Source organism: Klebsiella terrigena, from assembly GCF_006539725.1.
Lineage (GTDB): Bacteria > Pseudomonadota > Gammaproteobacteria > Enterobacterales > Enterobacteriaceae > Klebsiella > Klebsiella terrigena.
The window spans coordinates 113,253-169,140 of sequence record NZ_BJNO01000007.1 but is presented as its reverse complement, the minus strand read 5'-3'; the positions used below and the strand labels follow the sequence as shown (position 1 = coordinate 169,140).

General features: G+C 54.1%; 58 protein-coding genes and 5 pseudogenes (1 of these 63 running past the window's edge). 26 read left to right on the top strand and 37 right to left on the bottom strand.

Going from position 1 to position 55,888, the window contains the following annotated elements:
• Window positions 1-426 carry the end of a hydroxylamine reductase gene (hcp, locus tag RTE01_RS11180; protein WP_141335017.1) on the top strand. Its footprint begins 1,227 nt before the window's first position, so only the last 426 of its 1,653 coding nucleotides appear in the window; the start codon falls outside the window, past its left edge; the stop codon is at window positions 424-426.
• Window positions 427-437: 11 nt separating this feature from the next.
• Window positions 438-1,406 (top strand): NADH oxidoreductase, encoded by a 969-nt coding sequence (hcr, locus tag RTE01_RS11175; protein WP_134525478.1) that lies wholly within the window; start codon window positions 438-440, stop codon window positions 1,404-1,406.
• Window positions 1,407-1,455: 49 nt separating this feature from the next.
• On the opposite strand, the gene RTE01_RS11170 is transcribed toward hcr, so the two are convergent.
• Entirely contained in the window at window positions 1,456-1,890 is a 435-nt protein-coding gene (locus RTE01_RS11170; RefSeq protein WP_041144767.1) for a DoxX family protein, read from the bottom strand.
• A 151-nt stretch (window positions 1,891-2,041) separates the two neighbouring features.
• On the opposite strand from RTE01_RS11170, the gene poxB reads away from it, so the two are divergent.
• From poxB to RTE01_RS11150, 4 genes are all read left to right on the top strand, one after another.
• Complete coding sequence (gene poxB, locus RTE01_RS11165; protein WP_115193245.1) at window positions 2,042-3,760, top strand: ubiquinone-dependent pyruvate dehydrogenase; 1,719 nt, start codon at window positions 2,042-2,044, stop codon at window positions 3,758-3,760.
• A gap of 116 nt (window positions 3,761-3,876) precedes the next feature.
• The gene (ltaE, locus tag RTE01_RS11160) at window positions 3,877-4,878 is read left to right on the top strand and encodes a low-specificity L-threonine aldolase (protein ID WP_134525477.1); all 1,002 of its coding nucleotides are present in this window, start codon (window positions 3,877-3,879) and stop codon (window positions 4,876-4,878) included.
• Between the two features lie 10 nt (window positions 4,879-4,888).
• On the top strand, window positions 4,889-6,322 hold the full coding sequence (locus RTE01_RS11155; protein ID WP_134525476.1) for a DUF2867 domain-containing protein: 1,434 nt from the start codon (window positions 4,889-4,891) through the stop codon (window positions 6,320-6,322).
• A 96-nt stretch (window positions 6,323-6,418) separates the two neighbouring features.
• On the top strand, window positions 6,419-7,432 hold the full coding sequence (locus RTE01_RS11150; RefSeq protein WP_041144763.1) for an NAD-dependent epimerase/dehydratase family protein: 1,014 nt from the start codon (window positions 6,419-6,421) through the stop codon (window positions 7,430-7,432).
• Between the two features lie 7 nt (window positions 7,433-7,439).
• Here RTE01_RS11150 and RTE01_RS11145 read toward each other — a convergent pair whose 3' ends face one another.
• Complete coding sequence (locus RTE01_RS11145; RefSeq protein WP_134525475.1) at window positions 7,440-8,270, bottom strand: N-acetylmuramoyl-L-alanine amidase; 831 nt, start codon at window positions 8,268-8,270, stop codon at window positions 7,440-7,442.
• 530 nt (window positions 8,271-8,800) lie between these two features.
• Between RTE01_RS11145 and yahO the strand changes: the two genes are divergently transcribed.
• Window positions 8,801-9,073: a DUF1471 family periplasmic protein YahO gene (gene yahO, locus RTE01_RS11140; protein ID WP_041147562.1), complete on the top strand. Its 273-nt coding sequence runs from the start codon at window positions 8,801-8,803 to the stop codon at window positions 9,071-9,073.
• Window positions 9,074-9,378: 305 nt separating this feature from the next.
• Window positions 9,379-10,566, top strand: coding sequence for an OmpP1/FadL family transporter (locus tag RTE01_RS11135; protein WP_041144762.1), 1,188 nt, complete (start codon window positions 9,379-9,381; stop codon window positions 10,564-10,566).
• Window positions 10,567-10,618: 52 nt separating this feature from the next.
• On the opposite strand, the gene RTE01_RS11130 is transcribed toward RTE01_RS11135, so the two are convergent.
• On the bottom strand, window positions 10,619-11,485 hold the full coding sequence (locus RTE01_RS11130) for a hypothetical protein (RefSeq protein WP_255313524.1): 867 nt from the start codon (window positions 11,483-11,485) through the stop codon (window positions 10,619-10,621).
• A 309-nt stretch (window positions 11,486-11,794) separates the two neighbouring features.
• Between RTE01_RS11130 and RTE01_RS11125 the strand changes: the two genes are divergently transcribed.
• The 6 genes from RTE01_RS11125 (at window position 11,795) to artJ (ending at window position 16,321) form a co-directional block, all read left to right on the top strand.
• Window positions 11,795-12,313 carry a lipoprotein gene (locus RTE01_RS11125; RefSeq protein ID WP_115193250.1) on the top strand — a complete coding sequence of 173 codons (519 nt, stop codon included), beginning with the start codon at window positions 11,795-11,797 and terminating at the stop codon, window positions 12,311-12,313.
• A 223-nt stretch (window positions 12,314-12,536) separates the two neighbouring features.
• The gene (gene artP, locus RTE01_RS11120) at window positions 12,537-13,265 is read left to right on the top strand and encodes an arginine ABC transporter ATP-binding protein ArtP (protein ID WP_041144760.1); all 729 of its coding nucleotides are present in this window, start codon (window positions 12,537-12,539) and stop codon (window positions 13,263-13,265) included.
• A gap of 20 nt (window positions 13,266-13,285) precedes the next feature.
• Window positions 13,286-14,017, top strand: a complete 732-nt coding sequence (gene artI / locus RTE01_RS11115; protein ID WP_041147560.1) for an arginine ABC transporter substrate-binding protein ArtI — start codon at window positions 13,286-13,288, stop codon at window positions 14,015-14,017.
• 6 nt (window positions 14,018-14,023) lie between these two features.
• Window positions 14,024-14,740: an arginine ABC transporter permease ArtQ gene (gene artQ / locus RTE01_RS11110; protein WP_134525474.1), complete on the top strand. Its 717-nt coding sequence runs from the start codon at window positions 14,024-14,026 to the stop codon at window positions 14,738-14,740.
• Complete coding sequence (gene artM, locus RTE01_RS11105; protein WP_076945036.1) at window positions 14,740-15,408, top strand: arginine ABC transporter permease ArtM; 669 nt, start codon at window positions 14,740-14,742, stop codon at window positions 15,406-15,408. Before artQ ends, artM begins: the two co-directional genes overlap by 1 nt.
• Before the next feature lie 181 nt (window positions 15,409-15,589).
• On the top strand, window positions 15,590-16,321 hold the full coding sequence (gene artJ / locus RTE01_RS11100) for an arginine ABC transporter substrate-binding protein ArtJ (RefSeq protein WP_041144757.1): 732 nt from the start codon (window positions 15,590-15,592) through the stop codon (window positions 16,319-16,321).
• A 75-nt stretch (window positions 16,322-16,396) separates the two neighbouring features.
• Here the strand turns inward: artJ and RTE01_RS11095 are convergent, their stop codons facing one another.
• From RTE01_RS11095 to RTE01_RS11040, 12 genes and pseudogenes are all read right to left on the bottom strand, one after another.
• Window positions 16,397-17,869 carry a sensor histidine kinase gene (locus tag RTE01_RS11095; RefSeq protein ID WP_134525473.1) on the bottom strand — a complete coding sequence of 491 codons (1,473 nt, stop codon included), beginning with the start codon at window positions 17,867-17,869 and terminating at the stop codon, window positions 16,397-16,399.
• Window positions 17,866-18,582 carry a response regulator transcription factor gene (locus tag RTE01_RS11090; protein WP_041144755.1) on the bottom strand — a complete coding sequence of 239 codons (717 nt, stop codon included), beginning with the start codon at window positions 18,580-18,582 and terminating at the stop codon, window positions 17,866-17,868. Before RTE01_RS11090 ends, RTE01_RS11095 begins: the two co-directional genes overlap by 4 nt.
• Before the next feature lie 78 nt (window positions 18,583-18,660).
• A complete protein-coding gene (gene rlmC / locus RTE01_RS11085) occupies window positions 18,661-19,791 on the bottom strand; it encodes a 23S rRNA (uracil(747)-C(5))-methyltransferase RlmC (protein ID WP_115193251.1) in 1,131 nt (376 codons plus the stop codon).
• Window positions 19,792-19,833: 42 nt separating this feature from the next.
• A pseudogene (locus tag RTE01_RS11080) lies at window positions 19,834-20,323 on the bottom strand (YbjO family protein).
• A 60-nt stretch (window positions 20,324-20,383) separates the two neighbouring features.
• Window positions 20,384-21,229, bottom strand: coding sequence for a putrescine ABC transporter permease PotI (gene potI / locus RTE01_RS11075; protein WP_041144752.1), 846 nt, complete (start codon window positions 21,227-21,229; stop codon window positions 20,384-20,386).
• Window positions 21,226-22,179: a putrescine ABC transporter permease PotH gene (gene potH, locus RTE01_RS11070; RefSeq protein WP_076945033.1), complete on the bottom strand. Its 954-nt coding sequence runs from the start codon at window positions 22,177-22,179 to the stop codon at window positions 21,226-21,228. The genes potI and potH overlap by 4 nt, the downstream gene beginning before the upstream one ends.
• 10 nt (window positions 22,180-22,189) lie before the next feature.
• Window positions 22,190-23,323, bottom strand: coding sequence for a putrescine ABC transporter ATP-binding subunit PotG (potG, locus tag RTE01_RS11065; RefSeq protein ID WP_115193252.1), 1,134 nt, complete (start codon window positions 23,321-23,323; stop codon window positions 22,190-22,192).
• A gap of 163 nt (window positions 23,324-23,486) precedes the next feature.
• On the bottom strand, window positions 23,487-24,599 hold the full coding sequence (gene potF, locus RTE01_RS11060) for a spermidine/putrescine ABC transporter substrate-binding protein PotF (RefSeq protein ID WP_041144750.1): 1,113 nt from the start codon (window positions 24,597-24,599) through the stop codon (window positions 23,487-23,489).
• A 347-nt stretch (window positions 24,600-24,946) separates the two neighbouring features.
• Complete coding sequence (locus RTE01_RS11055) at window positions 24,947-25,429, bottom strand: type III secretion system chaperone family protein (protein WP_041144749.1); 483 nt, start codon at window positions 25,427-25,429, stop codon at window positions 24,947-24,949.
• An 88-nt stretch (window positions 25,430-25,517) separates the two neighbouring features.
• Window positions 25,518-26,420 carry a 30S ribosomal protein S6--L-glutamate ligase gene (gene rimK, locus RTE01_RS11050; RefSeq protein WP_041144748.1) on the bottom strand — a complete coding sequence of 301 codons (903 nt, stop codon included), beginning with the start codon at window positions 26,418-26,420 and terminating at the stop codon, window positions 25,518-25,520.
• A 116-nt stretch (window positions 26,421-26,536) separates the two neighbouring features.
• Window positions 26,537-27,259 (bottom strand): nitroreductase NfsA, encoded by a 723-nt coding sequence (gene nfsA, locus RTE01_RS11045; protein ID WP_041144747.1) that lies wholly within the window; start codon window positions 27,257-27,259, stop codon window positions 26,537-26,539.
• Window positions 27,243-27,533 (bottom strand): YbjC family protein, encoded by a 291-nt coding sequence (locus tag RTE01_RS11040; protein ID WP_134525472.1) that lies wholly within the window; start codon window positions 27,531-27,533, stop codon window positions 27,243-27,245. Before RTE01_RS11040 ends, nfsA begins: the two co-directional genes overlap by 17 nt.
• 205 nt (window positions 27,534-27,738) lie before the next feature.
• On the opposite strand from RTE01_RS11040, the gene RTE01_RS11035 reads away from it, so the two are divergent.
• Entirely contained in the window at window positions 27,739-28,002 is a 264-nt protein-coding gene (locus RTE01_RS11035) for a GrxA family glutaredoxin (protein ID WP_004859945.1), read from the top strand.
• A gap of 6 nt (window positions 28,003-28,008) precedes the next feature.
• On the opposite strand, the gene ybjM is transcribed toward RTE01_RS11035, so the two are convergent.
• Window positions 28,009-28,392 (bottom strand): inner membrane protein YbjM, encoded by a 384-nt coding sequence (gene ybjM / locus RTE01_RS11030; RefSeq protein ID WP_115193255.1) that lies wholly within the window; start codon window positions 28,390-28,392, stop codon window positions 28,009-28,011.
• 269 nt (window positions 28,393-28,661) lie between these two features.
• Between ybjM and RTE01_RS11025 the strand changes: the two genes are divergently transcribed.
• Entirely contained in the window at window positions 28,662-30,347 is a 1,686-nt protein-coding gene (locus RTE01_RS11025) for an aspartate:alanine antiporter (RefSeq protein WP_041147558.1), read from the top strand.
• A 323-nt stretch (window positions 30,348-30,670) separates the two neighbouring features.
• Here the strand turns inward: RTE01_RS11025 and RTE01_RS11020 are convergent, their stop codons facing one another.
• From RTE01_RS11020 to RTE01_RS10965, 12 genes and pseudogenes are all read right to left on the bottom strand, one after another.
• Window positions 30,671-31,993, bottom strand: coding sequence for a hypothetical protein (locus RTE01_RS11020; protein WP_134525471.1), 1,323 nt, complete (start codon window positions 31,991-31,993; stop codon window positions 30,671-30,673).
• A 12-nt stretch (window positions 31,994-32,005) separates the two neighbouring features.
• Entirely contained in the window at window positions 32,006-32,863 is an 858-nt protein-coding gene (locus tag RTE01_RS11015) for a DNA-processing protein DprA (RefSeq protein WP_134525470.1), read from the bottom strand.
• Window positions 32,864-33,045: 182 nt separating this feature from the next.
• On the bottom strand, window positions 33,046-33,351 hold the full coding sequence (locus tag RTE01_RS11010) for a hypothetical protein (RefSeq protein WP_134525469.1): 306 nt from the start codon (window positions 33,349-33,351) through the stop codon (window positions 33,046-33,048).
• A 70-nt stretch (window positions 33,352-33,421) separates the two neighbouring features.
• Entirely contained in the window at window positions 33,422-35,101 is a 1,680-nt protein-coding gene (locus RTE01_RS11005; RefSeq protein ID WP_134525468.1) for a hypothetical protein, read from the bottom strand.
• Between the two features lie 3 nt (window positions 35,102-35,104).
• Entirely contained in the window at window positions 35,105-35,653 is a 549-nt protein-coding gene (locus RTE01_RS11000; protein WP_134525467.1) for a baseplate complex protein, read from the bottom strand.
• Window positions 35,625-36,347, bottom strand: coding sequence for a hypothetical protein (locus tag RTE01_RS10995; RefSeq protein ID WP_134525466.1), 723 nt, complete (start codon window positions 36,345-36,347; stop codon window positions 35,625-35,627). The genes RTE01_RS11000 and RTE01_RS10995 overlap by 29 nt, the downstream gene beginning before the upstream one ends.
• A gap of 39 nt (window positions 36,348-36,386) precedes the next feature.
• Entirely contained in the window at window positions 36,387-36,566 is a 180-nt protein-coding gene (locus tag RTE01_RS10990; RefSeq protein WP_141335015.1) for a hypothetical protein, read from the bottom strand.
• A gap of 2 nt (window positions 36,567-36,568) precedes the next feature.
• Window positions 36,569-39,073, bottom strand: a complete 2,505-nt coding sequence (locus RTE01_RS10985) for a phage tail-collar fiber domain-containing protein (protein ID WP_141335013.1) — start codon at window positions 39,071-39,073, stop codon at window positions 36,569-36,571.
• Window positions 39,074-39,082: 9 nt separating this feature from the next.
• The gene (locus RTE01_RS10980) at window positions 39,083-39,721 is read right to left on the bottom strand and encodes a hypothetical protein (RefSeq protein WP_141335011.1); all 639 of its coding nucleotides are present in this window, start codon (window positions 39,719-39,721) and stop codon (window positions 39,083-39,085) included.
• A pseudogene (locus RTE01_RS10975) lies at window positions 39,714-40,466 on the bottom strand (baseplate J/gp47 family protein); the annotation flags it as partial. The gene RTE01_RS10980 and the pseudogene RTE01_RS10975, both read right to left, overlap by 8 nt.
• 4 nt (window positions 40,467-40,470) lie before the next feature.
• A pseudogene (locus tag RTE01_RS10970) lies at window positions 40,471-40,617 on the bottom strand (phage protein); the annotation flags it as partial.
• A pseudogene (locus tag RTE01_RS10965) lies at window positions 40,614-40,748 on the bottom strand (DUF2586 family protein); the annotation flags it as partial. The pseudogenes RTE01_RS10970 and RTE01_RS10965, both read right to left, overlap by 4 nt.
• On the opposite strand from RTE01_RS10965, the pseudogene RTE01_RS10960 reads away from it, so the two are divergent.
• A pseudogene (locus tag RTE01_RS10960) lies at window positions 40,739-41,398 on the top strand (phage portal protein); the annotation flags it as partial. The pseudogenes RTE01_RS10965 and RTE01_RS10960 overlap by 10 nt on opposite strands.
• Window positions 41,395-41,718 carry an Ogr/Delta-like zinc finger protein gene (locus RTE01_RS10955; RefSeq protein WP_134525461.1) on the top strand — a complete coding sequence of 108 codons (324 nt, stop codon included), beginning with the start codon at window positions 41,395-41,397 and terminating at the stop codon, window positions 41,716-41,718. The pseudogene RTE01_RS10960 and the gene RTE01_RS10955, both read left to right, overlap by 4 nt.
• Before the next feature lie 305 nt (window positions 41,719-42,023).
• Here RTE01_RS10955 and RTE01_RS10945 read toward each other — a convergent pair whose 3' ends face one another.
• The 7 genes from RTE01_RS10945 to RTE01_RS26385 all read right to left on the bottom strand — a co-directional run bounded on the left by RTE01_RS10945 (window position 42,024) and on the right by RTE01_RS26385 (window position 46,205).
• Window positions 42,024-44,090 carry a replication endonuclease gene (locus RTE01_RS10945; protein WP_134525460.1) on the bottom strand — a complete coding sequence of 689 codons (2,067 nt, stop codon included), beginning with the start codon at window positions 44,088-44,090 and terminating at the stop codon, window positions 42,024-42,026.
• A 34-nt stretch (window positions 44,091-44,124) separates the two neighbouring features.
• The gene (locus tag RTE01_RS10940) at window positions 44,125-44,358 is read right to left on the bottom strand and encodes a DUF2732 family protein (RefSeq protein ID WP_134525459.1); all 234 of its coding nucleotides are present in this window, start codon (window positions 44,356-44,358) and stop codon (window positions 44,125-44,127) included.
• Window positions 44,359-44,424: 66 nt separating this feature from the next.
• Window positions 44,425-44,826: a hypothetical protein gene (locus RTE01_RS10935; protein ID WP_134525458.1), complete on the bottom strand. Its 402-nt coding sequence runs from the start codon at window positions 44,824-44,826 to the stop codon at window positions 44,425-44,427.
• Window positions 44,826-45,254 carry a hypothetical protein gene (locus RTE01_RS10930; protein ID WP_134525457.1) on the bottom strand — a complete coding sequence of 143 codons (429 nt, stop codon included), beginning with the start codon at window positions 45,252-45,254 and terminating at the stop codon, window positions 44,826-44,828. Before RTE01_RS10930 ends, RTE01_RS10935 begins: the two co-directional genes overlap by 1 nt.
• Window positions 45,244-45,438: a phage filamentation protein Fil family protein gene (locus tag RTE01_RS10925; protein WP_134525456.1), complete on the bottom strand. Its 195-nt coding sequence runs from the start codon at window positions 45,436-45,438 to the stop codon at window positions 45,244-45,246. Before RTE01_RS10925 ends, RTE01_RS10930 begins: the two co-directional genes overlap by 11 nt.
• A gap of 9 nt (window positions 45,439-45,447) precedes the next feature.
• Window positions 45,448-45,951, bottom strand: a complete 504-nt coding sequence (locus tag RTE01_RS10920; RefSeq protein WP_042920091.1) for a phage regulatory CII family protein — start codon at window positions 45,949-45,951, stop codon at window positions 45,448-45,450.
• Window positions 45,952-45,983: 32 nt separating this feature from the next.
• Window positions 45,984-46,205: a hypothetical protein gene (locus RTE01_RS26385; protein WP_032411932.1), complete on the bottom strand. Its 222-nt coding sequence runs from the start codon at window positions 46,203-46,205 to the stop codon at window positions 45,984-45,986.
• Window positions 46,206-46,338: 133 nt separating this feature from the next.
• Here RTE01_RS26385 and RTE01_RS10910 point away from each other — a divergent pair, with 133 nt between their 5' ends.
• From RTE01_RS10910 to RTE01_RS26590, 5 genes are all read left to right on the top strand, one after another.
• Window positions 46,339-46,950, top strand: coding sequence for a phage repressor protein CI (locus RTE01_RS10910; protein ID WP_042920088.1), 612 nt, complete (start codon window positions 46,339-46,341; stop codon window positions 46,948-46,950).
• A gap of 26 nt (window positions 46,951-46,976) precedes the next feature.
• Window positions 46,977-48,056 carry a hypothetical protein gene (locus RTE01_RS10905; RefSeq protein ID WP_134525455.1) on the top strand — a complete coding sequence of 360 codons (1,080 nt, stop codon included), beginning with the start codon at window positions 46,977-46,979 and terminating at the stop codon, window positions 48,054-48,056.
• A gap of 26 nt (window positions 48,057-48,082) precedes the next feature.
• Window positions 48,083-49,156: an N-acetyltransferase gene (locus RTE01_RS10900; RefSeq protein ID WP_134525454.1), complete on the top strand. Its 1,074-nt coding sequence runs from the start codon at window positions 48,083-48,085 to the stop codon at window positions 49,154-49,156.
• Window positions 49,134-49,505 carry an ASCH domain-containing protein gene (locus RTE01_RS10895; RefSeq protein ID WP_032428730.1) on the top strand — a complete coding sequence of 124 codons (372 nt, stop codon included), beginning with the start codon at window positions 49,134-49,136 and terminating at the stop codon, window positions 49,503-49,505. The genes RTE01_RS10900 and RTE01_RS10895 overlap by 23 nt, the downstream gene beginning before the upstream one ends.
• A 79-nt stretch (window positions 49,506-49,584) precedes the next feature.
• A complete protein-coding gene (locus RTE01_RS26590) occupies window positions 49,585-50,637 on the top strand; it encodes a phage integrase (RefSeq protein ID WP_141335010.1) in 1,053 nt (350 codons plus the stop codon).
• A 223-nt stretch (window positions 50,638-50,860) separates the two neighbouring features.
• Here the strand turns inward: RTE01_RS26590 and RTE01_RS10880 are convergent, their stop codons facing one another.
• A complete protein-coding gene (locus tag RTE01_RS10880) occupies window positions 50,861-51,406 on the bottom strand; it encodes a TetR/AcrR family transcriptional regulator (RefSeq protein ID WP_041144744.1) in 546 nt (181 codons plus the stop codon).
• Between the two features lie 151 nt (window positions 51,407-51,557).
• Between RTE01_RS10880 and RTE01_RS10875 the strand changes: the two genes are divergently transcribed.
• Window positions 51,558-52,760 (top strand): MFS transporter, encoded by a 1,203-nt coding sequence (locus tag RTE01_RS10875; RefSeq protein WP_045854604.1) that lies wholly within the window; start codon window positions 51,558-51,560, stop codon window positions 52,758-52,760.
• Window positions 52,760-53,572, top strand: a complete 813-nt coding sequence (locus RTE01_RS10870; RefSeq protein ID WP_123551142.1) for a Cof-type HAD-IIB family hydrolase — start codon at window positions 52,760-52,762, stop codon at window positions 53,570-53,572. The genes RTE01_RS10875 and RTE01_RS10870 overlap by 1 nt, the downstream gene beginning before the upstream one ends.
• 49 nt (window positions 53,573-53,621) lie before the next feature.
• Here RTE01_RS10870 and RTE01_RS10865 read toward each other — a convergent pair whose 3' ends face one another.
• Entirely contained in the window at window positions 53,622-54,857 is a 1,236-nt protein-coding gene (locus RTE01_RS10865; protein ID WP_141335008.1) for an MFS transporter, read from the bottom strand.
• Window positions 54,858-55,181: 324 nt separating this feature from the next.
• On the opposite strand from RTE01_RS10865, the gene ybjG reads away from it, so the two are divergent.
• Entirely contained in the window at window positions 55,182-55,775 is a 594-nt protein-coding gene (gene ybjG, locus RTE01_RS10860; RefSeq protein ID WP_141335005.1) for an undecaprenyl-diphosphate phosphatase, read from the top strand.
• Window positions 55,776-55,888 lie beyond the last annotated feature (113 nt).

Here is a 55,888-nt window from a genome sequence, read left to right as displayed (position 1 = left end):
GGCGAGCGCAACTACTTCACCGACTTCGCGACCAGCGTTCCGGACGACTGCCTGATCCTGACCCTGGCCTGCGGTAAATATCGCTTCAACAAGCTCGACTTCGGCGATATCGAAGGCCTGCCGCGCCTGGTGGATGCCGGTCAGTGTAACGACGCCTACTCGGCGATTATTCTGGCCGTCACCCTGGCTGAAAAACTGGGCTGCGGCGTGAACGACCTGCCGCTGTCGCTGGTGCTCTCCTGGTTCGAACAGAAAGCGATCGTTATCCTGCTGACCCTGCTCTCACTCGGCGTGAAAAACATCGTCACCGGCCCAACCGCTCCGGGCTTCTTCACCCCGGATCTGCTGGCAATCCTCAACGAGAAATTTGGCCTGCGCTCTGTGACAACCGTTGAACAAGACATGCAGCAACTGTTGAGCGCGTAAGGAGCGATAGAATGACTATGCCAACCCAGCAGTGCCCATGGCGGATGCAGGTACACCACATCCATCAGGAAACCCCCGACGTCTGGACGGTATCGTTGCTATGCCACGACTACTATCCCTATCAGGCCGGGCAGTATGCGCTGGTCAGCGTACGCAACTCGGCGGATACGCTGCGTGCCTACACGATCTCTTCTACGCCGGGCGTCAGCGAGTACATTACGCTGACCGTGCGTCGTATTGATGACGGTGCCGGCTCTCAGTGGTTAACCCGTGACGTCAAGCGCGGTGACTACATCTGGCTGTCCGATGCGATGGGTGAGTTTACCTGTGCAGATAAGCCGGCGGACCGTTTCCTGATGCTGGCAGCCGGCTGCGGCGTGACGCCGATTATGTCGATGCGTCGCTGGTTGGCGAAGTACCGCCCCGAGACCGATGTGCAGGTCATTTTCAACGTGCGTTCGCCTGAGGACGTTATTTTCGCCGAAGAGTGGCGCCAGTACGCGGTTACCCTGGTGGCGGAAAACAACGCCACCCACGGCTTTGTTGCCGGCCGACTGACCGCCGATCTGCTGAAAAGCGTACCGGATCTGGCCTCGCGTACCGTAATGACCTGCGGGCCTGCGCCTTATATGGAAATGGTTGAGCGGGAGGTCAGCGCGCTGGGCGTCACGCGCTTCTTTAAAGAGAAGTTCTTTACGCCGGTCGCCCAGGCGGCCACCAGCGGGCTGAAGTTTACCAAACTGCAGCCGGCGCAGGAGTTCTATGCGCCGCCAGGCACCACCCTGCTGGAGGCGCTGGAAAGCAACAAGGTTCCGGTTACCGTCGCCTGCCGTGCCGGCGTCTGCGGCTGCTGCAAAACCAAAGTCGTTGCCGGCGACTATACGGTCAGCAGCACCATGACGCTGACCGGGCAGGAGATCGCCGACGGCTACGTGCTGGCCTGCTCCTGCCACCCGCAGGGCGATCTGGTTCTGGCTTAGCGGGGAATCATCCTCAACGGCAAGCCCCGCCCTGTAGGAGGGGCTTTTTTTATTTCCACGCCGGGTCTTTTACCAGCGAATAGCGGCCGGCGCCCATAAAGGCAATCGCCAGCGCGCCAATAAAGAAGTAGACCAGGCTCTCAATCGCCCAGGCGCCGGTTTTATCCAGCTGCCAGGTTTCTCCCGTACCGACCATCAGCCACGCCACCACCATGGTAAACGCCAGCACCAGCGCCGCCGGTCGGGTGAGGATCCCCAGAATCAGCAGGCACGGTGCCAACACTTCTCCCACCAGCACGCCATAGGCAATAAAGCCCGGCAACCCTTTCGCCACCAGCATCCCGCCGATCCCCGCGACGCCGTCAAACAGCTTATGCAGCCCGTGGAATAGCATCAGCCCGCCCACGGCAAGTCGTAACAAGAGTTTGCCAAAATCGTCGTGCGCTAGCATTTTATTAACAGCATTTAACAGTGATTTAACCATTTGAAATGATTCCTGTTTACCCTTTTAGTGGTTACAGATTATGCGCAACTTTCGCGCAAGAATACCAGCTGAAAATGGGTGGGAGATGCGGGCGTAACGATGAGTTTCATCTAAGCTTGTAAGCGTTATCACATAAAGGAGATGGAGAACCATGAAACAGACCGTGGCCGCATACGTAGCGAAAACTCTTGAACAGGCCGGCGTGAAGCGCATCTGGGGCGTCACCGGCGATTCACTCAACGGATTGAGCGACAGCCTGAACCGCATGGGCACCATTGCATGGATGCCGACGCGCCATGAAGAAGTTGCCGCGTTTGCCGCCGGCGCCGAAGCCCAGCTTACCGGCGAGCTGGCGGTCTGCGCGGGCTCCTGCGGCCCGGGCAATCTTCATCTGATCAACGGCCTTTTTGACTGTCACCGCAACCACGTTCCGGTGCTGGCCATCGCCGCCCACATTCCCTCCAGCGAAATCGGCAGCGGCTATTTTCAGGAAACCCATCCGCAGGAGCTGTTCCGCGAATGCAGCCACTATTGTGAGCTGGTCTCCACCCCGGAACAGATCCCGCAGGTGCTGGCCATCGCCATGCGCAAAGCGGTCCTCAACCGCGGCGTTTCGGTGGTGGTGCTGCCGGGAGACGTGGCGCTGAAGGCCGCCCCGGAAGGCGCCAGCAGCCACTGGTACTCCGCCCCGCTGCCGGAGGTGACGCCGCCGGCGGAAGAAATAGCTCGTCTGGCGCAGCTGCTGCGCTACTCCAGCAACATTGCCCTGATGTGCGGCAGCGGCTGTGCCGGAGCCCATGAAGAGCTGGTCGCATTCGCCGCCAAGCTCAAGGCGCCCATCGTCCATGCCCTGCGCGGCAAGGAGCACGTTGAGTACGACAACCCTTATGATGTCGGAATGACCGGGCTGATCGGCTTCTCGTCCGGCTTCCACACCATGATGAACGCCGACACCCTGGTGCTTCTCGGCACCCAGTTCCCCTACCGGCCCTTCTATCCCAGCAGCGCGAAAATCATTCAGATTGATATCAATCCCGGCAGCATCGGCGCGCACAGCAAAGTCGATATGGCGCTGATCGGCGATATCAAATCGACCCTAAAAGCGCTGCTGCCGCATCTGGAAGAGAAGACGGATCGCCGCTTCCTCGACAAAGCCCTTGAGCACTACCGCGAGGCGCGTAAGGGGCTCGACGATCTGGCCAAGCCGAGCGATAAGGCCATTCACCCCCAGTACCTGGCGCAGCAGATAAGCCGCTTCGCCGCTGACGATGCCATTTTCACCTGCGACGTCGGTACGCCAACCGTCTGGGCCGCACGCTATCTGAAGATGAACGGCAGGCGCCGGCTGATCGGCTCGTTTAACCACGGCTCAATGGCCAACGCCATGCCGCAGGCGATTGGCGCGAAGGCAACGGCGCCGGAGCGTCAGGTGGTGGCGATGTGCGGCGACGGCGGCTTCAGCATGCTGATGGGCGACTTCCTCTCGCTGGCGCAGATGAAGCTGCCGGTAAAAATCGTGATCTTTAACAACAGCGTGCTGGGATTTGTCGCAATGGAGATGAAGGCCGGGGGCTATCTGACCGACGGTACCGAGCTGCACGACACCAATTTCGCCCGCATTGCTGAAGCCTGCGGCATAAAAGGCATTCGCGTCGAAAAAGCCTCTGAGGTCGACGACGCGCTGCAAACCGCGTTTAGCACCGACGGCCCGGTGCTGGTCGATGTGGTGGTTGCCAAGGAAGAGCTGGCGATCCCGCCGCAAATCAAGCTGGATCAGGCCAAGGGTTTCAGCCTGTATATGCTGCGCGCCATCATCAGCGGACGCGGAGATGAAGTTATCGAACTGGCGAAAACCAACTGGCTCAGGTAAAACATCCTTTTGAGCCCACACAACATCATTCATGATGCATCGAAGGCCCCGCTGGGGTGATTTATGCGACTAACGCGGATACAGCGTGAAGGATGAAACACTAACAAGGAAATGCCGTGATAGATCTCCGCAGTGATACCGTAACCCGTCCGGGGCGCGCCATGCTGGATGCCATGCTGTCAGCCCCGGTCGGCGACGACGTTTATGGCGACGACCCGACCGTTAACGCGCTCCAGCGCTACGCCGCAGAGCTGGCCGGCAAAGAGGCGGCGCTGTTCCTGCCGTCCGGCACCCAGGCGAATCTGGTGGGCCTGCTGAGCCACTGCCAGCGCGGCGAAGAGTATATCGTCGGCCAGGGCGCGCATAACTATCTGTACGAAGCCGGCGGCGCGGCGGTGCTCGGCAGCATTCAGCCGCAGCCCATCGACGCGGCGGCTGACGGCACTCTGCCGCTGGATAAGGTCGCGGCAAAGATTAAGCCTGACGATGTCCATTTTGCCCCGACTCGCCTGCTGAGCCTCGAAAATACCCATAACGGCAAGGTGCTGCCGCGCGAATACCTCAAACAGGCGTGGGAGTTTACCCGCGAACGCGGCCTGGCGCTGCACGTCGACGGCGCGCGCATCTTTAACGCGGTGGTGGATTACGGCTGCGAGCTGCGCGATATCGCCCAATACTGCGACTCCTTCACCATCTGCCTCTCTAAAGGTCTGGGAACGCCGGTAGGCTCGCTGCTGGTCGGCAGCCACGACTACATTCACCGCGCCACCCGCTGGCGTAAAATGGTCGGCGGCGGCATGCGCCAGGCCGGAATTCTGGCGGCTGCGGGCCTGTACGCTCTGCAAAATAACGTCGCGCGCCTGCAGGAGGACCACGACAACGCCGCGTGGATGGCCGGGGAGCTGCGCGCCATCGGCGCAGACGTCACCCGCCACGACACCAATATGCTGTTCATCCGCGTTGGCGAAGAGCAGGCCCAGGCGCTGGGTGCGTTTATGCAGCAGCGCGGCGTGCTGATCAACGCCTCGCCGGTTGTGCGTCTGGTCACCCATATCGACGTCAATCGTCAGCAGCTGGCGGAAGTGGTTGGCCACTGGCAGGAATTTTTGAACCGCTAAGGAGTCAGGCGTGTCGCAACGAATTCTGGTGCTCGGCGCCAGCGGCTATATCGGTCAGCATCTGGTGCAGGCATTGAGCGATCGGGGCTATTGCGTGCTGGCGGCGGCGCGCCATATTGAGCGGCTAAAAAAACGCAATCTCCCGGGAGTGAGCTGCCATGCCATCGACCTCACCCGGCCGCAGGGGCTTTCTGCCCTGCTGGCGCAGGTGGACACCGTTTACTATCTGGTGCACGGCATGGGCGAAGGCGGCGACTTTATTCGGCACGAGCGCGAGGTGGCGCAAAACGTGCGCGACGCCCTGCGCGAAACGCCGGTAAAGCAGCTGATATTTCTCAGCTCGCTGCAGGTACCGGCGGCGGAACAGTCTGACCACCTGCGCGCCAGGCAGGTCACCGCCGACGTTCTGCGCGAGTCCGGCGTGCCGGTCACCGAGCTGCGGGCGGGCATCATCGTGGGCGCCGGCTCCGCCGCGTTCGAGGTGATGCGCGACATGGTCTACAACCTGCCGGTTTTAACGCCGCCGCGCTGGGTGCGCTCGCGCACCACGCCTATCGATCTTGAAAACCTGCTCTATTATCTGGTGCAGCTGCTCAACCATCCGTGCGCGGAACATCGCGTCTTCGAAGCCGCCGGGCCGGATGTTTTAAGCTACCAGCAGCAGTTCACCCACTTTATGGCGGTCAGCGGCAAGCATCGCCTGCTGATCCCGATCCCTTTTCCCACCCGCTGGATTTCGGTGTGGTTCCTCAACGTGATTACTTCGGTTCCGCCGACCATCGCCAAGGCGCTAATTCAGGGGCTGAAGCACGATCTGATCGCCGACGATCGCGCGCTGCGGGCGCTGCTCCCCCAGCCGCTGATCTCCTTTGACGAAGCGGTACGCTGCACGCTTAAAGAAGAGGAGCAGCTTGTGAACTCCAGCGACTGGGGCTACGACGCGCAGGCCTTCGCCCGCTGGCGGCCGGAGTACGGCTACTACCCTAAGCAGGCCGGCTGCACGGTTAGCACCACCGCCAGCGCGGCGGCAATCTGGCAGGTCGTCAACCAGATCGGCGGCAAAGAGGGCTACTTCTTCGGCAACGCGCTGTGGAAAATTCGCGGCGCCATGGACCTGCTGGTAGGCCATCGACTGGCGAAAGGCCGACCGTCGCGCGACCTTCTGCAGACCGGCGACGCGGTAGACAGCTGGAAGGTGATTATTGTCGAACCGGAAAAGCAGCTCACCTTACTCTTTGGCATGAAGGCGCCCGGCCTGGGGCGCCTGAGCTTTACCCTCAGCGATAAAGGCGACCACCGCGAGCTCGACGTCCGGGCCTGGTGGCACCCTCACGGTATGCCGGGGCTGTTCTACTGGCTGCTGATGATCCCCGCCCATCTGTTTATCTTTCGCGGCATGGCGCGACGTATTGCCCGGCTGGCAGAGCAAATCACAGGCAAATAGGAAGTATCTACGTCATTCTGCTATCATTCTCATTGCATCGTGAGGAGAATCACGGAAAAATGCGCACGAAATTCTTTTCTGGGACAGTAGGTTGATATGAAGGTACTGGTTACCGGTGCGACCAGCGGGTTAGGCCGCAACGCGGTGGAATATCTGCGTAACAAAGGCATCAGCGTCAGAGCGACCGGGCGAAACGAAGCGATGGGCAAGCTTCTGAGCAAAATGGGCGCCGAATTTGTCCCTGCAGATTTAACCGAACTGGTTTCATCCCAGGCCAAGGTGATGCTTGCCGGTATCGATACCCTATGGCACTGCTCAAGTTTTACCTCGCCGTGGGGCACGCAGCAGGCCTTCGATTTAGCCAACGTCCGCGCCACCCGTCGCCTTGGCGAATGGGCCGTGGCCTGGGGCGTACGCAACTTCGTTCATATCTCCTCTCCTTCGCTCTATTTTGATTATCACCACCATCGCGACGTGCAGGAAGATTTTCGCCCGCACCGCTTTGCCAACGAATTTGCCCGCAGCAAGGCGGCGAGCGAAGAGGTGATTAATCTGCTGGCCCAGGCGAACCCCAATACCCGCTTTGCCATCCTGCGCCCGCAGGGTCTGTTCGGCGCCCACGACAAAGTGTTCATCCCCCGCCTCGCGCAGATGATGCAGCACTACGGCAGCGTAATGCTGCCCCGCGGCGGCCGCGCGCTGGTTGATATGACCTACTATGAGAATGCGGTGCACGCGATGTGGCTTGCCAGCCAGCCGCAGTGCGACCATCTGCCCTCCGCCCGGGCGTGGAATATCACCAACGGTGAACCGCGCACCCTGCGCAGCATCGTGCAAAAGCTGATTGATGAGCTGGGAATAAAGTGCCGTATTCGCTCTGTCCCCTATCCGATGCTGGATATCATCGCCCGCAGCATGGAGCATTTTGGCAATAAGTCAGCCAAGGAACCGGCCTTTACCCACTACGGCGTCTCCAAGCTGAACTTTGATTTTACCCTTGATATTTCCCGCGCTGAGGAAGAGCTGGGCTACCGCCCGGTGGTGACGCTGGATGAGGGAATTATCCGCACCGCGGCCTGGCTGAAAGATCACGGCAAGCTGCACCGCTAGCGCCGAATTAACCCTGGCCGTATTTCTCCAGCAGCGCTTCGGCGATGGCCTGGGTTTCCGCATCGGCGACGCCGTCCCAGCGCGCCGGCCGGAAATGCATCTGAAAGGCCATAATCACCCGTTTCTGCTGCGCTGGCGTCATCTCCGGCGTCACCTGATAGCCGTAGCGGGCGAGTAAATCCAGTAGCGCTGCGCTATCGACCGGCTGCCAGGTCGGGCGACCGTTGAGATAAAACGCGACCCGATCTTCATCCGGCCAGGCGCCAATGCCCTGTTCGGCCAGCTGGCGCCAGGGGAATAGCGGCCCGGGATCGTCCTTACGCTGTGGCGCAATATCGGCATGAGCCACCACGTTTTGCGGCGCAATGTGGTAGCGGGCGATAATATCCTTCGCCAGGGGGATCAGGGCATCAATCTGCGCCGGGCTAAACGGCGTAAAGCTTTTTACCCCCGCCGCTTTCTGCCAGCCACGATTTTCCAGCTCAATGCCGATAGAGGTGTCGTTAATGCGCGTACTGCCGCGCCAGAAGCTAATCCCCGCATGCCAGGCCAAATCCTCTTCCGGCACCAGCTGCCAGATGCGCGGCTTACCGCGGTGCAGCGGCGGTCGTTCAGGGATCAGGTAGTGGGAGCTTACCTGGTTGTCGGTTAAGGTCGCCAGCGAGACGTCAAAATCATCGGCGGTATAGTGAATGACCAGCACCTTCACCCGCGGGTAGGCGGCCTGCGCCGGATGGCGGGTATCCAGCTGATAGCCGTCACGATCGATAATCCCCTTTTCCGTTGTGCAGCCGGCCAGCAGCAGCGCAACGAGAACCATCACTCCCCTGAGCTTCATCGGGAGGCCCTCCCGGCGCGTGCGGTGAAACATACCATCACAAAATCCTTCCTTTTGGCCTAAGAGAGCCTGAGCGTTGCGACATAAGGCGAGGCAAAGCGCTCACATCTCCCCCGCATTCAGTAAAAGGTGCAACCGTTAACACGAAATTATAATAATTACGGACGGCAACAAATACGTTTTCCCATTTGCGGCGGCGTTAATAACAACCTGTTTTATGATAAACGATAAGCTCGGCGCTGTCTGCCAGGGGCGATTCAACGATCGGAACGACCATTTTATATAAGATAAATTTATACTAACGACAGTTATAAAATGATGATAAGACGATGCTCAACCACAGGCATCATGCAGGTCGCCGCCTGCAATGAAGTCGGGTTCATCTTTTCCTTACGAATTCGCGAGTTAGCGGTCATGGTTTTGTAGTATTTTGCTTGAAATTTTTTCTTAGTTGATTCAATCTGTGTTCGCTCATAAGTAGTTAAAATAAGAGCATGATGATAGCAAGATAAACAATGGAGTTTAAAAATATGAAATATGCAGCTTTAGTGGCAGGTGCAGCATTGTTTTTGACCGCAAACGCCTTCTCCGCAGAAATCTTATCTAAAGAAGATTTTGCCAAGGTTGAGACTCAGTATCAGAAAGTCGGTACGATCTCTTCTACCGGCCAGACCGCACCAAGCGATGCGCGTGCTGAGCTGATTAAGAAAGCCGATGAAAAAGGCGCAGACGTTATCGTTCTGTCCTCCGGCAATACTGATAAAAAGCTGCACGTCAGCGCCAATATCTATAAGAAGAAGTAATTAATTCTTCTCGAAAGAAACATTATCATCGTCAGATGATAATGTTTCCCATCCAGAACCGCGCGAGCAATATTTATTTTTAGATAGCATGACTATTTACCGCTATCGCATTCTGTCATCAAATACCCGCAACGTCCCCGAATAAAACACTCAACCGTCACGCAGAAAGTCAATCGCTGCGCCGGCGTCTTTATGTTTTCCAGCAAACTCATGTTTAAAAGCATAAGCCCCTGCCGGTGAGTCAATGCTGTCTATACTTCTGGGGTATAAAAATGAGACTCAATTTTAAACATTGCAGGTAGAAAATGAAAAAAATCGCGTTAATTATCTCTGGGCTCCTCTATTCCGGTCTTTCACAGGCAAGCGCGCTCTATTTTTATGAAATAGGTACCGAAGATGTCGGCCTTGCCGGCGCGGGCCAGGCCGCGAGGGCGCAGGATGCGTCAACGATCGTGACTAACCCCGCAGGAATGACCCGCCTGCCGGACCATATGTTCACCGGCGGGATGCAGGCGATGGGCGGGGATATCTCGTATCAGCTTAAGGATGAGAACGGCAGAAGCAGCCCCGGCAACGTGATGAACGTATTTCCGAACGCCAGCGGCTTCTATACGCAAAAAATCAATGACGACCTTTACGCCGGCATTGGTCTCTACGGCAACTACGGCTTAGGGATCGATTTTGGCAACTGGGCGGGCGATCGGCTGATCAAGAAAAGCACCATGGTCGCGATGACGCTGAGCCCGTCGCTGGCCTATAAGCTCAACGACCGTCTCTCCATTGGCGCGTCCGCTAACCTTAACTACGGCTTCCTTTCCCTGACCCGCAGCGTTGATGGAACCGACCAAAAGGACAAGGATCACGACTGGGCCATGAGCTATCGCCTGGGCCTGCTGATGCAGCTGACGGAGCAAACCCGCGCCGGTATCACCTGGACCAGCAAGACGGACTACAACTTCAATATTGACGGTAAGGCCCGCTTACCCAATCTGCCGAATACCGAGTACGACCTGCCGATTTCAGCCCAGGTTCGCGCACCGCAGCAGATCATGCTGAGCCTTGTGCACGACATCAACAAGCAGTGGTCGGTGATGGGGGATTTAGGCTGGCAGGACTGGAGCCAGTTCGGTAGCCCGCAAATCACCGTTGCCGGCAAGGAGAGCAACAAACAAAACCGCCTGAAGGACTCCTGGCATACCGCGGTGGGCGTCCAGTACCGGCCAACCGAGCAGTGGCGTTTGAACGCCGGGGTAGGTTTCGACAGCACGGTATACGACTCGCAGAGCGACGTGGCGCTCACTCTTCCGACCGGCGACGAATGGCGCTTTGCCACCGGCGCGCAGTATCAAATTACGCCGGCAAGCAATATCGGCGTCGCGGTCTCCTACCTGCACATGCAGTCGTCGCACGTGAAATCGCCGGAAATTATCGCCGGGGATTACGATCATCCGTACCTGTGGTTCGCCAGCGTCAACTACAGCTACCAGTTCTGATAGCGAATATCGCCCGCTGCTCCATCGCGCATCGGGCAATATTTTCATGGACTTAAATCAGTTTGAATAAAAATCTTACCGGTTTAATCTGCAGAATATCCTGCCAGATTTTATGTAAATCAATCACTCCCGCCAGCCCCAGCAGTGCCAGCGTAATCAGTACCGTCGCGGCGGTAATGATCAGCATCAGGCGCACCATATTACGCTGAATTTTATCCTGCTGCTTCGCGCGGCGCTCATCCTTCTCATGCTCGACCAGGGTGGCAATGGCGTTTCCCTGGACCCTGTATACGTTATTCTCTACCGCCAGCTCGCCTGAAAAAACCAGTGACGCCATTAACAACGTCACCTTCCGGCGAAACTGCTCGTTGCGAATATGCTGATACCACAGCTTGCCGTATAAAATATCAATAACTTCATCGACCGTAATCCCGGATGAGAGCCTTGAAGGCCGCTGGTGCACAAACTCGTTAACGATCAGGCCGAGCAGGTAAATACGGTCCTGGCTCCTCACCTCGCGCTCGCGGAAAAAAGCGGACACTACCGCAGCCTTACCCCTTAAGAGGGCTGTTTTTATATTAAAAATAGGTAGGTAGCAGTTAACAAAATAGCCAAAAACGTTTGTGAAGGTTATCTTGCCATATTTTTTATAGCTAACAATCTCACTCTCCATTGCGGCCAGGCGGGCGACAGGGAAAGCAATATCGCTATTGGCAGCGGCCCCAGTTGGATTTAAACAGCGCATGCTGACATCGCTGCCGTTAAAACCCGTTAACTGATAGCGGTTACGCTCAACGTCGGCAAAATAGACCGCGTAATAATCGTAAGGATCGCCGCCGCGTTCATTTTTGGCCACCAGCTTTGGTAAATGCGCGGCCCAGATCCTGGCCTTCAGGCTGGCCAGCGTTTTTCTTAACATAATATATTCCGTCGAGGTAGGTTTAATACTGGCTATAAATATAGCCTGTGATTGACTCAATCTTTTAGCATTAAGCCCGATCGGTGGTTTATTTTTAGCTAAGAATAGGTTTTACAAAGCGGCATTTATCAATATAAAAACTGCGTTCTGGCGCCAGAAAATAGCGCTCGCGCTGAGCCAGATGCATTAATGCAGTCGGATAACGGCGATAACTTAATAGCTTAGCTCTTAGAGTCAAGCGCATTCTGGAGCCAGTGCGCTATGCTTGAACAGCAACTAATAACGTAGTGAGCTTATAAGGAAATCATCATGCGCTACAAAATCATGGCCTTTATTATCCCCTGCGCGCTGGTACTTAGCGCCTGTACCACCGTCACGCCGGCCTATAAAGATAACGGCACCCGCAGCGGTCCCTGCATCGAAGGCGGCCCGGACGCGGTTGCGCAGAAATTTTATGATTATCAGATCCAGCACCGCAATAGCGACCTGACGGCGCTGCGTCCCTACCTGAGCGACGATCTGGCGAAGCTCCTCAACGACGCGCGCCAGGATCCTTCCCGTAACGCCGTGCTGCAGTCCAACCCGTTCTCCAGCTCGGCCACCCCGGCCGATAGCGCGGATGTCGCCAGCGCCTCCACCATCCCGAACAGCGATGCGCGCAATATTCCGCTGCGCGTTGAGTTCAGGCAGGGCAGCAAAACCTGGAAAGATGAGGTGCTGATGATTCAGGAAGGCCAGTGCTGGGCGGTAGATGACGTTCGCTACCTCGGTATTAACGCCCACGCGCCGGCGGGTTCACTGCAACAGAGTCTCGAAAAACGCGGATAAGGGCGCTGAACCTGCTCTACAAAACCGATAACCCCGGTAAAATGTCGGTATTTCATGCGGTAATGCCGACATTTGCTCCCGCCTTCCCCACGAACCCATATTTTGTGCTAAGTTTAGAGGTAAATGCGGGTTACATTTAACTTTTAACGCATAAATATTGCATAACTATTCTGTCAAAGGTAGTATTTGCGGCCTCAATAGCTATTCGTATCAGACTGCCCAGATGAGTATTAAACTAAACGGCATTAACTGCTTCTACGGCGCGCACCAGGCGCTGTTCGACATCACGCTGGATTGCCCGCAGGGGGAAACGCTGGTGCTGCTCGGCCCAAGCGGCGCCGGGAAAAGCTCGCTGCTTCGCGTACTCAACCTGCTGGAGATGCCGCGTTCCGGTACGCTACATATCGCCGGCAACCACTTCGACTTTACCAAAGCGCCGTCTGACAAAGCCATCCGTGAGCTGCGCCAGAACGTCGGTATGGTTTTCCAGCAGTACAATCTGTGGCCGCACCTGACCGTGCAGCAAAACCTGATTGAAGCGCCCTGCCGCGTGCTGGGCCTCAGCAAAGATAGCGCTCTGGCCCGCGCCGAGAAGCTGCTGGAACGTTTACGCCTGAAACCCTACAGCGACCGCTATCCACTGCACCTTTCCGGCGGCCAGCAGCAGCGCGTCGCCATTGCGCGGGCGCTGATGATGGAGCCGCAGGTGCTGCTGTTTGATGAGCCAACGGCGGCGCTCGATCCGGAAATTACCGCCCAGATCGTCAGCATTATCCGCGAGCTGGCGGGCACCGGCATTACGCAGGTCATCGTCACCCACGAAGTGGAAGTGGCGCGTAAAACGGCCAGCCGCGTGGTGTATATGGAAAATGGCCATATCGTTGAACAAGGGAATGCTGACTGCTTCGCGCATCCGCAGACCGACGCGTTTAAAAACTATCTTTCACATTGATGTTTTTCGGGGAAATGACGATGAAAAAAGTACTGATTGCCGCGCTTCTGGCCAGCATGAGCCTTTCTGCTACCGCAGCCCAGACCATCCGTTTTGCCACCGAGGCGTCCTATCCTCCGTTTGAAACGACCGACGCCAACAACAAAATCGTCGGCTTCGACGTCGATCTGGCTAACGCGCTGTGTAAAGAGATCGATGCCACCTGCACCTTTACCAACCAGGCTTTTGACAGCCTGATCCCTGGCCTGAAATTCCGCCGCTTCGACGCGGTGATGGCCGGGATGGACATTACGCCTGAGCGCGAAAAGCAGGTGCTGTTTACCGCCCCTTACTATGAAAACTCCGCGCTGTTCGTGGGCCAGCAGGGCAAATTTACCAGCATCGAGCAGCTGAAGGGCAAAAAAGTCGGCGTCCAGAACGGCACCACCCACCAGAAGTTCATTAACGACAAGCATCCGGAAATCACCACCGTTCCGTACGACAGCTACCAGAATGCGAAGCTGGATCTGCAAAACGGCCGCATCGATGCCGTATTTGGCGACAACGCCGTGGTCACCGAATGGCTGAAGAGCAATCCGAAGCTGGCAGCGGTGGGCGATAAGGTGACGGACAAAGACTACTTCGGTACCGGCCTTGGCATTGCGCTTCGTCAGGGCAATACCGAGCTGCAGCAGAAATTTAACGCTGCGCTGGAAAAAGTGAAAAAAGATGGGACTTACCAGACCATCTATAGCAAATGGTTTCAGAAGTAATCCTCAATGAACGAATTTTTTCCATTAGCAAGCGCCGCCGGGATGACCGTCGGCCTTGCGGTCTGCGCGCTGATTATCGGCCTCGCCCTGGCGATGCTTTTTGCCGTGCTGGAGTCAGTCAAATGGCGCCCGCTGGCGTGGCTGACCACCGGCGTAGTAACGGTCCTGCGCGGGCTGCCGGAAATTCTGGTGGTCCTGTTTATCTATTTCGGATCGTCGCAGCTGCTGCTCACGCTCTCTGACGGCTTTACCATCAATCTCGGCTTTGCGCAGATCCCGGTGCAGATGCAGATTGAGAACTTCGACGTCAGCCCGTTCCTGTGCGGCGCGGTGGCGCTCTCTCTGCTGTACGCCGCCTACGCCTCGCAAACCCTGCGCGGCGCGCTGAAAGCGGTACCGCAGGGACAGTGGGAGTCGGGCCAGGCGCTGGGGCTGTCGAAAAGCGCGATTTTCTTCCGCCTGGTGATGCCGCAAATGTGGCGCCACGCCCTGCCGGGGCTAGGCAATCAGTGGCTGGTGCTGCTAAAAGATACCGCCCTGGTCAGCTTAATTAGCGTTAACGATCTGATGCTGCAAACCAAGAGCATTGCCACCCGCACCCAGGAGCCGTTTAACTGGTACATCATCGCGGCGGCAATCTACCTGGTGATCACTCTGCTCAGTCAGTACATCCTCAAGCGTATTGACCAGCGTGCGACGCGCTTTGAACGGAGACCCGGCTGATGCTCGACTACTTACCAGAACTGCTCAAAGGGCTGCATACCAGCCTGACGCTGACCGCGGCCTCAATCGTCGTCGCGCTGATTCTGTCGCTGATCTTTACCATCATCCTGACGCTGAAAACGCCGGTGCTGGTATGGATTGTGCGCGGGTATATCACGCTCTTTACCGGTACGCCGCTGCTGGTGCAGATCTTCCTGATTTACTACGGCCCGGGGCAGTTTCCGTCGCTACAGGAGTACCCGGTGCTGTGGCATCTGATTTCTGAGCCGTGGCTGTGCGCCCTGATTGCCCTGTCGCTCAACAGCGCCGCCTATACCACCCAGCTCTTTTATGGCGCGATCCGTGCCATTCCTGAGGGCCAGTGGCAATCCTGCGGCGCGCTGGGAATGAGCAAGAAGGACACGCTGGCGATCCTGCTGCCGTACGCCTTTAAGCGCGCCCTCTCCTCCTACTCCAACGAGGTGGTGCTGGTCTTTAAGAGTACCTCCCTGGCTTATACCATTACGCTGATGGAGGTGATGGGCCACAGCCAGCTGCTGTACGGACGAACCTACGACGTTATGGTCTTCGGCGCGGCCGGTATCGTGTACCTGATCGTCAACGGCCTGCTGACGCTGCTCATGCGTCTGGTGGAGCACAGGGCGCTGGCATTTGAGCGTCGAAGCTAACGTTCTGAAATGCATAATTAGTAAATAGAAAGGCGGGTAATCCTGATGAATTACCCGCCTTTTTTATATAAATAAAAAATACTTATACATCTTTATTGAATATAAATTCATTTAATGGCATTGTGAAACCCGGCCGCAAGCACGGCACGACATCATAAGATTGACCGACGGGAGTTCGACGATGAAAAAGTTAGTTCTGGCTGCACTGCTTTCCACTTTCGCTTTTGGCGCCGTTGGCGCAGAAAAAATCAGCTTTGGCGTTTCCGCTACCTATCCACCGTTTGAATCCATGGATGCCAATAATCAGATCGTTGGCTTCGATCTCGACCTGGCGAAAGCGCTGTGCAAACAGATGCAGGCGGAGTGTACTTTTACCAACCATGCCTTCGACAGCCTGATCCCGGCGCTAAAATTTAAAAAATATGATGCGGTGATTTCCGGCATGGACATTACCCCGGAGCGCAGCAAGCAGGTGTCGTTTACCGACCCGTACTACGCTAACTCCGCGCTGGTTATCGCCAGGAAAGACGCCTTCCACACCTTTGCCGATCTGAAAGGCAAACGTATCGGCATGGAAAACGGCACCACTCATCAGAAATACCTGCAGGATAAGCATCCTGAAGTGAAAACCGTCGCCTATGACAGCTACCAGAATGCGTTTATCGACCTGAAAAACGGCCGTATTGATGGCGTATTTGGCGACACCGCGGTGGTTAACGAGTGGCTGAAAACCAACCCGCAGCTCGGCGTCGCCACGCCGAAAGTAACCGATGCGCAGTACTTCGGTACCGGCCTTGGGATCGCGGTTCGTCCGGATAACAAAGCGCTGCTGGAGAAGCTGAACGGCGCCCTGAAAGCGATTAAAGCGGACGGCACCTATCAGAAAATCAGCAGCCAGTGGTTCCCTGAGTAAGCGCAGGCCCTTCCCGACCCCGGGCGTGAGCGCCTGAGGCGGGCGCCCGGCCAGCACGGCGCGGCCGGGAAAACCTTACAGCGGCAGGGTAAAGCGGAAGCTGGCCCCTGCCGCCGCCTCCTGCAGGCGAATATCGCCCCCGTGCAGCTGCAACATGCGGCGCACGATCATCAGCCCCAATCCCCCCGCAGACTCCCGACGCTGGCCAGGTTCAAGTACCGAAGGTCGTTCAAAGAGGGTTGCCCGCAGCTCGCTGGCGACGCCGGGGCCGCTGTCCGCCACCTCAACCACTATCTGCGACGCCTGCTGGCGCGCCGTCAGGCGAATCACTCCTCCTTGCGGCGTGTGGCGAATGGCGTTATCGAGCAAATTGGTCAGCACCCGCTCCATCATCGATAAATCGGCCACCACCGGCGGCAATCCCTCGGCCAGCGACAGCTGTAAACCGATGCCGCGGGTCGCAATCGCCAAATCAAATTTCTGCGCGACGTCCTGAACCAGCTCGGCGAAGATAAATTTCTCCGGCTGCGGTTTGATGCCGCCGTGTTCGAGCCGGGCCAGCTCAAACAGCTGCTGCGACAGATGGCGAACCTTATTGCCCTGGCGCAGCGCGATATTCAGATACTGCTGGCGATCCTCGGCGTTGAGCCGGTCGGCTTTCAGCGTCAGCGTCTCCAGATAGCCAAGCAGCGAGGTCAGCGGCGTGCGCAGATCGTGGGAGATATTGGCGATAAACTCGCGCCGCTGGCGGTCGCTATCGGCCAGACGATCCCACTGGTCGGCAATCTGGCGGGCCAGCTCAATAAAGCGATTATGCAGGATCGCCACCTCATTCCCGGGATGCGGGTCGGGCGCCTGGGCCGCCAGCGCTTTGATCGCCACCATGCTGTCCGGGCCGGAGATCGCCACCTGGGCGGTCAGCTGACGCACCGGGCGCGTGACCCAGAACCACGCCAGCCCGCCCGCCAGCAGGCCAAACAGCGCCACCAGCAGCAGCGTCCACAGCAGCAGGCTCCACAGCGTCTTCTGCCAGGCGGTGGCCGCCAGTTCGTTAAAGGTTTCGCCCTGCAGAATAATATAGAGATAGCCGCGCAGCTGGCCCTCCTGGCGCAGCGGCGCAACGCTAAAGACTTTCTGCTGCCCGAGGCTGCGGGGATCGTCGCCGTACACCGGCCACGCGGCGCCGGAGAGGAACGCCTGCACCGGCGCCAGATCGATGCGCTGGCGTTTGATATGGCCCGGCGGCGCGGCATCGGCTAACAGCTCGCCGTCGGGAGAAACCAGATAGAGCTCAACGCTGGGGTTAAACACCATCAGCCGATCGAACAGCGGCTTCAGCGCCTGACGATCGACCTGCCCCTGCGCATCCAGCAGCGGCTCGCGGGCGACAATTTGTTGCGCCAGCCCGGCGGAAAGACGCTGCACCATCGCGTTACCGTACTGCGCGCTGGTATAGAGCTGAACGAGGCACACCGCCGCCGCGCACAGCAGCAGCAGCGAGGTGAAGACCAGCGCCAGGAGCTGGCTCAGGCTAAGACGGCGCATCATTGCCCCACCTCCTTGCGCTCCACGGCAAACTTATAGCCCTTTCCCCACACGGTGAGGATAATTTCAGGCTCCGTCGGCTCGTGCTCGATTTTGCTGCGCAGGCGGTTGATATGGGTATTGACCGTATGCTCGTAGCCTTCGTGCTGGTAGCCCCAGACGCTGTCGAGCAGGGAGAGGCGAGAGAAGACCTCTCCCGGATGGCGGGCGAAGTAGTACAGCAGATCGAACTCGCGCGGGGTCAAATCGACCGGCTCGCCGCGCAGTCTGACTTCACGCGACAGCGGGTCGATATTGAGGCCGTGGCAGGCGATGCGCCCGGCATCCATCAGCAGATTTAGCCCCATCGCCTCCTGGCGGCGGAACACCGCTTTGACGCGGGCGATAAGCTCCAGAACGGAGAAGGGTTTGGCCAGATAATCATCCGCCCCCATCTCCAGCCCCTGCACGCGCTGGGTTTCGCTGGATCGGGCGCTGATGATGATCACCGGCAGATAGCGGGTCATCTGGCGGATGCGCCGGCAGATCTCCAGGCCGTCAACGTTCGGCAGCATCAGGTCAAGGATCACCGCATCCCAGGGGCTTTTTTCCAGCAGCCTCAGGGCCTCTGCGCCGTCCGCTACGTGGACAATCTGATACCCTTCGTCCTGCAAATTCAGGCGCAGCAGGGCAGCAATATCATCGTCATCTTCAACTAACAGGATTTTCTTCGCCACCGGTGTCGCTCCGCTAATATCATGCTCTTATTAGCAAAGCTTACCCGATTTTGGCCGGCAGAAGAGTTCACATTTTGTTTAAACTTCGCGGACCAGCAGCGTCAGCACCTCATAGTGCGCGGTGTGGGGGAACATATCGAACAGCTGCACCCGCTCGGTGCGATAGCCCGCCAGCTGAGCGATATCTTTCGCCATCGTACGGGCGTTGCAGCTGGAGTAGATGATATAGGGCGGAGCCATGCGGCTTAAATAGTCGCACAGCTCGCTGCCAATCCCACGGCGCGGCGGGTTCACCAGCACCAGCTGCGGAACTTCGCCCTCGCCGGTAGCAAAACGGGTGGAGTCCAGCGCCTGGAAGCGGAGGTTGCTGAGGCCAAGCTCGGCGGCGGACTGCCGCGCGCAGGCGATGGCCTCTGGCGCAATCTCAATGCCGGTCAGCCGCATCTGCGGGGTGGCGCAGTGCAGGCCAAAACCGCCGACGCCGCAGAACAGATCCCACATATGGTCTACCGGCAGCTGGCGCACCCAGTCCCGGGCGGTGGCGTACAGCCGGCTGGCGACTTCGGGGTTGGTTTGAAAGAAGCTTTGCGGGCGGATCCACAGCGGTACGTCGTTGAAGCGCTCCGCCAGCGCCTGCTGCGGGGTGAGGAAAATCTCCTGCTCCCCTTCCATAATCGCCATATGCACCGGCTGAATATTGGCGGTAATCACCTTCAGCTGCGGCAGCTGCGCCTGCAGCCACGGCAGCGCGGCGCGCAGCTGGGCGAGCTTCGCCTCAGAGCGCAGCACAAAGCGCAGCATCATGCCGCCGTCGAGGCGGCTTTCGGTGAGCAGCAGATACTTCAGCTCTCCGCGTCGGCGGGCCACCTGATAGGGCGTGAGGCCGGCGCGGGCGATAAACGGCTTCAGCAGGGCGAAGACCGGCGCAAAGCTTGCCGGGTAGAGCGGACAATCGGTGAGGTCTTCAGGGTTACCGTCACGGTGCAGCATGCCGAGCAGCGGGCGCTCAACGCTGCCGCTGACCACCATTTTGGCCTTATTGCGAAAGCCGGCTTCCGGACCGGAGACCGGTTCGCACCACGTCGCCACCGGGCGTTCTGCCAGCAGCGACCGCAGATCGGCCATTTTATCGGCGAGCTGTTGTTCTGGCGGCAGTTCCAGCCACTGACAGGAGCGGCAGCGGCCCGCGTCATAGAGTGCGCAGTGCATAAAAAGACCTTCAAAAAATCAGGGGCGGGGATTGTATCACCGTTACTGCAGTTGGAAAAAGCGTCGGCACGATGCCGGGATAAACAGCAGCGCCAGCACCAGCAGGTCCGGCAGCTTCTGCATCACCAGCGAACGGAAAATTTCCCGCTTCGATTCGCCGGCAATGCTGAACAGTTCAGGGTAGCCGTAGCCCAGCGAGGCGGCCCACAGATAGCCGCTGACGATAATCTGCGTCAGCAGGTAAATCCAGCGCGCCCGGTTCTGCCCTTTGACCAGGGAAAACGCGCACCAGATTTCAATAAACACCAGCAGCAGGCTTGAGAAGAAGACCAGCGTCAGGGGCCACGTCTGCACGCTGCGGTGGATAAACTCACTCATCCCCCGCACGCCAAGCTGATTGAGGATCATCAGCAGGTCGAGGGCGCGGATTAAAATAATGGCGAACGCCGCCACCTGCACCAGCGCAGGGACGTTCAGGCGAGCATGAGATGAGCGAGCTTTAGTAAACAATCCCAACGGTTAAGTCTTCCATGAAAACGGCGTCGCACAATCGCGACGCCGGCACCAGGTCTTGCTATCGATTTTAGGGGCTTCAGCCGCGTCTTGCACGCTGGATATCGCGTACTCGCTGCTTTTCTGCGCGGGCCATCAAATACCAGGCGATAAAACCAACAATCCCGACCACGCCGAGGATAAGCGTCGCCAGGGCGTTGATTTCCGGATTGACGCCCATGCGCACGCTGGAGAAAACCAGCATCGGCAGCGTGGTGGCGCCAGGACCGGAAACAAAGCTGGCAATCACCAGATCGTCCAGCGACAGGGTGAATGCCAGCAGCCAGCCGGAAATCACCGCCGGCATGATCATCGGCAGCGTAATGATGAAAAATACCTTCAGCGGCGCGGCGCCCAGATCCATCGCCGCCTCCTCGATGGAGTGATCCAGCTCGCGCAGACGCGACGAAATCACCACCGCGACGTAGGCGGTACAGAAGGTCACGTGCGCCAGCCAGATGGTCAGCATACCGCGATCCGACGGCCAGCCAATCGCGTGTCCCAGCGCGACGAAAAGCAGCAGCAGCGACAGCCCGGTGATCACGTCCGGCATCACCAGAGGCGCGGTGATCATAAACGCAAAGCCGCTCGACCCGCGAAAGCGGCCAAAGCGCACCAGCACCACCGCGGCGATAGTACCGAGGATCGCCGCCGCCGTCGCCGCGCAGGTGGCGATAGTCAGGCTCAGACCCACGGCGCTCATCATCGCATCGTCGTGGAACAGCTCGCTGTACCAGCGCGTTGACCAGCCGGCCCACACCGTCACCAGCTTCGAGCTGTTAAACGAGTAGATAACCAGCATCAACATCGGCGCATACAGGAAGGTAAATCCGATCACGAGGATTAATATTCGCCACGGCGAACGCACTACCGGCAAATCATTCATCCGTGTTCCCCTATCTGTTTTTGCTGATGCTTGTGGAACCACATAATCGGTACGATCAGCAGCAGCAGCATCACGATGGCCACCGCCGACGCGACCGGCCAGTCGCGGTTGTTAAAGAACTCCTGCCACAGCACGCGGCCGATCATGATGCTGTCCGGGCCGCCGAGCAGCTCAGGGATAACGAACTCGCCCACGGCCGGAATGAAGACCAGCATCGAGCCGGCGATAATTCCGCCCTTGGTTAACGGCACGATCACCTGGAAGAAGGTTTTCAGCGGACGAGCGCCCAGATCCAGCGAGGCCTCCACCAGCGAGTAGTCGATACGGGTCAGCGCGGTATAAATAGGCAGCACCATAAACGGCAGGTAGGCGTAAACGATGCCGATATAGACCGCCAGGTTGGTGTGCAGGATCTCCAGCGGCTGGTCAATAACCCCCAGCCACAGCAGAAAGTTATTCAGCACGCCGTTGCTTTTCAGCAGCCCCATCCACGCGTATACGCGGATTAAGAACGAGGTCCACGACGGCAGGATCACCAGCAGCAGCAGGATATTGCGCGTTGAGGGCTTGCTGTGCGCCACCGCCCACGCCAGCGGGTAGCCCAGCAGCAGGCAGCAGAAGGTGGAGATCCCGGCCACCTGCAGCGACTGCAAATAGGCCTCAAAGTAGAGCGGATCGTCGGTGAGCTGCAGGAAATTCGCCAGATTAAGGGTAATCGTCAGCTGACCGTCGGCCCACTCCAGCAGATCGGTATAAGGCGGAATAGCCCGCGCCATCTCCGCGAGGCTGATTTTAAAGACGATCAGGAACGGCAGCAGAAACAGCAGCGTCATCCACAGATACGGCAGCGCAATCACCAGCTTGCGGCCGTGGGCCATTTGCAGGCGCGTTAGCCACGGCGTTGCGCCGCCCGGTTTTTTCGCCCCTGCCGGTGGTTCTAATGTACTCATCGCCCTCTCCTTACACCGTCAGAACAACGCAGCTGTCCGCATCCCAGCATAAACGGACTTCATCACCCCAGGTTGGCGAGCCTTTGCGATGACGATGTTCGTTCTGCAGCTGGGCGCTGAGCATCTGCCCGCTTTTCAGGCGCACGTGGTAGATAGACAGATCGCCGAGGTAGGCAATGTAGATAACTTCCCCGACGGCAAAGTTATAGCCGTCCGCCGGCGGCTCGTCGCAGAGCATGATTTTCTCCGGACGCAGGGCGACCCACACCGGCACGTTGTCGACGACGGAAGCGTCGGGGTCAACCTTGAGCGGATGCACCAGCCCCGGCGAGTTCAGGACCAGACCATCCTCCAGCCGCTCCTGCACCAGCCCTTCGAAGACGTTGACCGAGCCGATAAACTCCGCGCTATAGCGGGTCGTCGGGTGCTCGTAGATCTCCTCCGGCTCGCCGATTTGCACGAACTTGCCGCGATTCATGATCGCAATGCGCCCCGCCATGGTCATCGCTTCTTCCTGATCGTGGGTCACCATGACGCAGGTCGCCCCCACGCGCTCGAGGATGTCCACCACCTCCAGCTGCATTCGGTCACGCAACTTTTTATCCAGCGCGCCCATCGGTTCGTCGAGCAGCAGCAGCTTCGGCCTTTTTGCCAGGCTGCGCGCCAGGGCCACGCGCTGACGCTGGCCGCCGGAAAGCTGGTGCGGCTTGCGTTTGGCAAACTCCTGCATATGCACCAGCGCCAGCATCTCCTGTACCCGGCTGGCGATTTCGGCTTTCGGCAGCTTGTCCTGCTTCAGGCCAAAGGCGATGTTCTGCTCCACCGTCATATGGGGGAACAGCGCGTAAGACTGAAACATCATGTTGATAGGCCGCTGGTAAGGCGGGACGCGCGACAGGTCGACGCCATCGAGCATAATCTGTCCGGCTGTCGGCTGCTCAAAGCCCGCCAGCATGCGCAGCAGCGTTGATTTCCCGCAGCCGGACGCGCCCAGCAGGGCGAAGATTTCGCCTTTATAAATCGTGAGATTGACGTCATCGACGGCGTGCTGACCATCGAACGATTTGGTCAGGTTACGGATTTCCAGCAGCGGGGTCAGCGCTTTCGGGGCTTTCATTTGTGGGCGGGAAATTAGGTCATTCACTTAAGCGCTCTCCGGCAAAAACTCACCACCGTATGGCCCGGTTGCCATACATCATTCTTTATCGTGCAGTCGCACCATCCTGGTGCGTTTTTTTAGCCGGGCATACTGCAATACTCCGGCTATTTATACCCTTTTCAGGCCCGGCGAACCGGGCCATCAGGTTTTATTTCCCGCTTTTTACCTTGGTCCACGCGCGGGTGCGCACGCGGTCAATTTTCGGCTCCTGAACCTTCAGGGTGAACAGCTTGGCGAACACGTCGGCCGGCGGATAAATTGCCGGATTGCTGCGGATGGCTTCGCTGACCAGCGGCGTAGAAGCCTTGTTGCCGTTGGCGTAGTACACCTGATCGCTAATCTTAGCGATAACTTCAGGGCGCATCAGATAGTTAAGGAACTGATAGGCTTCATCTTTATTCTTAGCATCTGCCGGCATCGCAAAGACGTCAAAGAACGCCATCGCCCCCTCTTTCGGAATAAAGTAGGAGACATTGACGCCATTTTTCGCCTCTTTGGCTCGGTTTGCGGCCTGCCATACGTCGCCCGCCCAGCCGATCGCGACGCAGATATCGCCGTTGGCCAGGTCGTTAATATACTGCGAGGAGTGGAAGTAGCGGATGTTCGGCCGCAGCTTGAGCAGCAGGTCGGTCGCCGGACCGGTATAGTCATCGGCCTTCATGCTGTTCGGGTCTTTGCCGAGGTAGTTAAGTACGGTGGCAAAAATCTCTTCCGGTGCGTCAAGGAAGGAGACGCCGCAGCTTTTCAGTTTTTCGAGGTTTTCCGGCTTCAGCACCAGATCCCAGCTATCCAGCGGCGCGTCTTTACCCAGCGCGGCCTTCACTTTATCGACGTTATAGCCAATCCCGGTGGTGGCCCACAGATACGGCATCGCGTATTTATTTTCCGGGTCGTGCTTAGCGACCAGCTTTAAGACTTCCGGGTCGAGGTTTTTCCAGTTGGGCAGCTTGCTTTTATCCAGCGGCTGGAACACCCCCGCCGCCAGCTGGCGCTCGAGGAAGCTGGCTGAGGGTACCACCAGGTCAAAGCCGGTGCTGCCCGCCATCAGTTTGCCTTCCAGCACTTCGTTGGAATCAAAAACGTCGTACACCACTTTAATCCCGGTCTCTTTTTCAAAATCGGCCACCGTGTCCGGGGCAATATAGTCAGACCAGTTATAAACGTGCAGGGTTTTCTGTTCAGCGGCGAGCGAACCGGCAGAGACGGCCATCAGCGCGCCGGTCACCAAGCCTGTTAACCATTTTTTACCAAAGGCGGTCATATCTCTTATTCCTTCTCAATGCCCGTTAACCACGGACTTAATATACGCAATTATCCGCATGCAAAAATCATGCATATTTTTTCATTGTCTAAGAAAAGGAGAGAGGACCTCTCCCGGAATGGTTGCCCGCAACTGGAAGCAGCGTCAGAATAACTGTAGCCAGAATAAGAGGCTATAGCCCAGGTAAAATAACGGCTTTTATCAATTTTTTATGCAATATGGGTCTATGTGATAAGCCGAAAGCGGCAGAATGGCGGTGAATAATTCTTTAACGGCGGGTTAATAGCAGAATAAAAGCGTGTAATACGCAGCCGCTCTGGCAGTGGCTGCGCTATTCACCGGCGAGGCTAGTGAAGAAAATGGTGCTGAACCTCCTGCACCGCGAGATCCTCTTCCTCATCGGCCTTATACAGCAGCTGGTTGGCCGCGGCTTCGAGGATAACCATCGAGATCTGCTCTTCGCCCTGGCGGAAGAACCAGCCGAACTGCTCAAGGGTAATGCCGACGCCGACCGGCAGCGCCTGACAAACCACCAGCTTGGGCAGATTGTCGTCCTGGATATCGAGGAAGGCTTTGGCGGTCAGCGAGCTGGCGTTAATCGCCGAGAGATCCGCCGACAGCGGCAGCAGCGCGGACGGCTTCACCTCCGCCAGCGCGGAAAAGAGCACCACGTTATCCACCAGATCGAGCTTGGCGTCAAAAATGCCGTCGAAGTTCTGCATGTGCGGCAGGTGCAAAGCCTGGCAGGAATCACACTCAAAAAAGCTGATGCCTAATTCGTCGAGCCAGTGACGTAACGTATCCAGACCCGGAACGACCAGAGAATCCATATGACCTGTAACCTCTTGCTGTGGAAAAACGACGTCATAGCTTACGCAAAAAACGCGGCGCATACCATGAAAGTGTCATCAATGCGCGCTATCCGCCCATTTTCAGGCAGAATTCTGGCGTCGCCTGGCGCTCAATCCAGGCAATCATGTGCCCGGCGATATCAACCCCGGTGGTGGTTTCAATGCCCTCAAGGCCCGGCGAGGCGTTAACCTCCATCACCAGCGGCCCGCGGTTGGCGCGCAGGATATCGACCCCGGCAACGTCCAGACCGAGCGTTTTTGCCGCCTTGATGGCGATCGCTCTCTCCTGCTCGCTAATCGTTGCCACCGTAGCGACGCCGCCGCGGTGCAGATTGGAGCGGAAATCGCCCTCTTTCGCCCGCCGCTCAATGGCTGCCACGACTTCGTCCCCCACCACCAGGCAGCGAATATCCCGCCCTTTCGCTTCGGCGATATACTCCTGCACCAGAATATGGGCGTTGAGCACGCGGAAGGCGTCAATCACGCTCTCCGCCGCCTGGCGGGTCTCTGCCAGCACCACGCCGATCCCCTGCGTGCCCTCGACCAGTTTGACCACCAGCGGCGCGCCGCCGACCATGGCGATCAGGTCGCTGGTGTCGTCCGGGGAGTGGGCAATACCGGTCAGCGGCAGGTCGATCCCCTGACGCGCCAGCAGCTGCAGCGAGCGCAGCTTGTCGCGCGCGCGGGTAATGGCGACGGATTCATTCAGTGGATAGCTGCCCAGCAGCTCGAACTGGCGCAGCGCGGCGGTGCCGTAATAGGTAATGGCCGAGCCGATGCGCGGGATCACCGCATCGAAATGCGGCAGCTGGCGGCCTTTATAGTGAATCGATGAGGCCACCGGGCTGACGTTCATATAGCAGGAGAGCGGATCGAGGATTTCCACCTGGTGACCGCATTTGTGCGCGGCTTCGGTCAGGCGGCGACATGAATAGAGCGTCCCGTCCCGGGATAATATGGCAATTTTCACCCTGCACCTCGGCAAAAAGGCCCGTTCAGACGGGCCGTTGATAGCTGATAAGTCTCAACATTCGCGCTGGCCTGGCGCAACCCCCGGATGCCAGTCCGGCAGCAGTTTACACGCAATCAGCGCGTTGCCCAGCCCTGCTTATGCAGATAGTCGAGAATAAACGGGCGGCTTTCTTTAATGATGGTACGGCGGATATGGTCGCTCCAGGTATCCCGGCGCGCGTTGCTGCTGCGCGACAGGTAGTACTGCGCCAGCTGCTCATCATACTGGGCCAGCACCTCGTCATCGACCGGCTGATAGCCGTTTTCGTGGACCAGCATCGCCGCCGGCATGCGCGGCTTGACGTCCGGATTATCGGCTGGCCAGCCGAGACACATGCCAAACAGCGGCAGGACGTGCTGCGGCAGGTTCAGCAGCTCGGTCACCGCCTCAATGCTGTTGCGAATGCCGCCGATATAGACCCCGCCAAGGCCCAGCGACTCCGCGGCCACCAGCGCGTTCTGCGCCAGCATCGCAGTATCGACGGCGCCAAGCAGAAGCTGCTCCGCGAGGCCCAACTGGGCGTCCGGGCAAATCTGCAGCAGGCGGTTAAAGTCGGCGCAGAATAGCCAAAACTCTGCCGCCTGCACCACGTGCTGCTGGCCGCCGCTCATCGCCGCCAGCTGCTCGCGCAGGCGCGGGTCGGTAATACGGATAATCGAAGTACACTGTAAAAAGCTGGAGCTGGAGGCTCCCTGCGCGCTGGCAATAATCGCCGCGCGCTGTTCGTCGCTGACGGGTGCGTCGGTAAAGTGGCGAATGGAGCGGTGGCTACGCAGCAGCTCAATGGTCGGCGTCATCTCGTTTTTCTCTGTCTGACAATGAAGAAGGTGTTTTTTTGCTTTCGGTTAGCTGGGGAGCAACGATCTTCGCCATCCGCCACACCAGCGCGATGGCGGCCGGGATCATCAGCAGGACGCCGGCAAAGATCATTATTAGCGCGGCGGTTGGGCTGGCAAAAGGCGCCGGCAGCTGCACGTACTGATTAAGCGAGAGCCAGGCCAGCGTCAGCAGTACGATGCCGACGATCTCTATCACCAGAACGCTTTTGGGTAACACAGCGGGCGAACGCATCGCTCTCCTCCAGTCCGTGGGCTTAGCGCGGCGAAGCAAAAAATCGTCGCGCAACGAGGTTAGTATAACGGTTTAAAAGCAAAGTCATTTATCAAACATAGCCTTAAACCATCGAAGCAAAAGGCAGAACCTTCTTTTACTCGCCGGCAGAACGCGGCATCATAGGAGTCATTCGCCATCCGGCTGAGATTTAAGGAGAGAAATAATGTTTACCGTAATTTTTGGTCGTCCAGGTTGCCCCTATTGCGTCCGTGCCAAAGAGCTGGCTGAAAAACTGACCAACGAGCGCGACGATTTTAACTACCGCTACGTTGATATTCACGCTGAGGGCATCAGCAAAAGCGATCTGGAAAAGACCGTAGGTAAACCGGTTGAAACCGTGCCGCAGATTTTCGTCGATCAGAAGCACATCGGCGGCTGCACAGACTTTGAAGCCTGGGCCAAAGAGAACCTCGGCCTGTTTGCCTGAGACGGTTTAATGCTCCGATGAGTTGCTGCGTCTGGTATCGAGCCAGGCGCAGATAAACATAAAGCACAGCGCGCCGAGCGCGCACCAGAATACCGCGCTAAACAGCCACGCCAGCTCCTGCCAGAACGTCCGCTGAGTAACAAAGAAAATCCGCATCACCGCCAGGCAAACCGGCGCCGCCAGAATTGCGCCGACCAGCGGCTGTATCACGCGTCGTCCCGGAGAGAGAGAGCTCGCCAGCGCGCCGGGCAGCAAAAAAAGCAGCAGCCCGAGCTCTGGGTTACCGCCAGCCCGAAAGGTGCCTTTCATATGTAGTAACAGCGATAAACAGACCACGACAAACAGAAAAAATCCGCAGACGGCACCCGTCCAGGCACGCTCAGCTTTCACAACATCCTCCTGATTCTGCCTCTAACCCACTTCCAATTAGCCCAGTCAGATAAAGCATTCTGGCAATCCATGCCAATAAAGGCTCCCGCCGGAGTAAATACGATTGTGACTAGCCGCAGCATCCAGGAAGGATTAAACTATCGACTATATTTTTGCCGGTTATAACGGGATGCCAGAATAGGGTTCGGGACAACGCGAACACTGGAGCAACCTTAGACCAAATAACCATTTCCTTCAACAACTTACTAGTAAATGAGAAGTTGGTTTTCGTGAATATAAACGTCGCAGATTTGTTAAACGGGAATTACATCCTGTTATTATTCGTTGTCCTTGCACTCGGTCTTTGTCTCGGGAAACTGCGCCTCGGGTCAGTACAACTTGGTAATTCCATTGGCGTTTTAGTGGTTTCCTTATTATTAGGCCAGCAGCATTTCAGTATTAACACTGACGCGCTGAATCTGGGCTTCATGTTGTTTATTTTTTGCGTCGGCGTCGAAGCCGGCCCCAACTTTTTTTCTATTTTTTTCCGCGACGGGAAAAACTATTTGATGCTCGCCCTGGTGATGGTCGGCAGCGCGATGCTGCTGGCCTTAGGGCTGGGTAAACTCTTCGGCTGGGATATCGGCCTGACCGCAGGGATGCTCGCCGGCGCCATGACCTCCACGCCAGTGCTGGTGGGCGCTGGCGACACTCTGCGCCATTTCGGTCTGCCCGCCGACCAGCTGGCGCTTTCGCTCGATCATCTGAGCCTCGGCTACGCCCTGACCTATCTGGTTGGCCTGGTGAGCCTGATCGTCGGCGCGCGCTATATGCCCAAGCTGCAGCATCAGGATCTGCAAACCAGCGCCCAGCAGATTGCCCGCGAGCGCGGGCTGGATACCGACTCCAAGCGCAAGGTCTATCTGCCGGTGATCCGCGCCTATCGCGTTGGCCCGGAGCTGGTGGCCTGGGCGGACGGTAAAAATCTGCGCGAGCTGGGCATCTACCGTCAGACCGGCTGCTATATCGAACGTATTCGGCGTAACGGCATTCTGGCCAACCCGGACGGCGATGCGGTGCTGCAGAAAGGGGATGATATCGCGCTGGTGGGCTATCCGGACGCCCACGCCCGCCTCGACCCCAGCTTTCGCAACGGCAAGGAGGTCTTCGACCGCGACCTGCTGGATATGCGCATCGTCACCGAAGAGATTGTGGTGAAAAACCACAATGCGGTGGGCCGTCGTCTCGCCCAGCTGAAGCTGACCGATCACGGCTGTTTCTTAAACCGCGTGATCCGCAGCCAGATTGAGATGCCGATTGACGATAACGTGGTGCTCAACAAAGGCGACGTTCTGCAGGTCAGCGGCGACGCGCGACGGGTAAAAACCGTGGCCGACCGCATCGGCTTTATCTCCATTCATAGCCAGGTCACCGACCTGCTCGCCTTCTGCGCCTTTTTCATCGTCGGCCTGATGATCGGGATGATCACCTTCCAGTTCAGCTCGTTCAGCTTCGGGATCGGCAACGCCGCGGGGCTGCTGTTCGCCGGGATCATGCTTGGCTTCCTGCGGGCCAACCACCCGACTTTCGGCTACATCCCGCAGGGGGCGCTGAATATGGTGAAAGAGTTCGGCCTGATGGTCTTTATGGCCGGGGTCGGCCTGAGCGCCGGCGCCGGGATTGGCCACGGCCTCGGCGCCGTCGGCGGACAGATGCTGGCGGCGGGCCTGGTGGTCAGCCTGGTGCCGGTGGTTATCTGCTTCCTGTTCGGCGCCTACGTTCTGCGCATGAACCGCGCAATGCTGTTTGGCGCGATGATGGGAGCGCGAACCTGCGCGCCGGCGATGGAGATTATCAGCGACACCGCACGCAGCAACATTCCGGCGCTGGGATATGCGGGGACCTACGCGATAGCCAACGTGCTGCTAACCCTCGCCGGGACGCTGATTGTCATCATCTGGCCAGGGCTTCAGTAATTTTTTGAGAAAAAAATGCACATCGGCAGAACTTTTCTTACGGGCATCAGTCATAAGTAGTGCCACTGCTTTTCTTTGATGTCCCCATTTTGTGGAGCCCATCAACCCCGCCACTTAGGTTCAAGGTTGATGGGTTTTTTGTTGCCTTGAAATTAAAAGAATAAAAATCAACAACATATGTCAAACATCAAACACCAATGGCGACGAAATGGCGACAGAGTCATTGTGTTTGGTTGAGGAGAATAAGCAGCCTCCTCGACCATGAGTCCATTCGACAAAGCGTGGGAGTGGGCAACATGACATAATGCCTGTAGGATAGTTACTCATGATCCAGCAATTTCAGATGCGCTAAATAGCCTCAACAATTCGGAGACATCTGCACCTGGACGTGTTGTTCGAGCAAAGGCGTATCCGTAAAAAGGAATCTCATTTTTAAAAATTCCAACTTCGGTTAGTAGTGTTGCAACAGCATTCATTTGAGTTCCAGAGGTAACTATATCATCTAAAATTATTACAGCCGTTCCATCATTTTTTGTGATTTTCTTATAAGTACCTAATGTCTCAAGATGGGGCCTAACCTCTCTCCTTCCATTTGACATATGAGCTGGAGGCGTTGGCCAAAAGCGTTCAACGATGTAAAAATGTTCAAGAATAAAGTTTATCTCACCCTTTTTCCGCGCAAAATAAGCATACTTTGACCACCACTCAGCCAAAATTAGCATCGGAAATGATTTATTACATTCCATCGGAACTGAGGGTGGTGTAGGAACCAAATATATTTTCCCAGTTAGCTTCTCTTTTTTCGCCCATTTTAAAAACTCCTGGAATGATACCCACATCAATGCTTTGAAAGCTTTTCCATACCCGATAGTTTTATTTCGATTGTAAAATGCAACTCTTTCACTACTTTCTATTTGGCTTGGAGTTAATTCTTTTGCAACTTTAATTGATCTCTTTACTTCAAACCATACTTTTTTTCGATCTTCTACGTCATCCCAGTCATCTGAATTTGGCCAATATTCAAAGGCATGCCCCATATTTTCTGATGGTATTGTTGTTAATTCACACTCATCAGGATCGACGGTATCATAATTTTTTTTAAAATCATGTTGCTGGAAAACTAACTGTCCATTTAGGTAGTCATCAACAGCAGATTTCAGTTCATCCAGATTTGTACATATAGCACTTGGCTTTGTCCAGCGATTATAATATTCACAGGATTTTTTGCTCAATCTTCCAAGCAAGATAGAGGGGAAAGCCCTTAAATGAGCAAAATATATATCTTTGGGACTATCACCAACCACCAAAATATCTTGATATGAAGTAAAGATGTTATTATCATCAACTGTAGGTTTATGTTGACTACAATAAACATTATCTCGACTTACATTGACACCACCTTTATCAAGAATAGCAAAACAATAAGCCGAGGGAGAGTCAGAGAATATAAAGATAGCAATCCCGTTATTTATCAGTTCATTGATATATTCCACAACGCCCTGATGCCTTTCTCTAACTTCAATCTCACCGCGTTCAATAAGACCAGGAATGGTTTCTCGTCCAAATTCGGTTCGGAGGTATGGTTTAAATTCTTCTGTAGCAAAGATTGTATCATCTAAGTCAAAGATTATAGCTCTTGAATTCATGGCAAACTCCCTTTATCTATCCTTAACAACTTTAATCGATTTTTTATACTTATGAACCCACTGATATTCTGGTTCATGAATATTATTTTCTAACGCATAAACAGTTTTGTTTTGTTCAACACATGTTCTTATCGCATATTGAGTTCCACTTTTATCTCCAGCTCTTGCTACCACAACACCTTCTCTTGAAAGGCTAACGGTTGTGAGATTTCTGTTTGCAAAATAAGAGCCTTGAGAAAGTATACCAACCGGATATTCACTCAAAACGAGATGTTCTTTCGCAATCAATTCTTGAAGCTTTTTGTTTTCAGCTGGATAGGCAATATTTATAGGGTTACCTAAAACCGCTATCGTTTTTGCTCCAAGTTTTATTGCTGTTTGATGGCCAAGCGTATCCGAACCTTTTGCAAGTCCGCTGACAATAACCTGAAAACCGGCTTTTACAAGCCGTTCCAAGGCATTTAAACCTTGCGTAATATGTTCAGGATTATCAAGATTCCTTGTACCAACAAAAGAAATGCTTCGAGGCAGTTTCAATATATTAATATCACCTCGATAATACAAAACAGGTGGAGCACCATAAATATCTTGAAGTAAATCTGGATAATTATCGTCTAAACAATTAATCACTCCAAAATTTACTTTCAAACTTGAAAATATCTTATCAAGCTTAGAAACTATATCCGAATCGGGTGGTATCATTGAAAAGTGATAATCATATAGCTTTTGTATACTCCCAAAATTTAATAATAAACTTTTTAACTCGGCATTGGATTTTTTGGATCCTACTCCTATTTTTTTGGCTAAAATCAATGCTGCGTGTTGCCAAGCTTCACTTTGTGCAACAGTAAGTGTAAGAGAGCTATCCATGTTTGTTCCTATCAGTCACTCGTTGTCTGTCCTCCACATTATAAGATAATGAATCAATTTGAAATCCAGTTTGTTTATACATTTCAGTTTCCGGTAGTTTTTCAAAGCCATATGGAGTTAGGAGATGGGTTTTTTAAAAATGCTTAACAGAGGCCAAAAAAAATAAAAAAAAATAAATAATATCAACACATTAAAGGCATAGCATTGATACCAAACACTATAGTAAACTGAAAAACACTGAAATTCTTTTCAATCTTTTCAGTTCTGGTTTTCCGCAAAGCCGCCAGCACTGGCGCGGTCTGGCGGTGCGGTTTGAAGAAAAATAAAACTGAAAAATTTTTATGATCCAAAAACCGCAGGCGGGTGCGGTGTAGCGCCGATTTCGTCCGGGAAAGATTTATTTTGCCAGGCTGTGGCGCAGCGTGCCGCCATCTGCTGCGGTGATCTATTTCTGGCGCAGCCCGCGTTGGATTGGGTGTTCGTGGCATTCTGGGGCGTCTGGCGCGGTCTGGTGGCGGGTACAAAAAAACCCGCATTACGCGGGCTGAGTAAGAGGGGTTATTCAGCGATGATGGGGGAGTATTTCTCGTTAAGTGTATCGGTCTTCGCCGCCACCCCCTCAATCTCTCTGGCGTTGGTTGGCAGGCCGGTCTCCGGGTGGGCATGTCTGGCAGTGAGTGTGGCCAGTTCTTTCACCACGTCGAGCGTGTCCAGCATCAGTTGTGTCACATTTATTTGTTCTGAGCCGATCCAGACCACCGGCGCAACAATCTGCTGCTGCACGGCGGCGACGCTGCGGCGTATCGCGCCAATCTTCTCTATCAGGCCTTTGCCAGTGGTTGTGGTCTGCTGGCCAGCAACCTCCGTTTCATCATCGCCGCTGATTGTTGCCAGGCGATTTCGACCTGTGGCCACAGCATAATCCCCGGTCGCAATCTGCTGAATGGCCCCTGCCGTCATTTGCGCCGTGCCGAGCACCGTGGTTTTGTCAGTGGCTTTCACCATCGTTTCCCGCGTGACCAGCTCGCGTTTTTCCGTATCGGCGGTCACTTCCCTGGACATGGAGTCTTCACGGATACTCTGATCGGTTTTTCGTTCCCAGTCTCCGGCCTGGGTGACGCGCTGCGATACCTCTTCGCGTTGCTGTTGCAGCTGCTCTCCCGACTTCAGGTCAGGCAGGCTTGTACCGTCTGCATGACTGCCACGGATGAAAGGCTTATCCGGACGCCCTCCGGTGAACCCGATTTCGACCAGCGTTCCCAGCGCCGGGAACTGAAACAGCCCGGAATCATGCCCCGCCATCGGCACCGGCAGCGGTACGGCTGAATACACCGGCGTGCTGCCGTCCGGGTTGCCGTTCGCGTCCAGCAGTTGCACATCCACGGCGTAGCGCGGGCGAAACGGATCGGCAAAATTACCGCTGCTGACTGGTTCGGTATGCGCCACGACGCGCCCCATTCTTGGGGTATGCAGTCCGTTGGCCAGCTCCGGGTAAGCTGCTTCAATCTGGCGCTGAAAGGCGGTTTTCTGTAACGGCTGGCCCGTCTGTTTGTTGCGCGGCGTCCAGGTCACGGTCATATCCGCATTATGCAGATGAACGCGGGTGATCCGCTGGCCGTTCATCTCCACACCGGGGCGCAGGCTCTGCACCACCGGCAGCGTCATACTGTTGCCTCCCGCCGTGCTTTGGGCAAATTCTGCCGGGATTTCCACTTCCCGACCGGCGAACATGGCTCCTTCAGCACCACCCAGATATAATCCACCGTCCGGCAGTGGATGCCAGATATAGTCCGGCACGCTGAATGCCTGCCCCAGTACATTCAGAAGCTGAAAACCAGTGCCGCTGTGGGTGAAATGGGGGATCGGCGTAGTCGCATACGTGGCATCCGGCACCTGAACGGTGATGCCGCTCTGCTCTGCCAGCCAGCCGCCAATTTGTTTCAGTGTCGGGTGCTGCATGGAGCATGGCCACAACTTATCGAATACGCCCGCCAGCTCGCGCACGAAGAGGCGCTGGAAGCCGTTTTCCGCAGGCTGGGAGCGCTCAACGTACCCGGTAAACCAGCGAAGCAGCAGATCGGTATAGCCCACATCAACCCGCACCAGCTTGCCGGTATAGTCCTGATCCGTCTGTGCGGTGATAAATCCCCGGCCGCAGCTGTTCAGCTCCAGCACCAGATCGATATCCGGGCAGTGAACCTGCTGCGTTGATAAATAAACTCGTTGAACTGGTTTCACGCATTACCCCAGCGCTTCATTTACGGGCTTAAGCACCTTGCTCTCAAACCACGTCAGTTTCTCGTCACTTTCCCCGGCTGAGGCTGTTCCGCTCCCCGTGGCACCTGTACCCGCCGTTTGCTTCTGTGCGGAGACCTTTCCGGCCGCACGCTCTTCCCGCTTTTCCGGTACGCTGATAAATTCGGTCAGCGTGAACGTGACCAGCCAGGACATGCGCCCTTCCTGCTGCGGCGCGTCCAGGCTTCCGGTAAACGTCGCTTCACGGAATCCGACTGCACGGGCTGCATCGTGCGCAACCCGGTATTTCTGCCGCTGGCCATCGTCACCGGTGGCGCTGGCCAGCTCAAAGATGCGCTTCAGCACCTCCGGGGTTTTAAACGGTACTTCGCCGGATACGCGCAGCTCTTTGCCCTTCGTTCCCTGCTCTGCCCTGGCAGTGGAACTGGTCTGCCCGGACTGCTCTTTATCCTGAAACTGCATAGTGAGCGTGACCCGCATATTTTTCAGCGGGATACCTTCGCCGTTAAGCGCCAGTGTCGCTATCGAGTTCATGTATCATCTCCCTGAGTCCTGCCAGATTTTCCCCGACCATCATCACCGCAGCGCAATGCACCGCCGACACGGCCGGAATATCTTTCACCATGCTGCGCAGCGTGGTGGTGATATCGCCCTGCGCGGTGAACGCCCAGGCACGGGCGCTTTTCCCCTTCAGCGATCCCAGCCCGCTGGACACCTCGTCAAGAATGCCGGTTCTCTCCCGGATGAAGTCGGCCAGCGCTGCCTTTGCCCCCGCCAGACTAAAACCGGATGCGGCCTGCATCTGCCCTTCCACGATTCGTTGCGCATTCAGCGCTGCGCGTGTTGTCGGTGTGGAGAACGGCACGGCCGCAACTGACGCGATTGCAGGTGACGGGATCAGCATCCTCTCTGTGGCCAGCTCTGCCGCCGACTGCGCCAGTCGTTTAACCTGTGTCATGGCGGGAACCGGCAGAACATCAACCAGTCCATCGAGATTCTGCATAAAATCATCATGGCTGCTGCCGGTAATTAGGAATATCACCACATCGGAAATATCGCCGATATCAGCCAGTTGCTGCGCCAGATACGAAACAGCATTCGCCGGGCTGAGATATGTGCCGTTCTCCGTTTTCTGGCCAAGCCCATATACCCAAGGGTGCGCTGGCAAAACAGTACAGCTTCCAAACGGCATGGTTTCTTTTAACTGAATTTTACTGTATTTCCACATGTAGCCTGCCAGTACAGATAAAAATCACTGTGCGAGTGATCAGGATAATGGCTGCAATCTCTCGGCATTATTAGATATTGCCTCAGATGGTGTCATTCCATTATCAAAAAAATCCACCCACGCCCCTTTATAAACTGGCCTTAGATTACTTTCTTTTGCCAGAGAAACAATTTCAGAAAACCATTTATCAAAAGGAGGCAACATTTTTTCTTCATCCATGCTCAATCCCATAGCAGTGTTGCAGTTAGATGCCGGTCAAGCCCATCGATACTGGTGACTGACACGTTTAATTGTTTTCCCTCTGTGTCAGATTTAATCTGCACTGAGGCTCCGTTAGACCCACCATCAATATCTATTCTCGAACCATAATTCTTTGCTTCACTTGCGATAATAACCATATCAACATATGTTGACTCATATTTAAAGACCAACGGAACACGAAATAAAACACTCGCACCAGTAGAGTTCACTCGCCCTTCAATCAGTAATGTTCTGAATATATGATCACCGTACAGGCCAGGTGATATATTCCCCAGCGTTGTTGAAAATACGCTACCAACACCAGAACTCAGCACACCTGACTGACTGTCAATACACCCTCGTCCATTAACTGACTTCGAAAGTCCCGTATTAACTTCATCAGGGCACCCGAGACAGGAACGGATCACTTTCAGAAGCGTGTTTTTTTCATTGTGTAAAGATTTTACAAACCCAAAGAAATTACATCCCGCAGCAATGACATTCGAACTTCCCGTTCCCGTGGAGGAAAAGATAAACGAAGGTGATCTCAGCCCACCGCCATCGTCATCAGCCCCGGTACCTGTCACGACTCCGTTCATCGTAATTGAACTTTTGTCACCGACGACCATGAAATGACAGGAGCTATTATCACCCTCAGTGACATTTGCGCCCGACCGGCGAACAACGGTGCCATCAATAACCCAGCTCCCCCCTTCTAAAGCTGCAATAGCCGCATATCCTGCGCGGTCGCATAATTCACCGGAAATAATATTTTCAACAGATTTATAAGCATAATAATTTTCCTGTCCGTTCCATTCATTTCTTACACCTATGAAAGAATTATTATTCGCCCCGGTGAGTAATGATACCCCTCTTGTTTTATTCGCGTTAATGACAGAGTCGATCACACGGGAATCTATCAGGTTACGCACCCCCGTTCCATTCCCGGAAATATTGCACGCCTGTACATATAACGTTGCAATATAATTACTCCAGCCAAGCCCCACGCCAAACCGATAAATACCGCACTCAATAAAACGACTGCCATTCATTTGTGATGAACTGGATACACCGTATGTCAGACTGCCACTTTGCTCACGCCCGTCAAAATTTACCTGCCTAAAAGTGTGGCGACCTGTCATATAAAATAAAAATGCCTTTCCGGATGCCTTACGGATAACCGTGCCGCACCCGTTAAATGCTGAATCATTACCGACTACGTAGGGACGTTTACAGACACCATACATATTAAAACCGGATGGCAATGTTACAGGTGTATTTCCGTGAACATAAACCCCAGCTACTGGCGGATAAAAAAGCTCGGTGACGCCATCATTAATTGCTTTCTTCAGCGCATAATCGGTATCAATCTCCGCCCCTGCCTGGCTTTTTATCTTAACCAAATCTTCATCAGTCATATATTGATGAATGGATGCACGTACAACACGGTCAAGCTCCAGAAAACTCACCATATCTTCCACTGATTCTTTTCCGAGCATTCCCCTCCCGGCAGGCGTTAATTCAGTCAGTCCGGTGCTTTTTTCCCCGGTAAAGTAAGGGATCATATCCTTTCTGGCATCCAGACCAGACAGTGATGTGAGAGTGTCATCAAGCGGCTGTTTTTTATTTATTTCGTTAACAATTCCTGATTTCACACCGGGTAATCGGAGGTCACTCACTCCCCCGTCCACATTGATTTCAGCAATAGCGAAAACATAATGCTTTTCGTCATTTTCTGTGTAGTTTTCCAGCATCTCCGCAACCGTCAGTTTCACTGACGACGCCCAGACACTGGTTAGTGTCCCCTTCCAGGACACATCCACCCAGATTTTACTCGGTAGCTGACCAACAGTAAGATTCTGATCAAACAGCAGTTCCCCACGAACACCGGCAATGTATGCCGTGCCTTTTTTAACCAGATAGTTGTCGGTGTCTTTTACTACCAGAAAACTGTCATCCATGAATGCGGCCGAACCGTAAATGTCCATGTTCTTACAGCGGATACGCTCATCAACACCGTTCAGGCGGGCAGTGAAATCAATCTGCCAGGTATCTGCCGGGGTGATAATCTGGGTCTGCTCTGACGCGCCGTTATACTCCATCAGAAAAGAACGGGTTAAAACGTTACCCTGCTGGCCAGTCGCCGTTTTAATTTTCTTCTGCGTGGGCGCATGAACAATCATCGCCACCACGTTATTATCTTTGTTGACCAGCCCCACCCAGTTGAAGTCAAAGTCACCCACATCCGCGCCCATCACCACGGAGTAAACCACGGCGTTGTTATTCACCATCCCGGTTTTACCCACAGCCTGACGATGCACAATCAGCGCAGCGTCCGGCAACCCCTCACCGCGATCAACAGGACTGGTAATGTCCAGATTTGGAATATTTGCAAACACAAATTCATCAAGAATGACAACGCCACCGTTGGCCGCTTCCTGGGCTTTCAGCTGTTCAAAGGCGGAAGTAATCACCGTCTGACTCATAAATAATACCTACAGTTTTGCGCCAAATATGGCGTTATCATTGATTCCATCACTGGCCGGAAAACAAATATATTCCCCGTCCAGTCGTTTTTCCCCGCCGATATATTCCCCGGCGTAATAGCAGACTAATTCCCCGTCATTCCACCCGGCGTTGATATACAGCTGAAGCGTGTTCATTACCTCAAAGCGATAGCGGCGGCAGGTACGGCCGTACTGGCGGATAATCTGCATCATCAGATCTGCGTTCTGCGCAATCTGGCTGTCCGAAACACGAACAATAATCACATCCCAGTCAATGTCCGGCTGACGTTCCAGCAGCTCCACGTAGCCAATCCCCAGGCGTTCAAAGATGGCAATAAAACCGGCGATGGAGCCTGAATCCGCCGCGTTCACAAAGGCATACGCCACGCGCTTTCTGAACAGGTACAGCGGCTCACCGTTGAAGCGGGTAATATCCCTGTCATAGGCCATCAGCCGTAAAATCGACTCCGAGCAGGTCAGCGGGTCGAACTGGTTAACCGGCCAGGTGATCCACTCCCAGACCAGCTTCCAGTAGAGCCGGGCTGTATTCAGTAATTTGCGCGGCTCGCCTTTGTTCATCCATGACGGCAGCGTTAACCCGGCCAGTTTTTTATCAAAATCAGTCATGTTCGATACTCACCGTCAGGCTGGTCAGACGCGGGACGTTCAGATCGCTGACGATATCCCGCAGGGAAAAGGTGACTGAATCCACCGCCGTAAACGTCCGGTGGATCTCCCTGCCCAGATTAGAGAAGGAGAACCGGCCATACGGCCACGTCTTCTTCACGTCATAATCCGTGTTTTCCCGAAACGCACAGCGCACCAGATTTTCCACCCCCGACAGCAGCGCATCGCGTTCATCAGCCAGCATGTTGTCCGGGTCAGGCAGGTACAGAACAACATCCAGATCGTGGGATGTTTCCGGCATAGCGTAACACTGCATATCATCGCCATGTCCGTGGTGACCCTGCGTGTTGATGTAGTCATTCACCGCCGCCACAAAGGGATCGGAGATCACGCCGCTGTCCAGCAACAAATAGGCGTTAGCGGTTCCTGGCCCGCGCGGGGCGTCATGCTCAAAGTAAATACGGTCAATACTCAGCCCGGCAATGCCCGCAATCATGGAGCGGTAAACCGCATCGGTGTGGTAATTACCCACCAGGTTGAACTGGTTACGGCAGCGTTCACGCAGTTCATCGTCGCTCTCTTCATCAGCTCCCGGCACCGTCAGCCAGTTTTCTTCACTCACCACATGGCTGATACCTGACACCGCCACCGGCAGAATCCGGTAATATCCCGGCGCGAGGTTATACGCGCCGCCCGTCCCCTCCGCTTTCACCGGTACCAGTGCACTGGCGGTGCCTGCGGTGAGGGTACACATCCCCGTCCACATAGCCATCCGGCACCCCCTTCGTCTGCGCCAGCGCAGTGTTATCCGTAATATCCAGTGTCAGCTTTTCGACGTGGATCAAATCCGTTCCCCAGTAGGTGTCAAACGACGCCCCGGAAATACGCTTACTCATACGGCCCCCTCAAGGCTGGCATCCAGCATCAGATTGATGGTGATTTCCAGCGGCATCTCATACGGACGGATCACCACGTAAACCTCCACTTTCTTGCGCGTTTTCCAGACAATGGTCACATCGCCGTAAGGACAGGGAGAACGCGCAGCCGGTTCCTAGTGACTACGTGGTACTACAGGAAGGAGAACCGCTGGTTTACCCGGAGGAAGATATTATCTTCATCAAGATGTACGACCCGCAGCAGCATATCTACGGCCTGCCGGACTACATCGGCGGCGTCCATTCTGCGCTGCTCAACAGTGAAGCCGTTATTTTCCGCCGTCGCTACTACCACAATGGGGCGCATACGGGCGGTATCCTCTACACCCGCGACCCCAGCATGACGGACGAGATGGAGGAAGAGATTGAACAGCAGCTGCGTGACAGCAAGGGGATCGGCAACTTCTCCACCATCCTGGTGAATATCCCTGGTGGTGAGGGCGACGCCATCAAATTCATTGAAATGGGCGATATTTCTGCAAAGGATGAATTTGCCAACGTGAAGAACATCAGCGCCCAGGACATTCTGAATGCGCACCGCTTTCCGGCCGGGCTGGCCGGTATCGTGCCGCAAAATGCGGCGGGACTGGGCGACCCGGAAAAGACAGAGCGAACCTATAAACGCAACGAAGTACGCCCGATTCAGCGCCGCCTGGCGATAGCCATCAACGGCGATCCTGAAGTTCCCCCACGACTGCACCTACATTTTTCAGATGAAACAACGGATAAGGATGCGGCATGAGACAAAAAAGGCTAAAATCCAGGCATATTTTGACAGCTGGAGAGTGGAATATGCGCGTGCTGAAAATCGAATGCCCGGAATGCGGCTCAAAGGCGGTTATTCGCAAGACAAACCGGAAGCACCGGCAGATTGCTGATATTTACTGCGCCTGTGCGGACGTAGAGTGTGGGCATACTTTTGTTATGAACCTGACTTTTTCCCACACTCTCAGCCCGAGTGCGAAAACAGGTGATGCGATGGTTCAGGCTCTGCTTAACAACCTGTCACCTATTCAGAAGCAGATGGCGCTTGATCTACTGAAAGCCACACCCGCCGCGTGAAATGCCCCCGCTCTGGGGGCTATTAGCTTCATTCTCATCCAGCTTTCTGGATAACGCCTCCGTCAACTCCCCCAGCCATGCTATCGCCACGTCTTTTTCATCAACAGAGCAATCCCCCCGAGCAACCAACTTTGTAAATAACGCAATCCGCTGAAGCGCAATAGTCTCAACAAATAAATCCTGCACTAATATCCTCCCACGCAAATAACTGTATAAATATACAGTATAGAGTAAATCACATTTTGAGAATTGAAAACAGAAACATAAGAATGTTCCGCAATATCTAACACTTAAATCAAAAATACTCACGACCAACCCGGCCAGCGCTGGCTGCTCGAATCATGCTGTTTCTCCTGTAACCGACCATTCCTGTAAATCAACGTTCCCCGGCCATACATCAGCCCGCTGCCGCGCATCAGTATGGCTATTTCTTCGTCGGAGCCGACAAACCCTCTCTGGTTTAAATCACTTTTTAACCGCCAGGGGGCTTCACCCTCCGTACAGTTATTGACAGAACTCCTAGGCGGCGCATTCGCGCCGCTAACTGCTGCCGCCTGATCGGCGGCTAACTTCGGGACAATCTTCCACTTTGTTAATCGGGTTAAAATAGGCACATCCATGCCAACGACAGGAGAGAAAACCCCCTTAACCCGAACGATTTCTTCGCCGTAGGCGTTAAATTCCGGGCTGGTTTCATACCATGTGCGTGCGATCAGCTCATCCCGTCTTACGAATGGTCCACCCTGCTCATTGATATATTTCGCCCAGTCTCCGCTGTCAGCAGCATCATGTACCGCAGCAAATTCAACGCTTAACCCCATCGCGGTATCGTGATCAGCCATCCGGCGCAATTCGCGCCATACCGTTACCGGTGCACCACCTACGAACTGAAACTGGCGGATACGCCAGCATGATGCCCATGCAGCAGCTGCGGCGGCGGCTTCTTTCATTGGCTTGCCGCTTTCGTCGTCCAGTTCATCATCCAGCGCATAGCCATCAATATTTTTTGATATGTATTTGGCTACATAACCGGTTGCCGACCCTTTTTCCGGATCGATACTTTCAGCATGAAAGCGTGCCTTTCTGGCTTTATCGGTGATCAGCTCGCCATGGTCTTCATCCATCGCATAATCACGTAGAATGCCGCGCACCTGTTCAACTTCTTCAGGACGCATAAATAGCAACATGTGCCAGTGTGGCGTGCCATCGTGATGCGGCTCCGCAACCCTGATTCCGAACACGCGCAAGTCTTCCCGGTGAAGCTTTGCCCTGATCCGTCCCCAGATTTTACGCAGATATCCCTGGGTATCAGCCGGACTGCTGCCATTCCATTTACGGTTGCGGTGGCCATGAATAGTAGTCGCGTGATATTTAGACGGCGCAGTGATGGTGTAAAACTCCCCAACATACCCCAGCTCATTACAAACGTTTTCAAATCCACGAATACGCACCATCATTTCTGTACGGCGAATCGCGGGATTGGCCACGCTTCCCCAGTACTTATCAATCAGGCTAATCCGGTTGCCGAATTCATCCTCAAGTTCCATCGACTTCAGAAATTCCCGCGTGCGGCGCTTCTGCTCCTTCCAGTCACGGATAAGCTGTTTGCTGGCATAAGTGTTGACCTTTCTGCTGACGTGATTCAGGGCAATATGTAAATGCTCGCGCCACTCAGACGCATGGCGGCGCAGGCGAAGCGCCCACCACTGATCAGACATCATTTTGGCGAGAGAAGCGGCGGCTTTTGGCTCCTCGAAGCAGCGACGCATTAACTTTTCATAATCCGGCGCAGACTGGCGGAATGAATGAGTAATGGCAGCAGCACGAACATAAAGTGTATGCAGCAACTTAAGCGCACCGGCATCCGGCATTTCATCGTTTATACTACTGAGTTCCATTGTGATGAACGTCGAAACATCCTGCGCCAGCAGGTCAATATCCTCTTTCGACATATCAGGTAGGTGATTAAAGCGGTACATAAGACGCACCGTATCGGCGGTCATTTTGCCAATGTGATAACGCTCTGAAACAATATTGATACGCGGCAGAATGCGTTCAAGGAAGGTTTTAGCCAGGTAAGCATTTGCGCGCTTTACGCCCTGTTCTTTTTCCAGCTTGCTGACCGTCGCATTTACCGACATACGAACAATCACAGATTGCTTTTGTAGCAAATCCTGGGCGCAAGCCAGCGCTGCATTCTCTCGATCATGGCGCTGTAGTTCTTCGTATGTGGGTATCGGGCTTGAGATGGCCTTACGGGGCGCATTCCATGAATACGCCCAGTGTGTGATGGCGTCTGCATCTTCAGACTGATTAGCATCACGCCGCCCTGAATCGGCGGCGCAACGTTGTTTGTCTAAGGCCAACGTCATGCGATGGCCTTCGCAATGGAATCAATTGGGGATTTTACTGCCATGATGTCCCCCCTTTACTGCAAATGGCCTCAGCCTCTTGCCGGATCAGTTCTACAATCTCAGCCGCGCTCAAACCTTCATTTGCGGCATGGGTAGCTAGCTTATCCAGACGAGTGGAACACAAATCGGCGGCAACGGCTTTACCTTCCGCAGTTGCTTTGGCCAGCATGGCCAGCAGATCGGTACCGGAATTTATTACGGGCAAATGGTTACATGTCATGTTCATTTTGGTTTCCTTAAGGCAAAAGAATCCCCTGCCACCGCAGGGATGGCCAAAAAATCAGGCGATTAATTAGTGGAAAGAAAAGGTAATAGGTACGGCGGTATAGCTAGGCGCAGGAACCTTATGCAGTTCATAAGTATTGCGCCACCACTCCTGGATCAGCGCCTTGATTTCACCAGCCCCCAACGATCCAGCGATGTAATACATGGAACGGATGCTGGCCAGCGCTTCTACCTGCTGTAGCTGGCTTTCTGCCTCACGATATACACAGCACCAGTAAGCTGCATTGACTGCCAGCCAGTGGCGCTTGCTGGTCATATGCTCAGTGTCATTAAAGAAAAACGGATGCAGGGCAACACGATTATTTTTTACAGTGCTTTTTTCCACAAAGCGAATGGCGTAATTGTGTGGTACGCCCCATGCGGCCAGCTCGCGCCCCAGCTCTTTAGCGTCTACTGAAATAATGGACATTAGTGATTCTCCTGCTGCATTTTGCTAACGATATGAGGCGCAATAATCATCTGCACCCCGTTGCGGCTATTAATCTGATGCGCTTTTTTAATCGGTCTGTCATGTGCTGTACGGGCTGAAAAATCAGAGTCCCGCAACGAACCGAATCCCTCAAAAGTCAGACGCGCCCTGGATATACCCTGGCGCAAGTGGATCATGGCGCGATAGTCCAGACGTTCGAAAAGTTCGCGCCAGCAACACTTGCTCAGACTGGCTTTAAACTCCCCGGAACCGGAAGAGATGCCCGCAGCATGGAGGACAACCCCGCGCCACTCCGGCGTTAACTTGTCCCACCAATCTGCGGCTTCACTGCTGTTACTGAAATATTTGCGGCGTATGTTGCGAATCTGCGCCAGCCCCAGCTTTTGCTGTTCCTGATTAATGGCCATACTGCCCCCGCAGTAATCCCATCAGGCGATGCCACCAACGGCGGCGCGGTTGATGCGCCGTAAATTTATATACGTGGCTAGGATTCCAGCGCTGACCATCTGGCAGCTCAATCCAGCCAGTTGAACCGCTGGCTAGCTGCATAGGTGGTGACTGGTGTTTCAAATAGGTAACAAAGGCTTTCATTGTTTTCCCTTACATCATTCCTGTGACGTTAGTTGTCACGATATCGACAGCAGCAGCCAGCACCGGCGCGGACTGAATACGGCTTTCAACGGTATAAGCCAGTACGGAAAGGCTCCGGATAGCATCGCGGGCGCGATCAAGGATTTGTGTACGGCGGGCGGCGGTCATATGACCAGTAGATACGGCTTCCCCAGCAATTGCGCCCACACAGGCTGTGGCACTCAGTGCGCACAGCTGCATGTTGCCTTCGGTGGCATTGTTTACCGGTACGGATGGAAGGCAGTTAATCTGTCCCAGCATTCCATCCAGTAAACGCGCATCTTCGGTGTAATCCGTAATAGCTAAAAGCTCGTCACAGGTTAAACGGTGTGGCTGTGCTGGATTCAATTTGTTGCGCAGGATCTGCGGCCTCATGCCAACAGCAGCGGCTACATCTTCCAGATTGTGCTCAATCGCAAATGCTCGGCAAGCCGCATCAAAGTGCGCATGTTTGGAGGTTTGATAATCAAACATAGTCATTGCCCTCAGTCGGTCTCAAAATCGAACTAATTGATGGACACGTTGCAATCTGAGAGAGCATCGACAGTCATAGCCGCAATGTTGATCATAACTTTTTCGCGCTTTTTATCTTTGCGTAAGCGGTGCCGTATCAAGCGACCATCCGCTAGCATGTCGTTGATTGTGTCAATTGATAGCCCAGTAAGTTCGCTATATTTTTCAATTGATACGGAAGGAACAGTCAACGTGATTGAAATGTGAGGAGTCATGATGCAAGATTCCTTTTTAAGTAAGTAAGCCGTGTCTAGCGGTGTTCAATAGTGAAGACTCCAAATGAGCTTCAATAGCAATATTACGTCTCATTTGGAGTTTGTCAACATGTAAGGTTCCAAAGGAGCATTAATGGATTTTAACAATGGTGGCCGTGAGGCTATTCTTCGTATGCTTGAGGCCTACGGAGTAAGTACTCGTAAGGCTCTTTGTGAGCGGCTTGGGATTTCAACAAGCACGATGAGCACCAGATGGATGAGAGACGTGTTCCCTGCGGACTGGATAATAAAGTGCTCAATTGAAACTGGCGTCCCAGTTGAGTGGCTTTCATTTGGAACTGGGAGTCCTAAGCCACCCCAAAAATCTTTAGGTATCCAATCAGCAAATGAAAATGTTCTTGCTGATTTGTTTTCCGTACCTCGAAAAAAAATCAAAGATGGGAAATTATTAGATTCAAATTTTTACCTACTCGACAAAGCGTTGGTGCCAGATTCTCTGCAAAAACCTATCGTAATCATGGATTCAGATCAGCTCTATTTAGCTGATCAGCATTTTCACGAAGTGACCGATGGTAAGTGGGTGGTAGAGATAGAAGGGAAAGTGAGTATTAGAGAACTTACGAGAATACCTGTAGGAAGAGTCAAGGTTGGAGCACCCAATCCATGCCATTCATTTGAGTGCTTTATCAGTGAACTTAACCCAATTGCACGATGCCATTTTTACTTACTGGTCAATTTGAATTAAAACCGTTACTGACAAAGGAAATCGATATGTCACGAAGTTTTGCGGTCTGGGGGTGTAGGGATTATCATAGTAGTTCAGGCTCGACCTACAACTCTGAACATAAGAATTTCATTGAAGAGTTGCATATTAATTTTTGGAACATAAGCGCTCATAAATTTGGCTATTTAGATTTTGGCATCACATTCAAAAAGCCTGAAGATGAAACCATTGCTAAACATGGGGCAATATGCATATTCCTACCATTCGAAAAAGAAAATAATTTTTTTTCAGATCTTAGTGAAAACCTTGAATCAAGCAGAGATCTCGTAACTGCAGTTTTCAATGAATACCTTATTGACACTAAAACAGTAGATGGTAGACATTTAAAATTAGTGCTCGCCAATAAAGGAGACTTAGTTGTTAATACTAAGTTATCATTTAGCGGCGGCGAGCTTGACCATAGAGTCAAAATAACAAAAATCCACAATGGCACCTTACTAGCCTTTAAACTCAAGGATTGTCTCTCTTCCGAAGATGCTTGCAATCACTATTTAAGATTCCGTGTCCAAATTAATAAAGAAGATATCGGTCTTTTAGTGAAAACATTTTACCCCAAAGATCTCTTCCTTAAGAGTAGTATTGAGCGGTCTGATATCATTGATTTTAGGGTTAATGAGCAAAGAAATCTGCCCTCAGAAATAGCCACAACTCTTGCTAGCGCCGCTTGTACCCCTTTGAAATGCCATATTTTTATAATCCGCGATATGGTTGATGACTGTGCTGCATCCGGTTCAAATTATAAAGGTTCAAGAATTTTAGAGTCTGAGACATGGACAAAATATTTTAGCAAAGGCATATCTTTCGGGTCTCATGATCCAATGATATATCATTGGAAAATATCGAATGATATAAATTCGAGACTTAATGATTTTTCTGTCGTCGTAAAATTTAAAAACACGAAATCTAAACTAAGCAAAATATTTACATACATTTTCTACGGCGCAGCAATAACATTTGTTATGAAATTTGTCCCAACAGAAAGTTTAGATAAAAATCTATTTATTTACGGCTCACTATCGTTAATAGCATTATATATAATCGCACATTTCATTAAATTTAGAAAATGACTTTTCAATGAGACATGGAGATTAAAATGGAAAATTTAAAGCACATTAGTTTTAATGAAGTAAACTTTGACGATGCTTTTTTTGACTCATTGAAAGTTGACTATAAAGCTGGTTTTGTAGAATGGTTTCACAAAAAAGCAAAAGATCTAAGAGAAAAAGCATACGTGCTCTACAATGAGGATGATTCAATTGATGGATTCATGTATCTCAAAATTGAAGATGGCGAGGTTACTGATGTTAACCCTTCATTGGCTGATTTAAAACATCTCAAAATAGGGACCTTTAAGTTTAATACGAAAGGTACATTGCGAGGTCAACGTTTTTTGAAAAAAATATTTGACCACGCATTAAGTGAAAAAGTGAACGATATATATGTAACAGTTTTTGATAAGCATGATTACCTGATTAAACTTTTTTTAAATTATGGATTTATAAAATACGGAAAAAAAGAATCCGAAAACGGTATTGAAAATGTTTTAGTAAGAGAAATGAGCACAGATGATCTCACTGGAGACCTTCTTGCCGATTATCCCTTCATCAACAACAGACATAAAGAAAACAAATACTTACTATCTATTTATCCAGATTTTCATACTCGTCTATTCCCAGATTCAAAACTTATAACTGAATCACCAGATATTATTACTGACGTGTCTCACGCTAACAGTATAAGAAAAATTTACATCTGCGCCATGCAAGATGTAGCAAATATAAAAATGCATGACATTCTCGTAATTTATCGAACGTCAGATAAAAAAGGTCCAGCTCATTATCGTTCTGTTGCTACATCTTTATGTGTTGTAGAAGATGTTAGAGATATTTTTTCATTCCCAACAGAGCAAGATTTTATTAAATACTGTGCTCGGTATAGTGTATTTACCGAAATAGAATTGAGAAGTTTTTATAAAACAAAGAAATACCCCTATATTATAAGTTTTACATATAATCTTGCTTTACCGAAAAGAATCACTCGTGCTAAACTAATAGAAGACGTTGGTTTAAACCCACAAGCATATTGGGGTGTATTAAAATTAACCGACAGAGAATTTGACAACATTATTAAACTTGGTGCTGTAGATGAAAGTATTATTGTCAATTAAACCTGAATTTGTTGAAAAGATTCTTGATGGAACAAAAAAGTTTGAGTTCAGAAAAGGAATCTTCAAAAATCCAGATGTTAAATCTGTGGTTATTTATTCAACAATGCCTGTAGGGATGATCGTTGCTGAGTTCGATATTGCCGATGTTATTGAAGACAAACCCAGCAATGTCTGGAAAAAAACCAGCCGTTATGCGGGTATCAGTAAACAATTCTTTGATTCTTACTTTCAAAGCAGGGATAAAGCCTTTGCGATTAAGATCGGTGATTTGAAAGTCTATGAACAACCACGTTTGCTAAGTTCATTAGGTGACAACATAACAGCACCGCAGTCATACCGATACCTATGATGTATAAGGTTCTTAACATCATACATTGACACTGTTTATACATACAGTAAAAATGCTTTCCAAAAGGAGGGCATTTTTTATGTCAGTACGAAAACTCACCACCGGAAAATGGATTTGTGAATACTACCCCGCAGGTCGTAGCGGACGCCGCGTGCGTAGGCAATTCGCTACTAAAGGTGAAGCGTTAGCGTTTGAACGGCACATGATGGATGAGACTGAGGCGAAACCCTGGCTGGGCGAATCGGTAGACCGTCGGACGCTAAAAGATGTCGTAGAACTCTGGTACAAGCTGCACGGAAAATCTCTGACCGCAGGCGAGCATGTTCACGACAAGCTGATCCTGATGGTCGATGTTCTCGGAAATCCCCTCGCCACTGATTTAACATCCAAAATGTTCGCGCACTATCGAGATAAACGCCTGACGGGTGAAATCTACTTTAGCGAAAAATGGAAGAAAGGAGCCAGCCCGGTAACTATCAATCTTGAGCAAAGCTATATGAGCGGAGTGTTTAGCGAGCTGGCACGACTTGGAGAATGGACTGCGCCAAACCCACTGGAGAACATGCGCAAATTTACCATCGCAGAAAAAGAGATGGCCTGGCTGACACATGAACAAATCACTGAGCTTTTGTGCGACTGCAAACGCCAAAGCCCCCTGCTCACCCTGGTTGTCAAAATCTGTCTGAGTACCGGTGCCCGCTGGCGCGAAGCTGTAAACCTGACTCGTTCTCAGGTTACAAAATACCGGATCACATTCGTCAGGACTAAGGGCAAAAAGAACCGCAGCATTCCAATCAGCAAAGAGTTGTATGAGGAAATCATTGCCTTGGACGGTTTCAAGTTCTTTACTGACTGCTACTTCCAGTTTTTATCTGTGATGGAGAAAACTTCTATCGTGCTGCCGCGCGGTCAGCTTACCCACGTTCTGCGCCATACGTTTGCAGCACACTTTATGATGTCAGGCGGTAACATCCTTGCTCTTCAGAATATCCTTGGTCACCACGACATAAAAATGACCATGCGCTATGCTCACTTGGCCCCTGATCACCTTGAAACAGCGCTGCGCTTTAACCCATTGGCTACCCTGCCAAATGGCGGCAAAGTGGCGGCAGCGGTTGGCAATGCCCCGTAATCGCCACCTTTCCCCACCAAACTAACTTATTGATTATCTTACAACTCATTGTTTTTATTAACCCATTTACATAAATGGGTTTTTTGTTGCCTGAAATTCCCCATCCTGAATGACCCCGCTGTTTTACAGCGCCGACGGCGGCGTGCGCCATGCCGTTTATTACCCATAGTTTTACGCTAACGGGGCACAAGCTCTCTTAGCTAAAGACAGATCTTCGGCGGCGCTACGCCTCCCCGGCCAGGCGGCCGACCATCAGGCGAATCGCCTCTTTTGACAGCGGCGCGCTGTCGGTGACGAAATGCAGGGTCATGCCTTCAATAAACGCATCCAGCCCGCGGGCGGTCTGCGGTTCGAACCACTGCTCCAGCGTCTGCTGGCTGCGCTGCATCCAGCTCTGCATCACCGCCTTGAGCGCCGGACGGCTGCTGCAGAAGGCGTACAGCTGATACATCAGCTCCATGTTGCGCGCGGTGGTTACCTGGGCGCTAAAAATAAGTTCGGCGATAGCGTCGCAGGCCTCATCGCGACTGCTCACCTCGGCAAAAAACTGCTGATACTGAGCGGACATCTCGACGGTAAAAATGCAAAACGCCTCCTCAATCAGCGCGTCTATGCCGCTGAAATAGTAGGTCAGCGAACCCAGCGGGACTTCGGCGCAGCAGGCAATCTTGCGGTGCGTGACCGCATGAATACCGTGGGCGGCAATCGTGTCCAGGGTCGCGTTCAAAATGCGCTCCCGACGCTGGGGGTCGTTCGGTCGACGGGCCATATTTATCTCTTTTCAATTGCGCCCCCATCACGGGTGATGATGGGGATAACGACGGCCAAACATTCGCTAACCTGAAGGCCATCCGGTGTATGTACAAATGTACACAAACTTGCTAGTGTTGTCTGCATCTTCTCTTCACTGGCGTTTACGGATGACAGCGCAAAACTCCCGCAGAGCCCTCCAGCTTCGGCTATGGGCGCTATTTATGTTCTTCTTTATCCCCGGATTACTGATGGCCTCATGGGCCACGCGCACGCCGGCCATTCGCGATCTGCTGGCGCTATCGACGGCGGAAATGGGCATCGTCCTGTTTGGCCTGTCGATTGGCTCCATGAGCGGCATTCTCTGCTCGGCGTGGCTGGTTAAGCGCTTCGGCACCCGCAAGGTGATTCGCACCACCATGTCCTGTGCGGTGGTGGGCATGGCGGTGCTGAGCGTCGCGCTGTGGTTCGCTTCGGCGACCCTGTTTGCCATCGGCCTGGCGATTTTTGGCGCCAGCTTCGGTTCGGCAGAGGTGGCCATCAACGTTGAAGGCGCCGCCGTCGAACGCGAAATGAATAAAACCGTGCTGCCGATGATGCACGGCTTCTACAGCTTCGGCACCCTGATCGGCGCCGGTATCGGCATGGCGGTGACCGGCTTTGGCCTGCCCGCCGCGCCGCACATTCTGCTGGCCGCGCTGGTCGCCATCGCGCCCATTGCGATCGCCATCCGCGCGATCCCCGATGGTACCGGGAAAAATGCCGCCGAGGCCGCTCAGCAGGGTGAAAAAGGCCTGCCGGTCTGGCGCGATGTTCAGCTGCTGCTGATTGGCGTCGTGGTGCTGGCAATGGCGTTTGCCGAAGGCTCCGCCAACGACTGGCTGCCGCTGCTGATGGTGGACGGCCACGGTTTTAGCCCAACCTCCGGCTCCTTAATTTACGCCGGATTCACCCTCGGCATGACCGTTGGCCGCTTTACCGGCGGCTGGTTCATTGACCGCTATAGCCGGGTGACGGTGGTGCGCGCCAGTGCGGTAATGGGCGCGCTGGGCATTGGTCTGATTATTTTTGTTGATAACCCATGGGTCGCCGGGATCTCCGTGCTGCTCTGGGGGCTTGGCGCTTCGCTCGGTTTCCCGCTGACCATTTCGGCGGCCAGCGACACCGGGCCGGATGCGCCGAAGCGCGTCAGCGTGGTGGCCATCACCGGCTACCTCGCCTTCCTCGTCGGGCCGCCGCTGCTGGGCTTCCTCGGCGAACATTTCGGCCTGCGCAGCGCCATGATGGTGGTGCTGGGGCTGGTCATGGTGGCGGCTCTGGTCGCTCGTGCGGTGGCTAAGCCGCAGCCTGAACCTGTCATGGAGAACAGCTAATGAGCATCAAACTGATTGCGGTAGATATGGACGGTACCTTTTTAAGCGATGCCAAAACCTATAATCGCCAGCGCTTCCTCAGCCAGTATCGGCGGATGCGCGAGCAGGATATCCGCTTCGTGGTCGCCAGCGGTAACCAGTACTACCAGCTGATTTCATTTTTCCCCGAAGTGGCGAATGAGATTGCCTTCGTCGCCGAAAACGGCGGCTGGGTGGTCAACGCCGGAGATGACGTATTTAACTGCCAGATGCCGAAAGATCACTTTCACGCGGTTATCGACTTTCTGCAGACGCTGCCGGAAATTGAAATTATCGCCTGCGGCAAGCGCAGCGCCTATACGCTCAATCGCTACAATGATGAGCTAAAAGCGGTCGCGGCAAAGTATTATCACCGCCTTGAGCTGGTGGATGACTTTAATAACCTCGACGATGCGATCCTCAAGTTTGGCCTTAACGTGCCCGATAATCTGATCCCCGAGATGCAGCCAAAGCTGCATGCGGCGCTCGGCGAGATGGTCAACGCCGTTGCCACCGGCTATGGCAGCATCGATCTGATTATGCCCGGCGTGCACAAGGCCAACGGCCTGCGCATCCTGCAGGAGCGCTGGGGGATTGAAAATCATCAGGTCGTCGCCTTTGGCGACAGCGGGAATGATATTGAAATGCTGCAACACGCCGGATTCGGCTACGCCATGGCCAACGCCGCCGCGCCGGTAAAAGCCGTTGCCGGTTACGATGCGCCACATAACAATGAGGAAGGGGTGCTGCATATTATCGATAAGGTGCTGAATCGCGAAGCGCCGTTCGCCTGATACGCTCCCGGGTGAGGCGTCGCGCCGCACCCGGGGTTATTAGCATGGGCTACTGCGGATCGTGGCCGCTGCCGACGCTTTTATCGTGCAGAAAATAGATAATCATCGCCAGCCACAGCACGCCGCTTAGCAGGTTAAACAGGCTGAATATCCCGCTTCCCCCCAGCTCATAGGCATGTTTGCTGACTTCAATCCCGACGGTGAAGATCAGCATTTGCAGCATCCCCATCGCCGCCGACACCGTCCCTTTGCTCATATCGCTGGCAAACAGCGTCAGGCGAACCAGGCCGGCGTTAGCCAGACCGATTCCGAAGGCGTAGACGCTCAGCCCGGCGGTCATCCACAGATAGGCGTGGGTCGACACCACCGTCGCCACCGCGGAGAGCAGCAGGCCAAACATAATCGGCCAGCCGCCGAGAATAATCAGCGAGCGCACCGTGCGGCGGGAGGTCAACCGCGCCAGCACCAGATTACCGGCAATCAGCGCGCCAAAGATAGGCACCTGCAGCAGGCCGTACTCATAGCTGGTCGCCTGCTCACCGCTGATAATAATGACCGGCGACTGGGCAATCCATGCCAGCAGCGGCAGGCTGACAAAACCGGTGGCCAGCGCCCCGGCGACAAAGCGCAGATTCTTCAGCACCAGGCCGTAGTCACGGCCCAGCTCTTTCATCGACAGCTTCTCGCCCATGCGGGTGGCGGTTTCCGGCATCGCCCGCTGCAGCCCGAAGAAGGCGATGGCCGCCAGCACGGCAAACAGCACGAACATCATTTCCCACGGCAGGATGTGGACCCACGCCGCGCCGACCAGCGGCCCGAGCAGCGGCGCAATCAGCGCGACGTTAGCCATCAGGGCGGTGATTTTGATACACATCGCCTCATCAAACGACTCCTGAATCGCCGCGTAGCCAACCGCCCCGATAAAGCACAGGCTGATGCCCTGTAAAAAACGCAGCAGCGTGAACTGCTCGATGGACTGGGCCAGCAGCGTCGCCAGGCAGGTGGCGATAAACCACACGACGCCGGTCAGCATCACCGGGCGGCGACCAATACGGTCCGACAGCGGGCCGAGCAGCCACTGTAAAAACATTCCGCCCGCAAGGTAGGCGGTCATGGAAGTTGGAACCCACTCATTACCGACCTGAAACTCGGCGACCACCGAGAGCATGCCCGGCTGGATCATGTCGTTGGCGATATAGGTGGAGAATTCGTATAAAACCAGGCACAGCGGGAAAAGTAGCGCCTGCCGTCCGAGGCGTTTGCCTGAAAGCGAATAATTCTGCATGAAATCTCTTATTTATAAAAAATCGCGCAAAGTTTAATGAAAGTCTTGCCGGGGAGATAGTGAATTGTGAGTGACAATTAAAAAAATAGCACAACCTTTCATCTCTCCCCCGCCCTGCGCAATTTTTATTATCCCTGTCTATATTTCGTTTATATTTCAATTAGGTTACAGGCCTTATACTCATTGCAGCCGGCGTGTTAGCAAAGATGCCAGCCGAAAAAAAATCATAACAAGCTGATAATTAAGACAATACTGCTTTAATTCATCGCCTCCGTCTCTTAAGGTGGGCGGCTTATTGTTATCGGACCCCAAGAGCCTGAAAGTATGCTGGAAAATATCAACTACGCGCTGTTCGCCGCGATCAACGCCACGCCCACCTCACCCTCGTGGGCTATTACGCTGGCCACCCTGATCGCCAAAGATTTGATTTTGATTGTTCCTCTACTGACGGCCGCGCTGTGGCTATGGAGACCGAATCAGCGCCAGCTGGTATTTAAGGTGATGCTGGCCCTGGCAATAAGCCTGACGCTGTCGTGGATATTCGGTCTTCTCTTCCCGCACGAGCGCCCCTTTGCCGCCGACGTCGGCTATCAGTTCCTGCACCACTCGCCGAATAACTCGTTCCCCAGCAATCACGGCACCATCAGCTTTACCTTCGCGCTGGCCTTCTTATTCTGGCATCGGCTGGGCTCCGGGCTCGCGCTCCTGGCCGCGGCGGCGGCTATCGCGTGGTCTCGGGTCTATCTCGGCGTGCACTGGCCGATGGATATGCTCGGCGGCCTGCTGACCGCCATGTGCGGCTGCCTGGGCGCGCAGCTGCTGTGGCACAGCGGCGGCCGTCCGCTCTATCAATACCTGCAGCGCCTGTACCGCCTCTGTTTCTCCCTGCCGATCCGCAAAGGCTGGGTCCGCGAATAGCCCGCGCCGGGCGGCTCCTCGTTCGGCGCGCATTGCAGACGCGTGACTAACCCCCTTCCGGCAGGTAAAATTGCCCACTGACGCCCTGCCAATGCAGGGCGATTTCAGCTTAG

What these genes read in the sequence shown, in the direction of transcription:
- RTE01_RS10880 (WP_041144744.1), bottom strand. Translation starts at nt 51,406, where the DNA reads ATGGCCCGTCGACCGAACGACCCCCAGCGTCGGGAGCGCATTTTGAAC.
- RTE01_RS10865 (WP_141335008.1), bottom strand. Translation starts at nt 54,857, where the DNA reads ATGCAGAATTATTCGCTTTCAGGCAAACGCCTCGGACGGCAGGCGCTA.
- RTE01_RS10945 (WP_134525460.1), bottom strand. Translation starts at nt 44,090, where the DNA reads ATGACGTTGGCCTTAGACAAACAACGTTGCGCCGCCGATTCAGGGCGG.
- RTE01_RS10980 (WP_141335011.1), bottom strand. Translation starts at nt 39,721, where the DNA reads ATGACTGATTTTGATAAAAAACTGGCCGGGTTAACGCTGCCGTCATGG.
- RTE01_RS11000 (WP_134525467.1), bottom strand. Translation starts at nt 35,653, where the DNA reads ATGAACTCGATAGCGACACTGGCGCTTAACGGCGAAGGTATCCCGCTG.
- RTE01_RS11145 (WP_134525475.1), bottom strand. Translation starts at nt 8,270, where the DNA reads ATGAAGCTCAGGGGAGTGATGGTTCTCGTTGCGCTGCTGCTGGCCGGC.
- RTE01_RS11125 (WP_115193250.1), top strand. Translation starts at nt 11,795, where the DNA reads ATGCGCTACAAAATCATGGCCTTTATTATCCCCTGCGCGCTGGTACTT.
- RTE01_RS10875 (WP_045854604.1), top strand. Translation starts at nt 51,558, where the DNA reads ATGACAGCGCAAAACTCCCGCAGAGCCCTCCAGCTTCGGCTATGGGCG.
- artP (WP_041144760.1), top strand. Translation starts at nt 12,537, where the DNA reads ATGAGTATTAAACTAAACGGCATTAACTGCTTCTACGGCGCGCACCAG.
- RTE01_RS11130 (WP_255313524.1), bottom strand. Translation starts at nt 11,485, where the DNA reads ATGTTAAGAAAAACGCTGGCCAGCCTGAAGGCCAGGATCTGGGCCGCG.
- RTE01_RS11150 (WP_041144763.1), top strand. Translation starts at nt 6,419, where the DNA reads ATGAAGGTACTGGTTACCGGTGCGACCAGCGGGTTAGGCCGCAACGCG.
- RTE01_RS11170 (WP_041144767.1), bottom strand. Translation starts at nt 1,890, where the DNA reads ATGGTTAAATCACTGTTAAATGCTGTTAATAAAATGCTAGCGCACGAC.
- RTE01_RS10900 (WP_134525454.1), top strand. Translation starts at nt 48,083, where the DNA reads ATGGAAAATTTAAAGCACATTAGTTTTAATGAAGTAAACTTTGACGAT.
- RTE01_RS11095 (WP_134525473.1), bottom strand. Translation starts at nt 17,869, where the DNA reads ATGATGCGCCGTCTTAGCCTGAGCCAGCTCCTGGCGCTGGTCTTCACC.
- RTE01_RS10930 (WP_134525457.1), bottom strand. Translation starts at nt 45,254, where the DNA reads ATGGCCATTAATCAGGAACAGCAAAAGCTGGGGCTGGCGCAGATTCGC.
- RTE01_RS10985 (WP_141335013.1), bottom strand. Translation starts at nt 39,073, where the DNA reads ATGAGTCAGACGGTGATTACTTCCGCCTTTGAACAGCTGAAAGCCCAG.
- RTE01_RS10925 (WP_134525456.1), bottom strand. Translation starts at nt 45,438, where the DNA reads ATGAAAGCCTTTGTTACCTATTTGAAACACCAGTCACCACCTATGCAG.
- RTE01_RS10995 (WP_134525466.1), bottom strand. Translation starts at nt 36,347, where the DNA reads ATGTGGAAATACAGTAAAATTCAGTTAAAAGAAACCATGCCGTTTGGA.
- RTE01_RS11010 (WP_134525469.1), bottom strand. Translation starts at nt 33,351, where the DNA reads ATGCCACGAACACCCAATCCAACGCGGGCTGCGCCAGAAATAGATCAC.
- RTE01_RS26385 (WP_032411932.1), bottom strand. Translation starts at nt 46,205, where the DNA reads ATGACTCCTCACATTTCAATCACGTTGACTGTTCCTTCCGTATCAATT.
- hcr (WP_134525478.1), top strand. Translation starts at nt 438, where the DNA reads ATGACTATGCCAACCCAGCAGTGCCCATGGCGGATGCAGGTACACCAC.
- rlmC (WP_115193251.1), bottom strand. Translation starts at nt 19,791, where the DNA reads ATGCACTGCGCACTCTATGACGCGGGCCGCTGCCGCTCCTGTCAGTGG.
- RTE01_RS10910 (WP_042920088.1), top strand. Translation starts at nt 46,339, where the DNA reads ATGGATTTTAACAATGGTGGCCGTGAGGCTATTCTTCGTATGCTTGAG.
- yahO (WP_041147562.1), top strand. Translation starts at nt 8,801, where the DNA reads ATGAAATATGCAGCTTTAGTGGCAGGTGCAGCATTGTTTTTGACCGCA.
- RTE01_RS10940 (WP_134525459.1), bottom strand. Translation starts at nt 44,358, where the DNA reads ATGAACATGACATGTAACCATTTGCCCGTAATAAATTCCGGTACCGAT.
- artM (WP_076945036.1), top strand. Translation starts at nt 14,740, where the DNA reads ATGCTCGACTACTTACCAGAACTGCTCAAAGGGCTGCATACCAGCCTG.
- RTE01_RS10895 (WP_032428730.1), top strand. Translation starts at nt 49,134, where the DNA reads ATGAAAGTATTATTGTCAATTAAACCTGAATTTGTTGAAAAGATTCTT.
- artQ (WP_134525474.1), top strand. Translation starts at nt 14,024, where the DNA reads ATGAACGAATTTTTTCCATTAGCAAGCGCCGCCGGGATGACCGTCGGC.
- potH (WP_076945033.1), bottom strand. Translation starts at nt 22,179, where the DNA reads ATGAGTACATTAGAACCACCGGCAGGGGCGAAAAAACCGGGCGGCGCA.
- RTE01_RS26590 (WP_141335010.1), top strand. Translation starts at nt 49,585, where the DNA reads ATGTCAGTACGAAAACTCACCACCGGAAAATGGATTTGTGAATACTAC.
- RTE01_RS10905 (WP_134525455.1), top strand. Translation starts at nt 46,977, where the DNA reads ATGTCACGAAGTTTTGCGGTCTGGGGGTGTAGGGATTATCATAGTAGT.
- RTE01_RS11135 (WP_041144762.1), top strand. Translation starts at nt 9,379, where the DNA reads ATGAAAAAAATCGCGTTAATTATCTCTGGGCTCCTCTATTCCGGTCTT.
- RTE01_RS11015 (WP_134525470.1), bottom strand. Translation starts at nt 32,863, where the DNA reads ATGGATAGCTCTCTTACACTTACTGTTGCACAAAGTGAAGCTTGGCAA.
- RTE01_RS10990 (WP_141335015.1), bottom strand. Translation starts at nt 36,566, where the DNA reads ATGGATGAAGAAAAAATGTTGCCTCCTTTTGATAAATGGTTTTCTGAA.
- artI (WP_041147560.1), top strand. Translation starts at nt 13,286, where the DNA reads ATGAAAAAAGTACTGATTGCCGCGCTTCTGGCCAGCATGAGCCTTTCT.
- RTE01_RS10870 (WP_123551142.1), top strand. Translation starts at nt 52,760, where the DNA reads ATGAGCATCAAACTGATTGCGGTAGATATGGACGGTACCTTTTTAAGC.
- RTE01_RS11040 (WP_134525472.1), bottom strand. Translation starts at nt 27,533, where the DNA reads ATGCGTTCGCCCGCTGTGTTACCCAAAAGCGTTCTGGTGATAGAGATC.
- RTE01_RS10955 (WP_134525461.1), top strand. Translation starts at nt 41,395, where the DNA reads ATGAGACAAAAAAGGCTAAAATCCAGGCATATTTTGACAGCTGGAGAG.
- artJ (WP_041144757.1), top strand. Translation starts at nt 15,590, where the DNA reads ATGAAAAAGTTAGTTCTGGCTGCACTGCTTTCCACTTTCGCTTTTGGC.
- potI (WP_041144752.1), bottom strand. Translation starts at nt 21,229, where the DNA reads ATGAATGATTTGCCGGTAGTGCGTTCGCCGTGGCGAATATTAATCCTC.
- RTE01_RS10920 (WP_042920091.1), bottom strand. Translation starts at nt 45,951, where the DNA reads ATGTTTGATTATCAAACCTCCAAACATGCGCACTTTGATGCGGCTTGC.
- RTE01_RS11020 (WP_134525471.1), bottom strand. Translation starts at nt 31,993, where the DNA reads ATGAATTCAAGAGCTATAATCTTTGACTTAGATGATACAATCTTTGCT.
- ybjG (WP_141335005.1), top strand. Translation starts at nt 55,182, where the DNA reads ATGCTGGAAAATATCAACTACGCGCTGTTCGCCGCGATCAACGCCACG.
- RTE01_RS10935 (WP_134525458.1), bottom strand. Translation starts at nt 44,826, where the DNA reads ATGTCCATTATTTCAGTAGACGCTAAAGAGCTGGGGCGCGAGCTGGCC.
- nfsA (WP_041144747.1), bottom strand. Translation starts at nt 27,259, where the DNA reads ATGACGCCGACCATTGAGCTGCTGCGTAGCCACCGCTCCATTCGCCAC.
- RTE01_RS11035 (WP_004859945.1), top strand. Translation starts at nt 27,739, where the DNA reads ATGTTTACCGTAATTTTTGGTCGTCCAGGTTGCCCCTATTGCGTCCGT.
- RTE01_RS11055 (WP_041144749.1), bottom strand. Translation starts at nt 25,429, where the DNA reads ATGGATTCTCTGGTCGTTCCGGGTCTGGATACGTTACGTCACTGGCTC.
- poxB (WP_115193245.1), top strand. Translation starts at nt 2,042, where the DNA reads ATGAAACAGACCGTGGCCGCATACGTAGCGAAAACTCTTGAACAGGCC.
- potF (WP_041144750.1), bottom strand. Translation starts at nt 24,599, where the DNA reads ATGACCGCCTTTGGTAAAAAATGGTTAACAGGCTTGGTGACCGGCGCG.